This window comes from Ginsengibacter sp. (assembly GCF_057362405.1).
In genome coordinates, this window is record NZ_JBMQQG010000218.1 from 1 (window position 1) to 47,735 (window position 47,735).

Annotated in this window: 37 protein-coding genes; 17 read left to right on the forward strand and 20 right to left on the reverse strand. The window is 38.8% G+C overall.

Annotation, left to right across the window (positions count from 1 at the left end; translation table 11 throughout):
- The 7 genes from pbpC to ACO1O5_RS18560 all read right to left on the reverse strand — a co-directional run.
- Positions 1 to 2,187 (reverse strand): penicillin-binding protein 1C (gene pbpC, locus ACO1O5_RS18530; protein ID WP_486272886.1); only part of this gene is annotated, 2,187 nt, incomplete at its 3' end.
- A gap of 102 nt (positions 2,188 to 2,289) precedes the next feature.
- Positions 2,290 to 3,129: a DNA damage-inducible protein D gene (dinD, locus tag ACO1O5_RS18535; RefSeq protein ID WP_486272888.1), complete on the reverse strand. Its 840-nt coding sequence runs from the start codon at positions 3,127 to 3,129 to the stop codon at positions 2,290 to 2,292.
- Between the two features lie 20 nt (positions 3,130 to 3,149).
- Positions 3,150 to 8,747, reverse strand: coding sequence for an MG2 domain-containing protein (locus tag ACO1O5_RS18540; protein WP_486272889.1), 5,598 nt, complete (start codon positions 8,745 to 8,747; stop codon positions 3,150 to 3,152).
- Between the two features lie 97 nt (positions 8,748 to 8,844).
- Positions 8,845 to 9,213: a response regulator gene (locus tag ACO1O5_RS18545; RefSeq protein ID WP_486272891.1), complete on the reverse strand. Its 369-nt coding sequence runs from the start codon at positions 9,211 to 9,213 to the stop codon at positions 8,845 to 8,847.
- Between the two features lie 346 nt (positions 9,214 to 9,559).
- Positions 9,560 to 10,789, reverse strand: coding sequence for an NADP-dependent isocitrate dehydrogenase (locus ACO1O5_RS18550; RefSeq protein ID WP_486272893.1), 1,230 nt, complete (start codon positions 10,787 to 10,789; stop codon positions 9,560 to 9,562).
- A gap of 60 nt (positions 10,790 to 10,849) precedes the next feature.
- Positions 10,850 to 12,115: an NADP-dependent isocitrate dehydrogenase gene (gene icd, locus ACO1O5_RS18555; protein ID WP_486272895.1), complete on the reverse strand. Its 1,266-nt coding sequence runs from the start codon at positions 12,113 to 12,115 to the stop codon at positions 10,850 to 10,852.
- Positions 12,116 to 12,123: 8 nt separating this feature from the next.
- Complete coding sequence (locus tag ACO1O5_RS18560; protein ID WP_486272897.1) at positions 12,124 to 12,576, reverse strand: GNAT family N-acetyltransferase; 453 nt, start codon at positions 12,574 to 12,576, stop codon at positions 12,124 to 12,126.
- Positions 12,577 to 12,749: 173 nt separating this feature from the next.
- On the opposite strand from ACO1O5_RS18560, the gene ACO1O5_RS18565 reads away from it, so the two are divergent.
- The gene (locus tag ACO1O5_RS18565) at positions 12,750 to 13,241 is read left to right on the forward strand and encodes a DinB family protein (protein WP_486272899.1); all 492 of its coding nucleotides are present in this window, start codon (positions 12,750 to 12,752) and stop codon (positions 13,239 to 13,241) included.
- 3 nt (positions 13,242 to 13,244) lie between these two features.
- Here ACO1O5_RS18565 and ACO1O5_RS18570 read toward each other — a convergent pair whose 3' ends face one another.
- Both ACO1O5_RS18570 and ACO1O5_RS18575 read right to left on the reverse strand, forming a co-directional pair.
- Positions 13,245 to 13,523: a hypothetical protein gene (locus ACO1O5_RS18570; protein ID WP_486272901.1), complete on the reverse strand. Its 279-nt coding sequence runs from the start codon at positions 13,521 to 13,523 to the stop codon at positions 13,245 to 13,247.
- 138 nt (positions 13,524 to 13,661) lie between these two features.
- Positions 13,662 to 14,666: a beta-ketoacyl-ACP synthase III gene (locus tag ACO1O5_RS18575; RefSeq protein WP_486272903.1), complete on the reverse strand. Its 1,005-nt coding sequence runs from the start codon at positions 14,664 to 14,666 to the stop codon at positions 13,662 to 13,664.
- Positions 14,667 to 14,799: 133 nt separating this feature from the next.
- Here ACO1O5_RS18575 and ruvA point away from each other — a divergent pair, with 133 nt between their 5' ends.
- The gene (gene ruvA, locus ACO1O5_RS18580; protein ID WP_486272905.1) at positions 14,800 to 15,384 is read left to right on the forward strand and encodes a Holliday junction branch migration protein RuvA; all 585 of its coding nucleotides are present in this window, start codon (positions 14,800 to 14,802) and stop codon (positions 15,382 to 15,384) included.
- Positions 15,385 to 15,429: 45 nt separating this feature from the next.
- The gene (sov, locus tag ACO1O5_RS18585; RefSeq protein WP_486272906.1) at positions 15,430 to 22,644 is read left to right on the forward strand and encodes a T9SS outer membrane translocon Sov/SprA; all 7,215 of its coding nucleotides are present in this window, start codon (positions 15,430 to 15,432) and stop codon (positions 22,642 to 22,644) included.
- 353 nt (positions 22,645 to 22,997) lie between these two features.
- Here sov and ACO1O5_RS18590 read toward each other — a convergent pair whose 3' ends face one another.
- From ACO1O5_RS18590 to ACO1O5_RS18600, 3 genes are all read right to left on the reverse strand, one after another.
- On the reverse strand, positions 22,998 to 23,480 hold the full coding sequence (locus ACO1O5_RS18590; protein ID WP_486272908.1) for a hypothetical protein: 483 nt from the start codon (positions 23,478 to 23,480) through the stop codon (positions 22,998 to 23,000).
- Between the two features lie 158 nt (positions 23,481 to 23,638).
- Entirely contained in the window at positions 23,639 to 24,400 is a 762-nt protein-coding gene (locus tag ACO1O5_RS18595) for an SDR family NAD(P)-dependent oxidoreductase (protein ID WP_486272910.1), read from the reverse strand.
- Positions 24,401 to 24,467: 67 nt separating this feature from the next.
- Positions 24,468 to 25,001 carry an LOG family protein gene (locus tag ACO1O5_RS18600; protein ID WP_486272912.1) on the reverse strand — a complete coding sequence of 178 codons (534 nt, stop codon included), beginning with the start codon at positions 24,999 to 25,001 and terminating at the stop codon, positions 24,468 to 24,470.
- 101 nt (positions 25,002 to 25,102) lie between these two features.
- Between ACO1O5_RS18600 and ACO1O5_RS18605 the strand changes: the two genes are divergently transcribed.
- From ACO1O5_RS18605 to ACO1O5_RS18625, 5 genes are all read left to right on the forward strand, one after another.
- Positions 25,103 to 26,599: a sodium:solute symporter gene (locus ACO1O5_RS18605; RefSeq protein WP_486272914.1), complete on the forward strand. Its 1,497-nt coding sequence runs from the start codon at positions 25,103 to 25,105 to the stop codon at positions 26,597 to 26,599.
- Positions 26,600 to 26,613: 14 nt separating this feature from the next.
- Complete coding sequence (locus ACO1O5_RS18610; RefSeq protein WP_486272916.1) at positions 26,614 to 27,255, forward strand: O-methyltransferase; 642 nt, start codon at positions 26,614 to 26,616, stop codon at positions 27,253 to 27,255.
- A 48-nt stretch (positions 27,256 to 27,303) separates the two neighbouring features.
- Positions 27,304 to 28,479 (forward strand): glucosaminidase domain-containing protein, encoded by a 1,176-nt coding sequence (locus ACO1O5_RS18615; protein WP_486272918.1) that lies wholly within the window; start codon positions 27,304 to 27,306, stop codon positions 28,477 to 28,479.
- Positions 28,480 to 28,482: 3 nt separating this feature from the next.
- On the forward strand, positions 28,483 to 29,016 hold the full coding sequence (hpt, locus tag ACO1O5_RS18620) for a hypoxanthine phosphoribosyltransferase (protein WP_486272920.1): 534 nt from the start codon (positions 28,483 to 28,485) through the stop codon (positions 29,014 to 29,016).
- 77 nt (positions 29,017 to 29,093) lie between these two features.
- A complete protein-coding gene (locus tag ACO1O5_RS18625; RefSeq protein WP_486272922.1) occupies positions 29,094 to 30,848 on the forward strand; it encodes a vWA domain-containing protein in 1,755 nt (584 codons plus the stop codon).
- A gap of 6 nt (positions 30,849 to 30,854) precedes the next feature.
- Here ACO1O5_RS18625 and dnaJ read toward each other — a convergent pair whose 3' ends face one another.
- Together dnaJ and ACO1O5_RS18635 are read right to left on the reverse strand one after the other, a co-directional pair.
- Positions 30,855 to 32,030 (reverse strand): molecular chaperone DnaJ, encoded by a 1,176-nt coding sequence (dnaJ, locus tag ACO1O5_RS18630; RefSeq protein WP_486272924.1) that lies wholly within the window; start codon positions 32,028 to 32,030, stop codon positions 30,855 to 30,857.
- An 81-nt stretch (positions 32,031 to 32,111) separates the two neighbouring features.
- Complete coding sequence (locus tag ACO1O5_RS18635; RefSeq protein WP_486272926.1) at positions 32,112 to 32,687, reverse strand: nucleotide exchange factor GrpE; 576 nt, start codon at positions 32,685 to 32,687, stop codon at positions 32,112 to 32,114.
- Between the two features lie 267 nt (positions 32,688 to 32,954).
- Between ACO1O5_RS18635 and ACO1O5_RS18640 the strand changes: the two genes are divergently transcribed.
- Complete coding sequence (locus tag ACO1O5_RS18640) at positions 32,955 to 34,226, forward strand: sterol desaturase family protein (protein WP_486272928.1); 1,272 nt, start codon at positions 32,955 to 32,957, stop codon at positions 34,224 to 34,226.
- 220 nt (positions 34,227 to 34,446) lie between these two features.
- The gene (locus ACO1O5_RS18645) at positions 34,447 to 34,986 is read left to right on the forward strand and encodes a hypothetical protein (protein ID WP_486272930.1); all 540 of its coding nucleotides are present in this window, start codon (positions 34,447 to 34,449) and stop codon (positions 34,984 to 34,986) included.
- A 77-nt stretch (positions 34,987 to 35,063) separates the two neighbouring features.
- On the opposite strand, the gene lysA is transcribed toward ACO1O5_RS18645, so the two are convergent.
- The 4 genes from lysA to ACO1O5_RS18665 form a co-directional block, all read right to left on the reverse strand.
- On the reverse strand, positions 35,064 to 36,275 hold the full coding sequence (gene lysA / locus ACO1O5_RS18650; RefSeq protein WP_486272932.1) for a diaminopimelate decarboxylase: 1,212 nt from the start codon (positions 36,273 to 36,275) through the stop codon (positions 35,064 to 35,066).
- Positions 36,276 to 36,379: 104 nt separating this feature from the next.
- On the reverse strand, positions 36,380 to 37,039 hold the full coding sequence (gene scpB / locus ACO1O5_RS18655) for an SMC-Scp complex subunit ScpB (protein ID WP_486272934.1): 660 nt from the start codon (positions 37,037 to 37,039) through the stop codon (positions 36,380 to 36,382).
- A gap of 78 nt (positions 37,040 to 37,117) precedes the next feature.
- Positions 37,118 to 37,999 carry an ATP synthase F1 subunit gamma gene (gene atpG / locus ACO1O5_RS18660; RefSeq protein ID WP_486272935.1) on the reverse strand — a complete coding sequence of 294 codons (882 nt, stop codon included), beginning with the start codon at positions 37,997 to 37,999 and terminating at the stop codon, positions 37,118 to 37,120.
- A gap of 426 nt (positions 38,000 to 38,425) precedes the next feature.
- A complete protein-coding gene (locus ACO1O5_RS18665) occupies positions 38,426 to 39,430 on the reverse strand; it encodes a helix-turn-helix transcriptional regulator (protein WP_486272937.1) in 1,005 nt (334 codons plus the stop codon).
- Positions 39,431 to 39,754: 324 nt separating this feature from the next.
- Here ACO1O5_RS18665 and ccsA point away from each other — a divergent pair, with 324 nt between their 5' ends.
- The 3 genes from ccsA to ACO1O5_RS18680 all read left to right on the forward strand — a co-directional run bounded on the left by ccsA (position 39,755) and on the right by ACO1O5_RS18680 (position 42,171).
- On the forward strand, positions 39,755 to 40,438 hold the full coding sequence (gene ccsA, locus ACO1O5_RS18670; RefSeq protein WP_486272939.1) for a cytochrome c biogenesis protein CcsA: 684 nt from the start codon (positions 39,755 to 39,757) through the stop codon (positions 40,436 to 40,438).
- Positions 40,431 to 40,667, forward strand: a complete 237-nt coding sequence (locus tag ACO1O5_RS18675; RefSeq protein ID WP_486272941.1) for a CcmD family protein — start codon at positions 40,431 to 40,433, stop codon at positions 40,665 to 40,667. The genes ccsA and ACO1O5_RS18675 overlap by 8 nt, the downstream gene beginning before the upstream one ends.
- Before the next feature lie 82 nt (positions 40,668 to 40,749).
- A complete protein-coding gene (locus tag ACO1O5_RS18680) occupies positions 40,750 to 42,171 on the forward strand; it encodes a Glu/Leu/Phe/Val family dehydrogenase (protein WP_486272943.1) in 1,422 nt (473 codons plus the stop codon).
- A gap of 32 nt (positions 42,172 to 42,203) precedes the next feature.
- Here the strand turns inward: ACO1O5_RS18680 and ACO1O5_RS18685 are convergent, their stop codons facing one another.
- Complete coding sequence (locus ACO1O5_RS18685) at positions 42,204 to 42,641, reverse strand: type I restriction enzyme HsdR N-terminal domain-containing protein (protein WP_486272945.1); 438 nt, start codon at positions 42,639 to 42,641, stop codon at positions 42,204 to 42,206.
- Between the two features lie 144 nt (positions 42,642 to 42,785).
- Here ACO1O5_RS18685 and ACO1O5_RS18690 point away from each other — a divergent pair, with 144 nt between their 5' ends.
- From ACO1O5_RS18690 to ACO1O5_RS18705, 4 genes are all read left to right on the forward strand, one after another.
- Positions 42,786 to 43,556, forward strand: a complete 771-nt coding sequence (locus tag ACO1O5_RS18690; protein ID WP_486272947.1) for an AMP nucleosidase — start codon at positions 42,786 to 42,788, stop codon at positions 43,554 to 43,556.
- A gap of 81 nt (positions 43,557 to 43,637) precedes the next feature.
- Positions 43,638 to 45,347: an ABC transporter ATP-binding protein gene (locus ACO1O5_RS18695; protein WP_486272949.1), complete on the forward strand. Its 1,710-nt coding sequence runs from the start codon at positions 43,638 to 43,640 to the stop codon at positions 45,345 to 45,347.
- Between the two features lie 147 nt (positions 45,348 to 45,494).
- A complete protein-coding gene (gene queA / locus ACO1O5_RS18700) occupies positions 45,495 to 46,544 on the forward strand; it encodes a tRNA preQ1(34) S-adenosylmethionine ribosyltransferase-isomerase QueA (RefSeq protein WP_486272951.1) in 1,050 nt (349 codons plus the stop codon).
- 115 nt (positions 46,545 to 46,659) lie between these two features.
- On the forward strand, positions 46,660 to 47,127 hold the full coding sequence (locus ACO1O5_RS18705; RefSeq protein ID WP_486272952.1) for an Mpo1 family 2-hydroxy fatty acid dioxygenase: 468 nt from the start codon (positions 46,660 to 46,662) through the stop codon (positions 47,125 to 47,127).
- 2 nt (positions 47,128 to 47,129) lie between these two features.
- Here the strand turns inward: ACO1O5_RS18705 and ACO1O5_RS18710 are convergent.
- A partial coding sequence (locus tag ACO1O5_RS18710) for an ACT domain-containing protein (RefSeq protein ID WP_486272953.1) occupies positions 47,130 to 47,735 on the reverse strand: 606 nt, incomplete at its 5' end.

The following is a 47,735-nucleotide window of genomic DNA, read 5'->3' on the forward strand; positions in this document are numbered from 1 at the left end:
AATAGTTTTTCCCCGCTTGCCATCAATTTCCAACGGCACATAAATTTTCGCGTTCTGAACCGGATATATTATCTCCAGTTGTTTACCTGTTTCGGTAACCTCACAGCCAGGCTTAAACGAAGGCAAAGGTTTATAATCATGATTCTTTTGCTTGTAGTACCATTCCATAGCCGGCGTTAAGACAAACCAGCTTTTATGGATCATTTTAGACGGAGATTCACAACTTTCATTAACCCTGTAAGTGCCTGTCGGGTCTAAATGAATCAATTTATGATATGGGCATAACGGCGACCTGTACCCGTTTTTTGAAACCATGATCGTATCAACTTCGGGACAATCAATAGCTGCCCTGAAACCGCTTTGCCTGCACACAGGAATAAAAGCAAAATTGTTCTGCGGCTTCGCAAACCATTTTGAGGAAGGCAGTTCCCTAAAAATATCAAACATAATGGGCGCCGAAGTTTGCACACCAATGAGGTCCGCCCTTCCTTCGCCATCAGTATTGCCTGTCCACACTGCAACTACATACTTTGGCGTAACACCTATAGCCCAAGCGTCCCTGAAACCAAAGCTGGTTCCTGTTTTCCATGCTATTTGTTGAGCTGAAGAAAATTCCTGCCACAATCCTTCTTCACCCGGCCGCATCACTTCTTCCATTGCAGCAAAAGCAAACCATATAGATGTTGCATCTAAAGAATTAATGACATCATCCCCAGATTTTTTTACAGGGTTGTTTTTTGCGAAATAATTGGGTGCATAAAAATCTTCCTTTAAAGCCAGGCCACTATTTTTTTTCTGGTGATTTAAAGTGCGTGCCATACCCGCATAAATTCCGGCAAGGTCCCACATGGTTACTTCGCTTCCTCCAAGAATTAACGAGAGGCCGTAATTATCAGCGGGGCGATTCAACGTTGTCAAGCCAAGTTGTTTTAGTAAATCATAAAATCGCTGGTATTTATATTTCTGCAACAATTTTACCGCCGGAATATTAAGAGAACGTGATAATGCTTGTGATGCGGGAACGGCACCATCAAAACTTAAATCAAAATTTTGCGGAGCGTATCCGCCAATCTGCGTGGGAATGTCAGGCACAAGCGAGTTGGGCAATATCATTCCATCACTAAACATTGCCGCATATAAAATTGGCTTTAAAGCGCTGCCGGGACTTCTCGGCGCCTTTATTACGTCTACATCACTTTCCAATTCGGGATTGGATGGATTATAAATATTGCCAACATAAGCTAAAACATTTCCGGTTTCAACATCCAGCACCAAGGCACAAGCGTTATTAATTCCATTCCCTTTTAAAACATTGTGATGCTGATTTAAAATATTAATAACATTTTTTTGAAGATTAATGTCTAATGTCGTTTTTAATTTTGAGGGCAGGCTCTTGTTTACATGCGCATCTTCTTTAAAACGTTGCAGCAAATGTGGAGCAAGCTGAGGTAAAGAAACAGGTTCACCCGGAAGGGGTTCTAATTTTGAAAGATAACAAGCAGACTTATCAATGATGTTATCAGCCTGCAATTTATCGAGCAATGCATTTCTTTTTCTTAAAAGCACTTCCCTGTTTTTACCCGGATGCACCAGCGCAGGTGCATTCGGCAATACAGCCAATGCGGCCATTTCGCCCCAACTTAATTTTTCAGGGCCTTGCCCAAAATACCGCCACGATGCAGCATCGAGGCCAACCACATTGCTCCCAAAAGGCGCTTCGGATGCATAGAAAGCCATAATTTGCTTTTTGGAATAGCTACATTCTAACCGGAGAGATTGAACACTTTCAATAATTTTTTCCCAGATATTCCTTTTTGTTTCATGCCGGCTTAAGCGCATAACCTGCATCGTTAGTGTGCTGCCTCCCTGCACCACTTCTTTACTTTTTAAATTTCTTAACGCCGCCCTTGCGAATGCCATTACATCAACCCCGGGATGACTGTAAAATCTTTTATCTTCAAATGTGGTGATGCACTTAATAAATTTATCAGGCACATTTTCGTCATAAGGAAAACGCCATTGACCATCGGCTGAAATAGACGCGTTTAACAAGTTGCCGTCCTTGTCTTCAATAACAAAACAGGTAGGTACATTAAATAATTTTGAAGGAAGGCAGAAATAAAACCAGGTATATAAACCAATTGCTGTTGCGAAGAGAAGCTTTATTGTAAGAGGGATTTTTGACATTGGGATTTATAATGCACGGAAGTTTCGAACTCAAACAACGAATGTTTTGTAATTATTTTCTATTAAAAATAGTTCCATAAACTTCCCTGCTTTTTGGAGGCTTTATTTCTTTTTCTTTGCGTCTTTTATAACTTGCTTTTCATCGCTTTCTAACCTGCGTTGAATTTTCCTCAAATCCTCAGATGCAGGAAGTTGCTCTGGTTTTACGCCTCTTTCTATTAACATTTTTCGTACTGCAAGATTATTGTCAACATGTTCTTTTGAAATGGTATTTTGTCCTTTCAGGTTATTTTCTGTCACATTATGACTGGTAAGTTCAGTTGCAAAATCTTTTGCTTTAATAGTAAGCGTGGGCAAGAAATCTGCTAAAGGCCTGGTACGAGGGACTTGCAATTTCACCTTCATGTCGCTGGTAGTAAACCCTCCAAACAGCGCCTTGTCGCCTTTGCTGCGGATGATAGAAAACCCTCTATCATCTACACCCCTTTCGTATATAATACCGGAAAGTTTCTTTTCAGACTTTGATAATTTTTCTCTTGCGGTTACCCTTGCTATGTCAAGGAGTCTTTGTTCAATTACTTCCTGTCTTCGTGTTTGTACGGCAAAATAAGTCTGTGCAAAAGCAATTTCGGCTTTTGTGGCATTCCCATTTTGAGCAATAAGATAACAGGCATACCTTGTAAGAGCAATATCTTCAATTTCACGTTGGGCTCCTTTGGCTAATTTTATCATTTTGTTGGTTTCAACAAAATGATGAGAAACGTCTCCCCCGCTATTTCTGCAGGCTTCCTTTGCTTTGTCAATCACTTTTAAAAAATTGCGCCAATCGGTATAATTAAAAATGATCTGCAATTCTCTTGCACTCCAGCATTCAACACTTTTATAGATATAACACGCACTCTCGAACTTCTCAAAGAGTTGGTGAATTTGTTCTTTTTTCATGTTATAATTTATTTAATTGCTTATGGAGCTTTCACCACCTCAACCCACTTCCCATTCACTCCCGCATTAATGCTATTATCATACATCGCTGAGCAATACGTTCCCGGTAAAAAATATTTGCCTAGGTACGCCGCATTCAGTTGAATATAGTAGCTGCGTATTTCATTTTCATTTAAATCAAAGTACGTGTACACCCGGTCGTCTCTTATATCCTGGTAATCGAATGGCGAGGATTTGTAGGCGCTTTCAACATCCTGCGTTCGTGTATTTAAAATTTCCCAGCCGCTTGGGAAAATCTGGGTAAGGGCCATTTGCTCGTAATAGCCGCGCCTGCCGGGATTTCTAACCGTAACTTTTGCAATAAAATCTGTGCCCTGCATCATTTTAGAAACATCGATAGGTTTCATATCTTTTGTTAGGTATGTAACATTCAACCCAAGAATGGCAGGATTGTTCTGCACCTGCAGGTTCTCGCCGGTTAAAGGCTGGCCTTCAGAAATGATTCTTGTATATAAGACATTACTACCTTTATTCGTTACCGTTACTTTAGCAGTGCCCTTGCTAATATCAACCGGCATTTGCGTTACGTAAGAAGATGAATTGATATTGATTGCTTTCCCGTTTACAGTGCCACCCGCCATTATTTTTGCCCCGGATGGATTTTTACCGCAATATTTTGCAATAGCAATTAGTGAATAAGCAGTTGTCTGTGTGCTGTACCAGGTATCTTCAGAAAGATGGGCGGCTATGGTATTCACCAGATCAGACGCCAAAGTGCGTCTGCCCAGCAACGTTAGTGCTTCGAGAACCATGGCTTCGTCTCTTAAATCGGAGCCATAAGTGAACCCCGGCCTGTGATCGGTATTAAAAGTTGTGGGCAGTCCGCTAATCATCTGTAAGGCGGTATTGTCCTGACCCGCCAGCTTATAAGCCGCAGCCAGTCTCCACTTCGCTTCCGGAGAAATATATTTAAATTCTTTCAGCCGGTTCATGGCACCCAGCTCAGGAGATTTATCCAAGGCCAGTAAGTACAACCTGTACGCCTGTGTAAGATCGCCGCCGTAAAAATTATTAGTCGTCGGTATCCACGAGGTTGCTTTGCTGCGTTCAAATAATTTCCATTCCTGCAACAATTGCTCACCAACGGTGTAACCATTTTGTTGTGCTTCCAGTAAAAAATTACCGGCATAGTTCGTTCCCCATTCGTCACTTTCGCGTCCGCCGGGCCAATAGCTAAACCCACCATCATTACGTTGAAAATTACGCAGTGCTTCAATACCGGCTTTTATATTTCTATCAATCTGCGCCTTACGATAATCTGATAAATCGGTTAACTGGTTTAGCACCAGTTGCGGAAATACCGCCGATGTTGTTTGTTCAATACATCCGTGCGGATATTCAATCAGGTAGTCCAGTCTCTTTTCAAGATTCATTGAAGGGATACTTGAAATTTCAAGCGTTGCTTTACTGCTGGCAACTGTCCCAATTGCAGTGACTGTGGTATTCCACTGCTGCCCACCGGAAAGCGTTTGAGCGCTAACGCTTGTTACAAACGGATTAGGATTACGCACATCAAGTTCCACATCATAATCAGCTTTTTCACCACCACTCGCAGCAACCAATTTTACTTTTCCAATTCCAACGTCGGGCTTCACCTTCACATCGAAATAAATCATCTGTTCACCAGTCTGTGCAAAATTCACTTCCCGGGAGTTGGCTCCCGTTATTTCCAGGAAAGGATTTGTTTGCAGCGTAACATGCACATTCTTAATTTTATTATCCATCGCAAAAACGGTCACCGGAATTTTTATCGTCTCTTCCGGGCCGAGGACTCTAGGCACCGTAGCCAGCAGCATCAATGGCTTCTTTACGGCAACGGCTTTTTCAGCGCTTCCATAACTGCCATCATTAGCCGCAATTACCATCACCCTTACGGAACCTATATATTGAGGTAAAATAAAATTGTGAGTTGCTTTTTCTCCTTTATCGAGATGAAAGGGTCCCAGATATTTGACAACAGGTTTAAACCGGTTGGCTTTTTTGGGTTGAATGGGACCATTGTTCCCTTCATCACCTCCTATGGTAAGAATTCGTTCCAGGTTGCCGCCCCATGCGCCAATCACATAATCGTACAAATCCCAGCTCTTTACGCCCAATGCTTCTTTCGCATAAAAATAGCCGTGCGGATCAGGCGTTTTAAAGTGGGTAAGATCAAGTAATCCTTCATCAACAATCGCAATACTGTAGGTCATTTCTTTCCCGTTCTGTTCACTAACGGAAATAGATGCCTGCTTTTCAGGCTGAATGGTTCCTGACATACTTATTACCGGTTTCAAAACTGTATTTCTATTTTCAACCATTATCGGCAATACCCCATACATTCTTATGGGTAAATCGTTTAACGTTTGTGCATGCGGCTGCAGCAGGCTTACGTTCACATAAATATTCGGCGACATAGATTCCTCCGCTTTAAATTTTACTACCGTTTGCCCCTGGTCAGTCTGTACCCAAAAAGAACGTAGTACCTTACTGCCGGATTCAATGCTAACCAAACCACGGCCACCCTTACTGCTGGGTATCGTCAGCGTAACATCATCGCCAACATTGTATTTATCCTTATCTGCCGTAAATGATAACATGGAGGCAGCAGTGGGATCATCGGTATTATCGCGGCTTTGCCAATCCGGGCCGTCTATATAAACGATATCTCCTGTAACATGGCCGCTTTTTACATCCTTCACCAAAACAAGATAGCGGCCCCATTCATTGTCACCTACATTAAAATTCCATTTACCTGTACCGTTAGTTAACTCAACGCTTTCAGTCTTTATCAGCTTATTGTATTTGTCCTGGGTAAAATTGCTTAGGTTATCACCACTGTTATCCCACCACCAGCGCCATTGAATTTTGTAAAACTGTACTTCCACATCCTGGGTTCCCGTGAGAAGATTTCCACGATTGTCTACGTCAACAATTTGGACGGTATGCGTTTTTCCCGTCAATAAAAATCCCCAGGGCTTTTCTCCCTCAGGCATTTTTACACCGGTATAACTTGTGTATGGGCTATAGGGAATCGTAACATTATCAACACTAAAACTTCCACCGGGTTCAAAAACTTTCACTGCTAAATTAGCGTTCAGCATTCCCGGGGCGTTATCGTCAGTTTCGAAGTTGGCCTTTACGGTTGCCTTGCCTTCATCATCCAGGGTACCATCAAAAATCGTTTTGGTTTGGGTGGAATATTTCGTGGTTGGATCATCAAAATCGTAACCGGCAAATTTTGGAAATGCGGTCCGGTTCGCAAATAATGATGCGTCAATTTTTCCTTTTAAATTTTTTGCGGTAGCACCAAATAACCAGCTTGCAGAAAGTACACCACTGTTGGAGGCATTTTTACCGAGTAAAGGATTTGCTCCAAAATCTAAATTTATTTTTAGGCGGTTAGGCATTACGGTTTCCACTTTAATTCTTTTTTCAAACGTAGCTCCGCCTACTTTAACTTTAGCAAGCCAGTTGCCTGTCGGTGCATTCTGTTGGGTTTTTGTTTTGAAAACATTAAAACCTTCATTGGCATTCGTTTGAACCATTTGTTTATACAACTGCCCCTGCGGTGTGTATAGTTCAAACTGCACGGGATGATCTTTTGGCAACTTTCCATCTTTATCTTCCACAATACAATTGATGTACATAGAATCTCCGGGGCGCCAAACACCTCTCTCACCAAATACAAATCCTTTAATACCGTTCTTAACTTCTTCGCCGGAAATATCAAAACGACTCAACGGAAGGCTGCTGCCATCATCTACTTTCAGGTAACCTTTTTCATCATTCAACTTCGCTATAATGAGGTAGGGTTTTCGTTTGCAATCAAAAGTTGCAAATCCATTGTTGTCACTGTTTGCTTTTGCAATTATTTGTTGCTGGTAATCGAGCACCTGCAGTTCAACATTTGGAAGTGGATTGGTTGTTAAAATATCTGAAACGGCAATCGTAATAGTATTGCTTGTCCCCCTTTTTGCCGTAAGACCAATGTTGGATGCAATGACATTTCGTGTTGCCCAGCGATCTTTATTGTAATAAGATTTTGAGCAAGGGTTATCCCGTTGTTTCCAATTATATCCATAAGGATAATAACTATTATAGCGCTTCCAGAATTCATCATTATCATCTACTGTATTTTGCTGATCGCTTTCATAATAATCATTATAATTATCTTCATCATCCTCTTTATTAGCCGATGAGTCGGCATGACAGGTATATAAAGAATAATCAGGCCTGAAGCCGATGGTTACCCTGTAAATGGCGCCCGGCTCGGTTTTTAAAAACTTATCTATATCCAATGAAAAGCTTTGCTTTTTATGAAGATCCAGGGTTTTATCGTCATCAAGCCGTAACGTTTTTTGTACAACGGGTACGGCTACACGGCGTAAATCCTCTTCACCATTTAAATCATTACCCTGCAAAAACTGTGGAATATTGTTTTCATATATCTTAATAATACTAACATCAACCGCATTTAAATTAACTGCCTCAAATGGAAGCACCAAATGCCCCGAATTAGGCAATATATTTCCGCGGCCCTGAATTTTTACAGCCGGCAAGCGATTCTCAAAAAATATGTTTGCTGTATATCCTTTTTGCAACGTATCGCCCCAGCTATCTCTTATTCCGGGGTTTACGTTAATGCTATAATCGCCATTCAGATTATCACCAGTATATAATTTCACTTCACTGCCATTAATGCTATAAGTAATATCGGATTGGTTGGTTATCGTTATGAGGCCCGTAAGTTCCTGGCCGGCAGCAATGGGATCGCTAAATTGAATGGAGGCATATTGTTCAGCATCATTCATTGCCATTACATTCAGCACCTTAAAATCGCCCACTGCAGGCACTTCTATTGATTCGCTGCCAGTATTATCAATACTTAATGCTTTACCATTCCAACTCAAACTCAATTTTTGGGCTACACTTCCTCTTTCAATTGAAGCAACGGTAAAGTTATGCGTCTTGGCGGCACCGTTATGTTGCCAGTTAATTTGTAACGCCTTATCATTTTCTGTGGCGGTCAATATTTTTTCAACCAATGCATTGTCTTCAATGTCTGCAGTTTCGATTTCACCCAACAATGTCATTTTATCTCTTTGTCCATTACTTCTTAAACCAAAATCAGTTACAGTGAATGCTGGTTTAATTGTCTGAATATTAAAATTAAATTCAGCGTACCTGGCAGCAACCTGTGTTACTTTACCAAGCTCAAAGGTTACCTTGTATAATTTATCGGGAACCAGGTTGTCATCCGGCTTAAATTCGATCGTTCGTGCATCCAGCCAAATCGCTTTTCCTTTTACCGATGGCGAAAAACTGAAAAGATCTTTATCAGCATCTTCTCCAATTGGGTGTGTAGTAGAAGCGTCTGCTGCCAGTTTAATTCTTATGGTACTGGTTTTAGAAACAATTCCTGAAGTATATCCTTCAATATATTGGCTAAATGAAGGATCAACTTCTATCAACTTATTTTTCTTATTACAGGAAGAAAAAATGATCAGAAAGAAAAATGAAAAAAGAGATAATCCAGCTATAGTTTTCTTAAGAGTGATAAATTTATTGAAATCCATTGGTAGAATGATTTCTAATAAAAGTCGTTAATTTTTATGAAGTAAACCAATCAATAACTTCGTGGTTGGAAGTAATTTAAGGGAACCAGGTACGAATTCAATTGCTACTTAAACTAAGCTGGTGGTTTACTTTTTGCAGAAGATTGGTTACGTCGAAAGGCTTGGCTATAAAATCGTCGGCGCCATATTCCGCAATAGTTGCGGCGGCGCCGGGATGAGCAGAAAACATAATGATGGGAATATGCATGGTTTCTTTGGCAGACTTCAACTTCTTACATATGGTTCTGCCATCGTGACCTGAAATAAGAACATCTAACAAAATAAGATCTGGCTTAAATGTTTCAATTTTCGAAAACGTATTTTCCCCCCTGGTAGTCACATCTACTTCAAATCCCTTCATCGTCAGAAGGATTTCCATCACAGATAAAATATCTGTATCATCATCAACAACAAGAATTTTGGACATATTACATTTCTATTACCAGATTATAACGATGAAAACTGACGAACTTTTTTGACGCTCTATAGCAAACATTTTCACCATATTTGATCTGGTTTGGTTTTCAATATAGGAATTTTATTTCTTTTGCACATTGCGGCCTTTCTTATAAGGTGTTGGTTAGAACTACATATCGATTGAAAGCAATCGTATGGAAATTAAAAACCCGCTGACTAAAAACGGGCATTAATATCCAAAACACTATATTTTAAAAGTCTTGAAATGACTTAAACCTGAAATTTCGAATACTACTATCATCAAAATTTATTCCGAAAGAAGATTTTAGAAAAAGATTTCTGTGAAATGACAAATATTATTTCAATTTACTTTCCAGGTTTTTATTGATGGCCTCCAAAAATTCCTCAGTATACAAATAATCTGTTCCGTGCGAAACCTTGTTTCCACTAATGCACACGGCAAGATCTTTAGTCATTTTACCACTCTCAACTGTTTCGATACACACTTGTTCCAGCGTGTTACAAAAATTAACCAATGCTTCATTATTGTCCAACTTACCTCTGAATGCAAGACCTCTTGTCCAGGCAAAAATAGACGCTATGGGATTTGTTGAGGTAGAATTTCCCTTTTGGTGTTCCCGGTAATGCCTGGTAACAGTGCCGTGAGCAGCTTCAGCCTCCATCGTTTTACCGTCGGGCGTAATTAGAACAGAAGTCATCAAACCCAATGAGCCAAAGCCCTGGGCGATCGTATCACTTTGCACGTCGCCGTCATAATTTTTACAAGCCCACACAAAATTGCCATGCCATTTCAAAGCGCTGGCAACCATGTCATCTATCAAGCGGTGTTCATAAGTAATTCCCGCTTCATCAAATTGAGCTTTAAATTCATTTTCAAAAATATTCTCAAAAATATCTTTGAATCTACCGTCGTATTTTTTAAGAATTGTATTTTTTGTAGATAGATACAAAGGCCACTTTTTGCTCAGCGCCATATTGAAGCAGCTTCTTGCAAAACCCATAATACTTTCATCGGTGTTATACATGCATAATGCAACGCCATCGCCCTTAAAATTATATACTTCGAAAGTTTGCGGCTCGCTTCCATCCTCTGGTGTAAAACTCATCGTAAGCTTTCCCTTACCTTTTATGACAGTGTCTGTTGCTCGATACTGATCACCAAAGGCATGACGGCCAACTATAATCGGCGCCGTCCAGTTTGGAACCAATCTTGGAATATTTTTTATAACAATTGGCTCGCGAAAAACGGTTCCATCCAATATATTTCTAATGGTACCGTTAGGGCTTTTCCACATTTGTTTTAATTTAAATTCCTTCACTCTTAATTCATCAGGAGTAATGGTGGCGCATTTTATTCCCACTCCGCAATCTTTGATGGCATTGGCTGCGTCAACCGTTACCTGGTCATTAGTCTCGTCCCTGTGTTCCATGCCAAGATCAAAATATTTTATCTCAACATCGACATATGGAAGTATTAATTTGTCTTTTATAAATTTCCATATAATTCTTGTCATTTCATCTCCATCAAGTTCTACTACGGGATTGTTTACTTTAATCTTTGTCATTTAGTTCTAAGTTTTGTTTAAGATTCAATTAAGATTTTTAGAAAATATTGTTCAGCATGCTCACAAATTCCTAATTATTTCATCAGCAAATTCGCTGGTTTTTAGCAATGTCGCGTCTTTCATGAGGTTATAGAAATCTATCGTCACTTTCCTGTTTTTTATCGTTTTAGCAAGACCGTTAGTTACCAGTTCGCCTGCATCTTTCCAGTTCATATAGTCGAACATCATTACTCCGCTCAAGATTACCGATGACGGATTCATCGTATTAGTATTGGCGAACCTGGGCGCTGTTCCGTGGGTTGCTTCAAACACCGCATGGCCGGTTAAAAAATTTATATTGGCACCGGGCGCAATACCAATTCCACCAACCTGTGCAGCTAAGGCATCGCTTATATAATCGCCATTTAAGTTTAAAGTTGCGATAACTGAGTAATCCTGCGGGGCCAATAAGGCTTGTTGTAAAAAATTATCCGCAATGGCATCTTTAATAAGAATTTTACCGCCAATGCGTGAAATGCGCATTTCTTCATTAGCCACCGCTTCTCCACTTTCCTTTTTAGTGGCTTCCCACTGGTTCCAGGTATACACGTCGTTACCAAATTCACGTGCGGCCAGTTCATAGCCCCAGTTTTTGAAAGCGCCTTCCGTAAATTTCATAATGTTTCCTTTATGCACAAAGGTTACCGATGGCAATTTATTGGCGATTGCGTATTCAATGGCAGAACGTATTAATCTCTCAGAGCCTTCTTTACTCACTGGCTTTATTCCAAAGGAGGATGTTTCAGGAAAACGAATTTTTTTTATGTTCAACTCTTCCTGTAAAAACTTCAATAGCTTCTTCGCTTCAGGAGTACCGGTCATAAATTCTATTCCTGCATAAATATCTTCAGTATTTTCCCTGAAGATTACCATGTTGACTTTCTCGGGCTGCCACATGGGAGACGGCACTCCTTCAAAATATCTTACCGGTCTGAGGTTTACATACAAATCCAGTTCCTGCCGTAGAGCTACATTGAGGCTGCGTATACCACCTCCTACAGGCGTTGTAAGCGGGCCTTTAATGGCTATGGCATATTCTTTAAAGGCATCCATTGTAGCTGCGGGCATCCACTCACCTGTACGGTTAAACGCTTTTTCTCCCGCAAGTACTTCCATCCATTTAATTTTCCTTTTACCATTGTAAGCTTTTTGAACAGCAGCATCGAAGACACGAACGCTGGCTTTCCATATATCGGGGCCAATTCCATCGCCTTCGATAAACGGTATTGTTGGTTTATCGGGTACGATTAACAGGCCGTCACCTCCCATTTTTATTTTATCTGACATAAAGTATTTTAAAAATTAATGGCGCAATTTAGCCAGCTACTGTCAAAATTTACTCCCTCGTATTTTTTATAAAAATTGATAGCTGGTTCGTTCCAATCAAGCACCTGCCAAACAATTCCATTCAATTTTCTTTCTTTTGCTTCTTCAATTATCTTATCGAATAATAATTTACCGATTCCTTTGCCTCTTAATTCTTCATTTACTAAGATATCTTCAAGATACATACGCTTCCCTTTCCAGGTAGAATATCGAATATAAAACAAAGCAAAGCCTTCCACTCTGCCATCAACTTCCGCGACAAGTGCCCACCAAACAGGGTTTTCGCCGAACCCGCTTTCCTCAAAATGCTCCAAGGTCACCGTCATTTCCTGCGGCGCCCTTTCAAAAACAGCCAACTGATGTATTAGCTCCATTAACCTGACAAGGTCTTTCTTTTCTGCCCTTCGAATTATTGCATTCATTCATAAGTTATTTAAGGTCCTGATCTAAATCATTTAAGATATCTTCTATATTTTCCAACACTCATTATTATAAATCCGATCTCCAAAAGAAAATCGTTATGTAAAGGCATGTGTATAATTAATAAACCAAAATAAAAAAATGAATAATTAAGTTTGGCAAAAGTAGTAAAAACATGAAGCAACTATTACAACAATATGCTGCATACAATATTTGGGCAAATAAAATAATTACCGAAAGAATCGCCCAATTGAAGGAAGATGTAATTAATAAAGAAACGCCAAGTAGTTTTTCGAGTATTTATAAAACAGTTCTGCATTTAATGGACGTAGAAAGTTTATGGTGGCAACGCATGAAATTGGTAGAACACCCGATATGGCCGGGCAAAACTTTCGATGGCAATTTTGAAACTCTTGCCGCGGAGCTTATTTTTCTTTCGAAACAATGGCACGACTGGATTTCAAGTGCCAATGAAATTAATTTTACCCATGTTTTTGCATACCATAATTCAAAAAAGGAATATTTTAAACAGCCGGTTTATGAAATGCTGCTTCACTTATTTAATCACCAGACTTATCATCGCGGACAATTGGTAACTATAATGAGACAGAATGGAATTGAAAAAATTCCAGCGACAGATTTTATAGTTTTTAGCAGGAAGAAATGAATGTCACTTTGCTTCGGGAAGCACTTCGCTCAGGCTATTGTCTTTAATAAATTTATCTTTCGACTCAGTGAATTCTGCCTGTAATTTAATAGCTGCATTTAATGCATCATCTGTCTTTGAATGAATTTCGGGAAGTTGTTTTTCAAGTAGCCTGTTTCCGAGATTAATATTTTCTGCCTCAAGCTGAGCCACTTTTTTCAATAAGGAGGTTTGGCTGTTGGCTACATCATCCAGTTCACGGAGTATTTTCTCCATCAGGTGTAATTTTTCGCTTTTATCCATTGTAATTTTCTTTGATTAAAAAATATTGATCAATAGCTTCTATCTAATATAGTGCCATTAAGCAGTGCTCAACATATTTCAACTAAGAAGAACTAAAATTATTCAATGAAACGGGAGAGAAACTAAACTAATTATTTATTAGTTCGAGGTGTTATAAGCCCACTTAATTAAAGTGGCTCCCCATGTAAATCCTCCGCCGAATGCAGCAAGTACGATCAGGTCATCTTTTTTTAATTGCTTTTCCCATTCCCATAGGCATAACGGAATGGTAGCGGAAGTGGTGTTGCCATATCTTTGAATATTGATCATAACCTTATCCATACTCAAGCCCATCCTGCTTGCAGTTGCATCGATTATCCTTTTATTCGCCTGGTGCGGAACCAACCACGCAATGTCATCACCCGTTAAATGATTTCTTTCCAACAATTCATAAGAAACATCGGCCATACCTTTTACCGCAAACTTAAATACCTGCGGACCCTCCTGAAAAATATAATGTTCTTTAGCCAACACAGTTTCCACCGATGCAGGTTTAGCAGATCCACCCGCAACCATTTTTAAATACTCAGCGCCACTACCATCCGTTTTCAAAAGGCTGTCTTGTATTCCGTATCCTTCTTCATTGGGCTCCAACAAAATTGCGCCGGCAGCATCGCCAAAAAGCACACAGGTTTTACGATCGCTGTAATCTACAATTCCGCTCATTTTATCGGTTCCAACAACAACCACTTTTTTATAGCGCCCGCTTTCTATTAACGATGCACCGGTAGTAACACCGAATAGAAAACCGGAACATGCGGCAGAAAGATCGAAACCAAATGCATTAACTGCTCCAATTTTATAAGTGATAATATTTGCTGTCGCGGGAAAGGTCATATCCGGAGTTACCGTACAACAAATAAGGCAATCAATCTCTATAGGATCAATTCCTCTTTTTTTACAAAGCTCCAACACGGCAGGAATAGCCATTTCAGAAACGCCTTTATTTTCACCTTTCAGAATCCTCCTTTCTTCAACGCCTGTTCTCGTTTTAATCCACTCATCATTGGTGTCCACCATTGTTTCGAGTTCGGCATTTGTAAGTTTGTAATCGGGAACATAAGCACCAACGGCGGTGATAGCTGCGGAAATTTTTTTATCCATTTATTTGACCAGGGCGTTTTGTGAGGGGGCAAAAATACAACATACTTTATTATTCAATCAGAAGTATCGTGCGGTAGATATTTTATATAGCCATCATTACAGTGAATTACTTATTTTTGGCGCTCTTAAAAAAATGATAGCATATTTATCAGGAACATTTTCTTATAAAACGCCGACCGTTGTTTATGTGGATGTGCATGGGTTGGGGTATGAAGTAAACATTAGCCTAAATACCTATTCGCACATTCAAAAATTAACCGAAGGAAAGTTATTTACCTACATGCAGGTGAAAGAAGATGCTCACACATTGTATGGCTTTTTTGATTCGATAGAAAAAGAAATGTTTGTAATGTTGATAAGTGTTTCAGGCGTGGGTGCAGCTACGGCCAGAATGATGTTGTCTCATTTGAAGCCCGATGAAATAAGCAAGGCCATTATTCAGAACAATGCGTCATTGCTCGAAAGCGTAAAAGGTATAGGGAGAAAAACTGCCGAGAGGCTTATTCTCGAACTCAAAGATAAAATGACGAAATTATCATCAATTACTCCATTAGATACACCTGTTGGCAATACTTTGCACCAGGATGCGTTAAATGCATTGGTAGCTCTTGGTATAGGAAGGCCAGTTGCTGAACAGTCCATTAAAAAAGTCGTAATTTCCAACCCAACCATCAACAACCTTGAAGAAATAATAAAAAAAGCCCTAAAAGCTATTTGAGAGAAATCTACCTTAATTAATCGCGGGATGTTGTTTATTAGAAAATTGGCACCGAATTTTTTGGGGTTGATATTAGCTTGCCTTTGGGGCGTGCTGTTTTTATTTATCGGCGCCAATAACGCATCCGCCCAGGATACAGCCAAGTTAAATCTGAACGATTCGCTCCATTATCCTATTCACGATACAAGAGGTGATTTTTATTCAGGCCAAAGAAGCCCTTTTGATTTAGCCAACCCCAACAATATTAAGGACTCAATTGCTTACGATCCAGCGACAAAAAGATATACCGTTTACGAAAAAATTGGAAACAGATATTATAGAACGCCGACTTCGTATTCTTCTCAGGAATTTATGGAGATGGAGGGTCAAAAAGCTGAAACGAATTATTTTAAACAAAGAGCCAACACACTTAACTTATTAAATCGTGGGCAGGTAAAACCAAAACTCAGTATTTATGATAACCTGTTTAACAGGCTATTCGGAAACGGAAAAATTGATATTCAACCACAGGGAAATGTTGATATTACAGCGGGTTACCAGGGGCAAAATATTAAGAACCCAACTCTTGCGGAAAGAGCAAGAAAAAATGGAGGCCTCGATTTCAATATGGCGACCCAACTAAATGTGAATGCCAACATTGGTGATAAACTAAAGTTCCCCATTAGTTATAACACCCTTGCTAACTTCGATTTTACTAACCAGCTCAAACTCGATTATACCGGTAAAGATGATGAAATATTAAAAAGATTTGAAGCAGGTAATGTCACGTTTCCTTCAAGAAGTACCTTGATCCCGGGAGCACAGTCTTTATTTGGCATAAAGACTGAATTACAATTTGGGAAACTTTTTGTAACCGCAATCCTGGCAAATCAAAAATCGCAAAGACAATCGGTAAACCTGCAAGGCGGAAGTGCGGCACAGAAATTTGAATTCAAGGCTGATGACTATGAAGAGAACAGGCATTTTTTATTGGGACAATATTTTAAAAACAACTTCAATAAAGCGATGAGTAATCTGCCGGCTGTAACAACGCCGGTCAATATATTAAGACTCGAAGTATGGGTAACCAATAGAAATGGGGCAACAACGGATGCAAGGGAAATTGTTGGTCTTATGGATTTGGGTGAAAACAAACCTTTTCATCCATTTACGGTTACCGGAACTTTGCCATCCAACAATACCAATTCAGAATACCGGGACATTACGAGTAATCCTAATAGCCGCAATGCCGCTCTGATCACAAACCAATTACAAACTGTAAACGGATTAAATCCTGTGCAGGATTTTGAAAAGACTTTTGCGAGAAAGCTGGATTCTACACAGTATGTCTTTAATCCCAAGGTAGGCTTCCTTTCTTTAAGTCAACCGCTGCAATCGGATGAGGTATTAGCTGTCGCATATCAATATTCTTATAATGGACATATTTACCAGGTAGGTGAATTTTCCCAGGATATTCCACCAGATTCCACATCTGCAAATCAAAATGTTTTGTTCCTGAAATTATTGAAAGCTACGTCGCAGCGTCCCAATCTTCCTATATGGCAGTTGATGATGAAAAATGTCTATAGCGTGGGATTTGGAACGCTAGATCAACAGGATTTTAACCTGAACGTTTTATACCAGGAACCTGGTTTAGGAGCCAAAAGGTATCTTCCCTTCGGAGATATTAATCTAGGTACACCTATTTTGTCTCTCGTAAATCTTGACAGGCTAAATAACCATAATGATCCGCAACCTGATGGCGTTTTCGACTTCGTGCCCGGGTACACGGTTCTGCCGCAATATAGCAGGGTAATATTTCCACTGTTGCAACCTTTTGGGCGAGACATTGCTGCAAAAGTTTTTACTGATACCACCCTTGCAAGAGATAGTTTGTATTACCCATTGTACGATTCAATAAAAGTTATTGCACAACAACAATTTCCAAATCTTGACCGGTTTGTACTACAAGGTTCGGCGAAATCGTCGGCATCTTCTGATATTAGTATCGGCTATAATATCCCGCCTGGATCAGTAACGGTAACAGCAGGTGGTCAACGGCTAAGTGAAAATATTGACTATACAATTAACTACGATCTCGGCACGATAAAAGTAATTAACCAGGCAATTATTAATGCCGGCTTACCGGTGCAGGTAAATTTTGAAAACAACGCAACTTTTGGCCTCCAGCAAAAAAGTTATTTGGGTCTGAGATTGGATTACCAGGCTAAAAATACTGCCAAAGAACAACTTACCATTGGCGCAACCATGGTACGATTAAGCGAAAGGCCATTCTTCACAAAGGTGGATTATGGCGAAGACCCTATTAGAAATACAATGTATGGAGCAGATGTCAACTATCACAGAGACGTGCCGAGGTTGACAAAATTATTAGATAAGCTGCCATTTTATAATACAACAGCACCTTCTGCAATTAGCGCTTATGCCGAGGCAGCCTATTTAAAACCTGGCCACGCTCCCCAAATAGGAAAGGGTAGTAATGGTGTAGTTTACATTGACGATTTTGAAGGTAGTAAAAGTGATATTGATCTTCGCTTTCCACCGATAAGCTGGGCATTAGCATCTACGCCCTACGGTGCCACCGATACAAGCGGCAATACGCTATTATTCCCCGAAGCAGCAGATAATGATAAACTTGATTATGGCATGAACAGGGCAAAAATTGCCTGGTATCAAATTGAACCGACATTACAGGATCCCAAAAATGTAAATAACCCGTTAAAAGGGAATACCAAGGCGCTTTCTGATCCCAGGGAGCGAGCTATTTCCCAAACAGAAATTTTCCCACAGATAACAACTGACTTTGGCCAAAACCAATTGATCACTTTTGATCTTGCCTATTATCCTACTGAACGTGGTCCGTACAACTATGACGCTTCAGCGACAGATGTTTCGGCTACCGGTAAATTGCTTAAGCCTTCAAAGCGATGGGGTGGATTGATGCGAAGCATTGACCAGACTGACTTTGAAACGGCGAATGTTGAGTATATTGAGTGTTGGGTGCAGGATCCCTTTATAAATAATCCAACCAGTAATGGAGGTAAATTTTATATAAACCTGGGGAACGTTTCCGAAGATGTGCTAAAGGATTCACGCAGATTTTATGAAAATGGATTGCCGACTCCCAATCTTCCTGCACAGGTAGACACTTCAATATGGGGCGTTATTCCACGCAATCCAATACAGGTTACCAATGCATTCAGTAATGACCCCAACGACAGGCCCTACCAGGATGTTGGTTTTGACGGGTTAACCGATAGCGCTGAAGTAACGAAACGCAGAAATGATTATTTAAATGTATTGGCAACTAATTTCGGTGCAGGCTCAAAAGCATACCAGGACGCATTAGCTGATCCATCCTCAGACAACTATCATTACTATCGCGGCAGCGATCTTGATGCTCAAAATGCGAATATCCTTACGCGTTATAAAAACTTTAATGGCCCCCAGGGCAACTCACCTATCGCGAACAATAACTCCCAATACTCATCGGCCGCCACACTTTATCCTGACCAGGAAGACTTAAACAGGGATAATACCCTTAATGAAACTGAAGAATATTTTCAATATACTGTTGACCTTAAACCACCAACTGCGCCTGACATGAACATTGGGCAGAATTTTATTGTAGACAAAAAGGTAGTTACGGTAAAGCTGGCTGATCAATCTTCAAGACAGGAAACATGGTACCAGTTAAGGATTCCTATAGAATCTTATAATAAAAAAATTGGTAATATCCCCGACTTTAAATCGATAAGATTTATAAGAATGTTCCTGACAGGTTTTGATGACAGCGTGGTTGTTCGTTTTGGAAAACTGGCGCTTGTAAGAAATACCTGGAGAAAATTTGAATACAAACTTGACACCACCGGAAATTACAGCCCCGAGGTTACGAACGACTTCAACGTGGGCGCCGTAAATATTGAAGAGAATGATAAGCGTTCTCCATTGCCTTACCGAACTCCGTCAGATATTCAACGGGTTCAAACATTAAGCAATAACGGCGTAAATCTTTTGCAAAATGAGCAATCACTTTCACTCCAGTTTTGCGGACTTAACCAAAACGATGGAAAAGCCGTCTTTCAAACTTTTGCGTCAAGGGACCTGAGACAGTTTGGCAATCTGAAATTATATATTCATGCGGAAAAAAAAGCAGGCACCCAACTCAGTGATAATGATCTTGTTGCGGATATAAGATTGGGGAGCGATTTTGTTTCCAACTATTATGAAGTGAGGATTCCGTTAAAACTTACGCCGCTAAATTCAGGGCTAAATCCTGATAGTAAAGAATATAATGATACATTATGGATACAGAGTAATAATCTTAACGTAGACTTGTATCAACTTACTCAGCTTAAGAACGCAAGAAATTTATCAAGTACTCCATTAAATACTTTGTTTTCTCGATTGCAGTCTAACGGTCAAACGTACTCGGTAATTGGTAATCCCAACCTCGGCGACATAGGCGGTATTTTAATGGGGGTGAAAAATGTTAATACCGGATCGGCTTGCGGTGAACTCTGGTTTAATGAATTGCGGCTTTCGTCTTTAAACGAAAAAGGTGGCTGGGCTTCCCTTGCGAGAGTGGATGTAAATCTTGCAGATCTTGGAACAATTTCAGCTTCTGCAAATACTCATAGTAATGGATTTGGCACATTGGAACAGGGAGTAGATCAGCGTTATAAGGATAACTTTTTTCAACTTGACGTAGCAACTAACCTTGAGCTTGGTAAGTTGTTACCAAGAAAAGCAGCATTGTCAATTCCTTTTTATGCAAGCGTATCGCAAACAATAAGCACTCCACAATACGATCCTTATGAGGGAGACATTACTTTGAAACAAAAACTTAGAGAAGCTTCAAAAAGCCAGAGAGACTCAATAAGAAAAGACGCGGTAGACTTTACCTCCACAAAAACTATCAGTTTCACCAACGTCCATAAAAACAGAACGAGCAGCAAAAAGCCAAAGCCCTGGGATATCGAAAATATTGACCTCAGCTACTCTTATACAAAAACCGAAGCCCATAATCCGCTTATTGAATATAATGCTGTAACAAAACAGCGTGGAGGCCTGGGTTATAATTTTGCGCCCCAGCCAAAATATTTTGAACCTTTTAAGAAGTTGTTTAAGAAAACCAAAACGCATTGGTTTGACCTGGTAAAAGATTTTAATTTCAATCCAATTCCTTCACAGGTTAGTTTCAGGGCAGATATTTTCAGGCAATTTGGCGTTATAAAACCACGAAGCATTGGTGGCGATAAATATGTGATCCCCGAAACTTATGACAAGTATTTTACTTTCGACAGAAACTTTATTTTCAGATGGGATCTTACCCATTCTTTGAATATTGATTATACGGCGCTCAATAATGCGGTAATAGATGAGCCTTACGGAAGGCTCGACACAAGGGCCAAAAAAGATACTGTGAAAAGAAATTTCTGGGACGGAGGTCGTAATACCGTCTTTACACAAACCGTCAATTTTTCTTATAATGTGCCATTAAATAAATTTCCATTAACTGACTGGACGACATTACGAGTAGGATATACAGCCAATTACCAGTGGATTGGCGCATCGCGGTTAGCCGTAAATCTTGGAAATTTCCTTGAAAACGGGCAACAGGAAGAAGCCAATCTTCAACTGGATTTCACCAGGCTTTATGCCAAATCAAAATGGCTGAAAGCGCTTGACCAGCCAAGGCAAACATCGCAAAACAGCAAGTCAAATGCCCGTGACTCACTGGCAAAGCGAGGCAACGCAAATGACCAATTATCAAAAGGGAAAAAAGATGCGAAAGATTTGCCTGAAGTAACTGGTATCGCACGGGTTTTCGGCAAACTGCTTACCAGTATAAAATCCGTTAATGGGTCCATTTCTCAAAACAGTCATACAAGGTTGCCAGGGTATACCGACAGTACGCGTATTTTGGGTGAAGATTTCAGGAGCATGGCGCCGGGGTTCGATTTTATTTTAGGAAAACAACCTGATACCAACTGGCTGAACAGGGCCGCAAAAAGAGGCCTGATAACAAGAGATACAACTTTTAACGATTTATTCGTTCAGAGTTTTGATCAAAAAATTTCTGCTTCTGCACAGCTTGAACCCGTCAGGGATTTAACGATAGATGTAAATATTGACAAAACATTTACGAAAAATTTCACTGAAACATTCAAGGATACAACGGGTACTGGAAATCATTTTTCTCATTTGAGCCCCTATGTGCAGGGTGGATTTAACGTAAGTTATATTGCATTTAAGACGCTTTTCGGAAAATATGATCCCAACCAGGTTTCGAGCACTTTCTTAAAGTTTCAAAACTATCGCGAAGTATTGTCGAAGCGATTAGGAGATTTAAATACATACAATAAATTACGAGGAAGTCCGACTGCTAACGATGGATACGCGTTGGGTTATGGAAGATATGCAGTAGATGTGTTGGTGCCAGCATTTATTGCAGCATACACCGGCCAGGATCCGACTAAAGTTTCATTGATACGACAAAATAACACTAACATTAAATCCAATCCATTTCGCGATATTTTGCCCAGACCCAACTGGCGAATCACCTATAACGGGTTAAGCCGGGTGCCCGGACTCGATAAAATATTTACCAATTTTTCTTTAACGCACGCATACAATGCGAGCCTCGGTATGAATAGCTTTACCTCAGCATTATTATATCAGGATGTCTCGAGATTCGGTTACCCTTCATTCATAGATACTACTGCAGGAAACAACAATTACATACCTTTCTTTTTAATTCCTAACATAACTATCCAGGAACAATTTGCTCCATTAATAGGCGCAGACATGACTTTTACAAATCAACTTAGTTTAAAATTTGAATACCAGAAACAACGGCAATTAAGCCTGAGCCTGATCGATTACCAGCTCAGCGAAGTACGTTCTACCCAATATACTTTTGGCGGTGGATTTCGTAAAAAAGGAATGAAACTTCCTTTTAAAGTCCCTTTTTCAAAAAAGGATAGCAAAAAATTGGACAACGAGATCAATTTCAGGCTTGATTTTAAAATAGCCGATAACGTAACCTCCAATAGCCGCCTCGATCAGAATAGTGCTTTTGCCACCAATGGCAGCAAAGAAATTACCATAAGCCCGACAATAGATTATTATATAAGCAATCGCATCAATGTAAAATTATATTTTGAACAACGGAGAGTAAACCCATATATCTCATCGTCGCCTCCAACGGTTGATACCCGTGCCGGGGTGCAAATAAGAATCTCACTAAGCCAGTAATAATCATTTGTCATAAAAGAACTTAGGGGTTTCAAACCAATCCGGTAGTTCAAGCTGTATAGGCATTGCTAATTCAATTGCCCGGGGCCTAATGTCATTATTGAACGATGATCAATAGAATCTCTGAGAAGTACAAAATCAGAAGGGTTTTAACTGATTAGCATACACATTTTAGTATCTGAAAGTGATTTTAGATTCACGCCGGAGATTGAGCCATAATAGCTAATTCAAAATATGGTTGTTGTATTAGCTGAAAAAAATATTCCGAAGTATTTGCCAGGGCCACGTAACGAATAATAAAAAACCCGGGGTTAATCACGCCCCGGGTTAAGTTATCAACAAGCATAAAAAAACTATTTGACTTTCTTAAGCATCATAATATAACCGCACACATTCTTTTTCTTCAATTTATTTACCTGTACCGGCTTAATCATATGATATTCCGTAAATTTTGGTATGTAGGAATAACTAATAATATTTGCCATTTTATCCTGCCCATAGTGTTTAACATACACCACCTGTTTTTCATCAAAGTCATACATCCTTACTTCATAGAGTTTTGAACTAAGGTCTCCAATAAAAACAAATTGGTACCAGCTACCTTGCGTCAATGGAACAATCACCGGCATTTCATATTCGCTCTCCATCATCATCGTAGCTTCTTTAACTACTATAAATCCTTGTTCTTTAAAACTTTCCTTTAAACTATCTGCTTCTTTTTTAAGTGTAGAGTCAAAACAGGAAACCTGCTTAATTACATCCTGACTATAAACAGAAAATTGAAATGCCAACAATAATATCAGTATCAGAGTTGGTTGTCTAACAAGGTTTTTCATGCGGTACAAGGAAATTGAATGATCAATAACAATATTACAAAAAAATAGCTGATTTATAAAACGACCAGCGAGCTTTTAGGTCAAAAAAAAGCAAATTGTCTTCTTTTTAACCTAATACTCCTATTGTTAACGATTTAGCAGAAAAAATGTTGCAATAATTACAAACTCTTGTGAAAAAAAATGCCTGTTGCCTGGGCCAACGGAGTGATTTCCAATTCATTTATGCAAATGTTGGGCGGCAGTGAGGCGCAGTAAAAAATTGCATCCGCAACGTCAACACCTGTGAGGGGTGTAAAACCCTCATATACCTTGGCTGCTTTGGCAGAATCTCCTTTATATCTAACCACACCAAACTCGGTTTCAACAGCCCCCGGTTTAATGTTGGTTACTTTTATGCGGTGTCGCAAAAGATCAATTCTCATTGCCCTGCTAACTGCTTCCACAGCAGATTTGCTGGCGCAATAAACATTTCCCTTTTCATAAACATCGTCTCCCGCAACTGAACCAAGGTTAATAATGTGCCCCTGCTTTTCTTCAATCATATATGGCAAAACTGCTTTGCTCACATACAATAGTCCGTCAACATTTGTATGTAACATTATTTCCCAATCAGTAAGCGATGCTTCATCAAAAAAATCTCTGCCAAGTGCAAGCCCGGCATTATTAATAAGAATATCAATCGCCTTCCATTTCCCTGAAAAGGAATTAATGCAATCGAAAACGTCCTTTTTATTTTGTACATCGAAAGCGGCAATAAGAACGTCAATCTTGTATTGACTTTCCAACGATTGTTTTAATTCTTCTAACCTGTCTTGTCTTCTCCCGTTTATAATTAATTGGTCACCGGCTGCGGCAAATTTTTCTGCGCAGGCCCTACCGATGCCGGATGTAGCGCCTGTAATAAAAATGACACGATTCATTATAAATATTTTAGAATGAGTTTATTTAATTATCCAAAAATACAATAACCAAAAAAATAGTAAATAGTTAAACAAATGATAGTTGAGCAGGAGACCCTATTATTGTAAGCTGCTCCGTTATCTTTTTGTATAGAAAATTTTCCTGCTCCATCATTTTAAAATGGGCAATAAGATGATTGTAGAAACCTTCAGAGTTAAGAATAAAAATCTTCTTATCGTGTATATTTAATTGATTCCAGGTAAGTATTTCAAAAAGTTCATCCATAGTTCCATATCCTCCCGGTAATATCAAAGCTGCATCCGCTTTTTCGTAAAGCATCTTTTTTCGTGCATGCATGTCTTCCGTTTCATGCATTTCCGAAATACCGGTGTGGCTATGTTCTATGCCATTCAGGAGTTTAGGCATGATGCCGATGACTCTCCCATTTCGTTCCAAAACAGCATTGGCAACCGCTCCCATAATTCCTTTGTTACCACCGCCATATATTAAGGTAATATTTTGTTGTACAAGCAGGTATCCCAATTCTTTGGCATGCTCACAAAAGAGCGGATTATTACCTTGTTTCGAACCGCAAAAAACAGCCAGCGATTTTATTGCCATATTTTTATTTATCTTGAATAAAATTCAAAATAAAAACTTTGAAATCCTAATTTTCTTTTTAAACATTATACCTGCCTTTAAGCAGTTTATTAATCACGCTTATGTCTCCTGTTGTTTTACTTTCTTTCATTATCGGGTATTTTTTAATGCTAATACTGATATCTTATTTCACTTCAAGAAAATCATCAGACAACGCTACATTCTTTATTGCCAACCGTTCTTCTAAATGGTACCTGGTTGCGTTTGGAATGATAGGGACTGCACTTAGCGGCGTTACCTTTATTTCCGTACCAGGTGAAGTTGGCAATCTTGCAGGTTCGCAGTTCAGGTATTTTCAATTTGTATTGGGTAACGCTGTTGGTTATTTTATAGTTGCAGGCATCTTATTACCGCTTTATTATAAAATGCACCTCATTTCTATTTATGAAGTAATAGAACGGACACTGGGTAAAGTGAGTCATAAAACAGCCGCAGCTATTTTTTTAATGTCAAGAACTATTGGCTCTGCTTTCAGGCTCTACCTTGTAGCCATAGTTTTACAACGTTTCATTTTTGATGAAATGGGTGTTCCCTTTTGGTTAACCATTGTCATTTGTTTGTTATTAATATGGGGCTATACTTTCAGGGGCGGATTAAAAACGATCATCATTACTGATTCTCTTCAAACTGTTTTCTTAGTTACTTCGGTATTTCTCTCTATCTATTTTATTTGCAACAGCTTGCATTTAAACATAGGCGAGGCATTTAAAACAGTTAAAGAAAGTAACTATTCTAAGATATTCTTTACTGATAATTTTATGAGCAATAAGTTTCATTTCACCAAGCAATTTTTAGGAGGAATATTTGTAACGATTGGCATGTTTGGCCTCGACCAGGATTTGATGCAAAAAAACCTGAGTTGTAAAAACCTGAAAGAGGCCCAAAAGAACATGCTGACTTTTACATTTGTTTTTGTAATTATTAACCTGTTTTTTTTGAGCGTAGGCGCTTTACTTTATATTTATGCAAATCAAAAAGGTATTGCCATTCCACTCGACAGCGATTCACATCTTCCCCGGACCGATTATCTCTTCCCCGAAATTGCATTAAATCACTTTAAAGGTGTTCCTGCGGTGGTTTTTATGCTGGGCCTTACGGCCGCAACCTTTGCCACGACTGACTCCGGCCTTACAGCCTTAACTACTTCTTTTTGCATAGATTTTTTAAATTTTGATAAAAATAAAGTTTTGAATGAGAAGCAAATGGTTAGGAAACGAACTTACGTACACATATTTTTTTCCATTCTCATATTGCTAGTTATATTGTTGTTTAATGCTGTAAACAATGCCTCTGTTGTGAGCGCAATTTTTAAAGTTGCCACGTTCACCTACGGGCCGCTTATTGGATTGTTTGCTTTTTCACTTTACGCCAAAAAAAGAAGTGTGATGGATAAGGCAACCCCGGTTATTTGCATTTTAGCGCCGGTAGCTTGCATCTTTATTGATAAATATTCCATTGTTCTTTTCAACGGATATGTATTTGCCGAAGAACTGATTATCGTGAACGGATTACTTACTTTTCTTGGCCTTTTATTGGTTTCTAAAAAGAAACCCTCGTAAAAATAATTTAGTTAATGGTAGAAATTATAGCCAGCAAGGCGGAAGAATATGCAGCCCGATACACTTCTTCAACTGACAATTTGCTGCAGGAAATTGAAAAATATACTTATCTGAATCATCCGCATGCAAATATGCTCAGCGGGCCGCTACAAGGGATGTTGCTTGAAATGATTAGCAAGATGATTAAGCCTGAAAGGGTTTTAGAAATAGGGACCTTTATGGGATATAGTGCAATTTGCCTTGCTAAAGGACTTATGCCGACAGGTGAGCTATATACAATCGAAATTCGTCAGGAAGACGCAAATATTGCCCGAAACTTTTTTAGCAAATCATTATATACTAAACAAATATTTTTACACGAAGGAAATGCCCTGGATATAATTCCAACTTTGAATAAAACGTGGGATTTGATATTTATTGACGCCGACAAGGTGAACTATATTAATTATTACGAATTAACTTTGCCCCTGCTAAAAAAGGGAGGATTTCTGTTAGCCGATAATGTGCTGTTTCACGGGGAAGTGCTGGAAGAAAATATTACCGGAAAAAATGCAAAAGCTATTCATGCATTTAATGAACACCTGAAAGAAGATAATAGAATACAGCATGTACTCGTTACTGTTAGGGATGGCCTGATGTTGATTCAGAAAAAATGAAATGTTTCAATTTTTTAGAACTAAATACCATACACACCGCACACCTTAATGAAAAAGATATTCTTCTTACTCGTTATTTCCATTTTTTTGTCAAAGATAGTTGGTGCCCAAGACATGACGGTAGCTGAATACGTAGCACAGTATAAAGATATTGCCATACGTGAAATGAAACGAATGGGAGTACCGGCAGCTATTTCACTGGCACAAGGTATCCTGGAAACGGAAAACGGCAACAGTGACCTTGTGAAAAAATCAAACAATCATTTTGGCATTAAATGCAAGAGTACCTGGACCGCGGAAACCGTTACCCATGATGACGATGCACCCGGAGAATGTTTCAGAGCTTACAAAACTGCCGAAGATTCTTATCGCGACCATTCTAACTTTTTAAGAGGCAGTTCCCGCTACTCCTTTCTTTTCAAATTGGATCCCCGTGATTATAAGGGTTGGGCCTATGGTTTGAGTAAAGCCGGCTACGCCACCAATCCTAAATACCCGGACATTCTTATTAAGAATATAGAAGATAATAATTTAGAACAATATACTTTGGACGGCATCAACGATGTTCCGGTTTTTGATGCCTCTCAATATTCCAGCGATACTGAAGATAAAAACCAGGTTCAAGTGTTGACTACAACCCCGCAGGATGCATCTGATATCGCTATTACTGAACCTGCTAAACTTACTATAAACGGTTGCAAAGTTGTATTTGCTGCCAAGGGAACTTCATTGCTTGCAATAGCTACCCAAAACAATATTAACCTGAATCGCCTGCTGGACATAAATGATTTGAATAAAGACGGTTTACTTGAAAAGAGTCAATATATTTTTCTGGAAAAAAAACAAAGGTTAGGCGACAAAGAATATTACATTGTTCAACAGAATGAAAGTTTATATGACGTTTCGCAAAAAAATGGCGTGATATTACAAAGCCTTTACGAATACAATAATATTTCATCGGCGGACAATATTTATCCAGGCACAAAAATTTATTTGAGGCCGCCCCTGGTAAAACTGGTTTCAAAAAAAAACAATTCTAACGATAATAACTATTTACAAACTTCATCATCGCCGGGTGAATTAAGAACGCATGAAGTACAGCCAAAAGAAAGCCTGTATGCTATTTCAAAAAAATACAATGTGTCCGTCAGCCAATTGAAAGAGTGGAATAATTTAAAAAACGATAGTTTAAAAACCGGGCAACACCTCATCATTTCAAAATAATTTATGGCCGCCATTAAAGTTCATGACAAAGAATTTGTTCCCTATTTAAGCGAAGCTGAAATTGAAGAACAAGTGAAAAGAGTTGCGGCAGAAATTAACCGGGATTATGAAGGAAAGAAACCGCTGTTTATTGCCATATTAAATGGCGCCTTTATTTTTGCAGCAGATTTGTTTAAACGAATTAATCTTGAAGCTGAAATAAGTTTCATCAAACTAGCTTCATACAAAGGCATTAAAACTTCAGGCAAAGTAATAACGGCTATCGGTCTTGATGCAGATCTACACAGGCGGGATGTAATTATTATCGAAGATATTGTTGACACCGGCAAAACCCTATTTCATTTTTTGCCTCAACTGCAACACCAGCATCCAACATCATTAAAAATTGCGACGTTGCTTCATAAACCTGATGCTTTGCTGCATCCTATAAAGATTGACTATTTGGGTTTTAATATCCCCAATAAATTCGTAATTGGTTATGGATTGGATTATGACGGCCTTGGAAGAAATATTAAAGAAATCTATCAATTGGTTTAATATAATTTAACGATCATTTTTTTACGGGATTTTGTGTCTTTGATAAGAAGCGTATATCTTACAAAATAAACAATCGCTTGCGGAAAGTAATTTTTACTTTTTTCTCTTTAGCCCTGGTTTGCCATACTACTGCACAATACTACATCAGGGGCGATGTAAAGGATGAAAAAAATCAACCTTTACAGAATGTAAAAATTTATATGCCCGGAACGAGGTTAATCTATCACAGCGGCAGTACGGGTGGCTTTGGAATTCCGAGCCCTAACTTATACGACTCACTTATTTTTAGCGCTGATGGCTACGAACCCAGGGCGTTAAGAATTAAAACAAATGTGTATCAGGAAATAACCCTGAGAATGCTGGCTACCACCGTTAGTACGCAAAAACAAAAACTGGTTTCTATAACTATCGGCTCCGACGGGCGTGTAAATCCTACCTGGTATTATGATAATGAGACTTACAGCAATATTGTAGAAAACGATTTCATTAAAGCAAACAATAATCCTTCAACTGCATTTGCAATGCGAATTGACAAAGCTTCTTACAGTAATGTGAGGCGGTTCATCGACCAGGACAGTAAAGTGCCACCCGATGCCGTACGTATAGACGAAATGCTGAATTATTTCAATTTCAATTATAAGGAGCCAGCTGGTAAAAATGTTTTCAGGATAGAATCACAGGTAACAGATTGCCCTTGGAACAAAGAACACCAGTTATTATTTCTCAATCTTTCGGGAAAGAAATTGAACCTCGATAACGTTCCCCCATCAAACCTCGTTTTTTTGATCGACGTTTCCGGGAGCATGGATCTTCCTAACAGGTTACCATTGCTGAAAGAAGCATTTCGGTTACTGGTAAATAACTTACGCCAAAAAGACACCGTTTCCATTGTTACGTATGGAGGATCTGTGGGTGTTTGGCTGCAACCGACCAGTGGCGATCAAAAAGAAAAAATTACCAAAGCCATTGAACAGCTGGTTGCGTCAGGAGATACACCGGGAGAAGCTGCTATTCGATCTGCGTATAGGCTTGCTGAATCTACATTTATTAAAGGAGGGAACAACCGGATTATCCTTGCAACCGATGGTGATTTTAATATTGGTCAGAACACTGAAAAAGAACTGGAGGAATTAATTGCCAAAGAACGGCAGACGGGAGTTTACTTAACCTGCCTCGGCGTTGGAATGGGGAATTATAAAGACTCGAAGATTGAAGTACTGGCAAAAAAAGGAAATGGAAACTTTGCTTATTTGGATGATATACGTGAAGCTGAAAAAGTATTGGTTACCGAATTTACCCAAACACTTTATGCAATTGCCAATGATGTTTACTTAACGGTAAGTTTTAATTCAGGTTATGTAAAAGAATACAGGTTGATTGGATATGACAATAAGCGAAATGTACTTGCAGAAAAAGGTGATGAATTGGAAGGCGGCGAAATTGGCGCTGGAACGGGCAATACCGCCATCTTTGAAATAGTGCCTGCCAATACCGACAGCACCAAACCAATTACCAGCTATTTTGCAAATGTCACGTTGCATTACAGAGCCCCGTCAGATACGACAGGTATCTTTATCACGCATATCTGTCCTCAAAATTATGTGCCTTTTGATTCCATCCCTCAAAGTTTTCAGTTTGCTTCTGCAGTCACCATGTTTGGGTTAAAGCTGCGGGAATCGAAATATATACCAGACATTGTTTGGGACGATATTAAAGATATTGCCACATCATCGGCTAAGCCCGACGATTATCTTGAAAATGAATTTATCGGATTGATTGATAAATGCAAAGTGCTTTATTACGAGAAGAAGAAAAGGAGAAGAAATGAATAACTCCGCCTAACTAAAAGTCTCTCTTATTTTTTCCCAGAAAGTCTTATCGTTTTTATCTGGCTTGGGTTTAAAGTTTTCGCTATGCATCATTTTCTCCAAGGCCTGCTTTTCTTCAGTTGAAGCATTTTGAGGAGTCCACACATTCACATGAATTAACTGGTCACCTTTTTCATGAGAGTTTATCGAAGGAAATCCTTTGCCCTTCAGGCGGAAAATTTTACCACTTTGCGTTCCCGGCGGTATTTTGATTTTAGCCCTGCCGTCAATTGTTGGAACCTCAGAGTTAGTTCCAAAAACTGCATCAGGAAATGATATATATAAATCAAAAGCAACGTTCAGCCCCTCCTTATGCAAGTGAGGATGCGCTTCTTCTTCTATGAGGATAATCAGATCGCCCGAACCTCCTCCCCGTTCACCCATGTTTCCTTTGCCGCTCATGCTCAACTGCATGCCTTCCTGAACTCCGGCCGGTATATCTAAGGTAACAGTTTCTTCACCATACATTCTCCCTTCACCTTTACATGTTGTGCATTTATTTGTAATTACCGATCCTTCACCATTGCATGTGGGGCAGGTACTTACTGTTTGCATTTGTCCCAAAAAAGTATTTTGAACTCTGCGCACCTGACCGTTACCTCCACAAGTGCTGCAGGTTTGCATACTATTTTTATCTTTTGCACCCGAGCCACCGCAAGTATGGCAGGCAACATATTTTTTTACTTTGATCGTTTTGGAAATGCCCTTAGCCATTTCCTCATAATTCACCTTAATCTTTACCCTGAGGTTACTTCCCCTCGTGCCCCTGCTTCTTGAAGAACGGCCGCCGCTTCTTCCTCCGCCAAAAAAACCACCAAAAACATCTTCACCAAAAATGTCGCCAAACTGGCTGAATATATCATCCATGTTCATGCCATGCCCGGAATAACCACCGCCACGCCCTGAGCTAAAAGCACTGTGACCGAACCTATCGTATTGTGCTCTCTTATCTGGATCGCTTAATATTTCGTAGGCCTCCGCAGCTTCCTTAAATTTGTCTTCTGCGGTGTGGTCGCCCGGGTTCCTGTCAGGATGATGTTGCATTGCAACTTTGCGATAGGCCTTTTTAATTTCATCCGGCCCGGCAGATTTATCTATGCCTAAAATTTCGTAATAGTCTCTTTTTGAAGCCATTGAACTTACCATACAATTTATTGTGACCTGCGTAAAACACAACCATTAACCGTTCGCAGTTACCGGTAAATGGAAACGTCCGTTCATGAGATCTTATTTTCCTACAACAACTTTAGCAAATCTTATCAATTTGTCATTCAGATAATATCCCTTTTCAATTTCATCAACGACCTTACCTTTTAATTTTTTATCATCCACAGGAATTTCTGTTATGGCTTCATGCTTTTCCACGTCAAAATCAGTATGAACGCTTTCCATTGCTTTTAGGCCCTGCGCCTGTAAAGTCTTCCTGAGTTTATTAAATACGAGCTGGATGCCTTCTTTTATTTGTTTAACGTCGTCGGTCTGCTGCATTTGCGTTTCAGCACGATCACAATCATCCAGGACCTGGAGTAAAGAAACGATAACCTCTTTGCCCGCTGTTTGAATTAATTCGATACGTTCTTTGGAAGTACGCCTCTTATAATTATCAAATTCTGCAAAAAGTCTGACGTATTTATCTTTTTGTTCTTCCAGTTCATCCCTCAATTTTTCTTTTGTCTCATCAGGGACCAATGGTTCAGCTATATCATCGATGTCGATGGTATTAACTTCATCTGCCGACAAATTCTGTGACTCTGCCTGGTTGTCCATTTCGGTATCTCCTGTGTGTTTTTTATTTTTTTCCATTTTGTAAAATTGGCTGCAAAGGTAGCATTGTCAAACTTTTTGCCAATAACAAATAATAGACAAATTGACACCGGGCCTAATAAATGGAGGAAATAATTTCGGTTAAATCAGTAAATTCCGACGATTACACAAGAATCATAACATGCTGACAGAAGCCGTAACCGGTTTAGAATTTGCCAAAAAAAGTTTGAATCGGCAAGCCTTTTTAACACCACCAACCTGAATTAATGTTTAGAAACTTCAGTAATTTTAAAGAACGATTTGCATATGGAAACATACGGAAAAATATTATTGATTGCGATGCCGATTTTCCTGTCGCTGGTTCTTCTTGAGAAGTGGTATGGTTGGTTCAAAGGAAAAGATACAGTTCGGCAAATGGATATGATATCGAGCCTCAGTTCCGGCGTTACCAATGTAACTAAGGATGTTCTCGGCCTAAGTGTTGTAATTATAAGCTACCAGTGGCTGGTTAGCCGCATTGCCGTCATTCACTTGCAACCTGGAATTTGGGTTTATATCGCTGCCTTTATTGCCCTGGATTTTGCCGGCTATTGGGTGCATCGAATTGAACATCGATACAATATTTTATGGAATCTCCATATCATTCATCACAGCAGTGAAGAATTTAATTTGGCGTGCGCATTAAGACAAAGCATTTCAGAAATTATAAAAATATTTTCTGTGTTTCTGCTCCCTGCAGCGTTACTCGGCGTACCGGCGACAGTAATAGCAATTGTTGCACCTATTCAATTATTTGCCCAGTTTTGGTATCATACGCAACACATTGAAAAAATGGGTTGGCTTGAAAAAATTATTGTAACGCCATCTCACCACAGAGTACACCATGCAATAAACAAAGAATATATTGATAAGAATTTTTCGCAGATATTTATCATTTGGGACAAGCTTTTTGGAACATTCCAGGAAGAACTTGCCAGCGTTCCACCAGTATACGGCATTACACGGCCGGCCGGAACGTGGAACCCGGTAAAAATTAATTTCATCCATTTATTGCTTTTGGTAAAGGATGCGTGGCACGCAAAAAGCTGGAAAGATAGACTAAGGATTTGGCTGATGCCTACAGGATGGCGGCCAAAAGATGTGGCCGAAAAATTTCCTGTTTATAAAATTGAAGATGTATATAGTTTTCAAAAATATGCCCCCGCATATTCAAATCAACTGTTGATTTGGTCATGGATTCAGTTAACAATATTACTGATTTCTACAAGCTATCTTTTTGCAAATATTGCAGCAATAGGCTCACCGGGAATTTTCGTTTATGGCCTTTTTATTTTTTTAAGTGTTTATTCATTTACCGAATTGATGGACCGGAATCGCTTTGCTTTTTTGTGGGAATTGATAAAAAATTTTTTAGGCTTCTTTGTCATCTATAGAATGGGCGGCTGGTTCTCTGCTTCACCATCAGTTTCTCAATTTAATATTCCTATTGTATCGTGGCTGTTATTTTCAACATTTATAACGGCATGGTTTGTTTTTTTCGAATTTAAACAGGAGAAAAAAGTTTCGTATAACTATTAAAGTCCGCACGATTCTATAGAAGTATCCAACCTTTTAAAGAGCAAACAATATCTTCATCAAGGCAAAACTTCTTAACATTTTTTCGTCGCCAGGAGTTCTCAATTTTGTGTAAGAAACTATCATTTAATCAATTCGTTAAAAAATAGTTATAGGTGAATTTTTGAGATCACTTTTATTTTTTTTGACGTCCAATAAGGTGAACATATTTAAAACAAATTTTATGAAAACGCTATTAATAATTTTATCATCGTTACTGTTAACCCTGGGCGCTTCAGCTCAAAGAAAAGGTGGACATTATCATGTTTACCATCCAAGAGTGGTGGTTACACCGTCAGTTGGATTTGGCTTCGGATACGGTTATCCTTACTACGGTTATCCTTATTTTGGTTATCCTTACTATGGCTATCCGTTTGGTTATCCTTATGGTTACCCAAATCCGTATAGCTATAGAAGAACGCCTTACAAATTGTCGTTACAAATTCAGTCAATAAAAATTGATTATGCCAATCAAATAAGAGATGTAAGGCACAATAAAAGCCTGAGCCATTCTCAGAAAAGGCAGGAAATACGCTCGTTAAAGAGTGAACGAGATCAGGCGATAATCTCAGCCCAACAAAACTTCAGGTACGGCAATACAAATAATCAAGACCGGGAACGGAATAACAGTAATCAAAACAGTTCGCCAAACGATAATCAGAATCGGGGAGCTAATAATCAATTCCAGGATAACGGTAATTCTTCGTCAGGGAGCAATCCATAACCCAGTATAGGAGAAGATTCTCGTTGAAATTATAAAGTAAACATAAACGTTGACACAATATTTATGTTTACTTTTTTTTATATAAGTTGATTTTGTAAAAGGTCTTCAAATGAATCTCTTCTGCGTATTAATGAAGCCTTGCCGTCTTTTACTAGAACTTCGGCTGGCTTTAACCTGGAATTAAAATTGGAAGACATTTCAAAACCATAAGCGCCAGCGTTATAAAAAACAAGGTAATCGCCTTCGCTTATTTCATTGATTTTTCGATCCCAGGCAAACGTGTCAGTTTCACAAATGTTACCGACAATCGAGTAGGTTTTTTCCGATCCGTTGTTGTTGTTACTTATATTTTCGATTCGATGATATGAATTGTAAAACATAGGACGAATTAAATGATTAAACCCACTGTTAACACTCGCAAAAGTGGTAGCAGATGTTTCTTTAATTACGTTTACCTGTGTGATAAAATAACCCGCCGCACTCACTAAAAACTTGCCTGGTTCAAACCAAACCTGCAAATGTTTATTACCAGGGTTTGGATGATTGGCAAAAGCTTCACCAACTTTTTGAGCAAGAGCGTTAATATCAGTTTCGCTATCCCCATCTTTATACGGAACCTTAAAGCCACCGCCTAAATCAATAAATTCCAGTTCTTTAAAATGCGGAATTATGTCAAATAAAACTTCAATACCTTTTACAAACACATCGGCACTGTCAATATCACTCCCCGTATGAATTTGCAATCCGCGAACAAACAAGTCATGTTCCCGTACAACTGATAAAATTTGGTCAACCTGGTCCACAGGTATACCAAACTTGCTTTTATCATGTCCCGTAGAAATTTTTAAATTCCCACCAGCTAAAATATTAGGGCGAAGCCGAATACCCACCGGGTAACTATGTCCATATTTTTTTCCAAATTTTTCAAGGTTGGAAATACTATCGATATTGATATTAACTCCAAGGTTTTTTGCTTCATCAATTTCATCAAACGCAATACCATTGGAAGTATATAAAACACGTTCCGGGGTAAAGCCGGCATGCAGCGCCAGTTTAACTTCATTTATTGAACTGCAGTCAATATTGGCACCAATCGATTCTATGTATGATAGAATGTTAATGTTAGTTAAAGCCTTGCAGGCATAAAAAAATTTTACGTCAGTCTTTTCAAAGGCAGCTACAAGTTTTGAATATTGCTCGGCAATTTTTTCCGCATGATAAACATACACTGGTGTTCCAAATTCTTCAGCTATAGATACCAATTGTTGATGAGATAATACTTGTGGCATAACGTAACGTGGTAATGTGCTAATTAGTTAATAAGCTAATTAAGGCGATATATTTTATTAATATTTATTTCTGGAAAGGTATTGTTGTTGATGGCTATTTGTCGTTATTCAATCTCTGTCTGTAAAGATTCTTCCTTATTCTCCAAGGGTTCTACTTCAAAATCAGCGCTGGCCTCATTTTGAATTTCTTCAATTTTTGTTGCTTCGATAATTTCCTGGTTCAACACTTCCTTTATTTTGGGAAGGTCATCGGGACTGTTGATGCCAAAATAATCCATAAAAGATTTTGAAGTAGCATAAATCAAAGGCTTTCCGGGCGAATTTTCATTTCTGCCGGTTATTACAATCAGATCTTTCTCCAGCAATTTTTGAACGGCATAGTCGCAATTTACCCCGCGGATTATTTCTATATCAGATTTGGTAACCGGCTGCTTATAAGCAATAATAGAAAGTGTTTCGAGAGAAGCAACTGAAAGTTTTTTCAAAAACTTATCACCGTTCAGCTGCGCAATGGTTTTATGGTATTCCTTTTTGGTTAAGAACTGAAAACCACCCCCGCTTTCTACTACTTCGAACGAATAAAACTCCGATTCATATTTTTCTCTGATTGCTTTTATCGCTGCATTAACCTGGTCGGATGTTGCCCGATCCTCAATAAAACCAAGGGCGCTATTCAAAAGTTCAACCAATTCGTTAACCGGCAAAGGTTTTTCACTTGCAAATATAAGTGCCTCAATATGCGGGATTATTAAACTTAGTTCCATACCCCAACCCCAATAGGGGCGATAATTTTTTTAAGATTTGAAATTCCTAATTCCCCACCTACGACGGTGGTAGGGGTTTTACCCTTGCAACGCAGCAGCACCGCTTACAATTTCAGTAAGTTCTGTTGTAATGGCCGCCTGTCTCGCACGGTTGTAACTTATTTTTAAATTCTTTAAAAGTTCTTCAGCATTTTCGGTTGCCTTATCCATCGCAGTCATGCGTGCGCCATGTTCGCTGGCGTGCGCATCAAGTATCGCCTTATACAATTGCGTATTCAGGATTTTTGGCATCAGTTCCTTTATCAATATATTTTTATCAGGTTCAAAAATAAAATCTGCTTTCGCCTCTCCTTTTTTCTTTACCGATTTTTTTACCGGCAAGAACTGTTCGGCTGTAAACTTCTGTGTTGCAGCATTCTTGAATTCACTATATACCAATTCAACTGCATCTACCTCCCCCTTTTCAAAAGCATCCATTGCAAATTTTGCAACCGCCGCAACATGTTCAAAACTCAAATCGGCGAAGATGTGCCAGTAACGATCGATCACATTAAATTTATTCTTGCTAAAATGTTCAAATCCTTTTTTCCCTAAGGTCAACATCTCCGTATTACCCTTTGCGGCCACGTTTGCATATTTGTCTGCTATAACCTGCTTAGCAAGTTTAATAAGATTACTATTGTAACCCCCGCAGAGTCCCCTGTCGCTGGTTATTACTATAACCATAACCTTGTGAACCGGCCGTTCCACCGTAAGGGCCATGCTTACATCTCCCTCTGCATTGCCCACAATATTTGCCAGCATTTCCTGAAGTTTTTGCGCATAAGGCCTCATTTGTATAATAGCATCCTGCGCCCTGCGTAACTTGGCCGCACTTACCATTTTCATGGCTTTAGTAATCTGTTGGGTACTTTTCACACTCTGAATCCGATTTCTTACTTCTTTTAGTGCACCACTCATATTTTTTGTTTATGGGGTGCAAAGTTAGGTGAATGGCTGTATAAAACCATGCGTGAGATTTCAGAGATTATTACAGCATTCTGAAAATATCTAACTTATTTATTCAGAAAAATTGTTGTTGAAATATGTTGAATTCACTACAACACAATAGACAACCCGTAAAACATTTGGCACTATTTAAGGATTTTGGGTTGACAGCGAAAGGCCATTTAAATTGACATAAAAAAGCCCCCTGAACGGAGGCTGGATTTCTTGTGCTTTGCCCGGAAACTAATTCCGGGAAAGGGCTGTGTGTGCGGTCTTTTCAATTATATAAACTTCTGAGATATTGGCTAATTAGTGATTTGATTAAAAGTATTGTTATGTACCGGAAAAAATTAACCGCAGACGATATGGAAATAACCGCAAAAGTTTTTTTTAAATAATTCAGCCGATTTTGTCACAGTTTTTTGGTAAATGGCCAAATTCCTTTTTAAATGCATTTGAAAAGTTGCTGAGATTAATGTAGCCAACCATCGACCCAACCTCTGAAACAGAATATTTGTTCATGGATAAAAATTCCTTTGCTTTATGCATTCGGTTTTTCTGATAGTATTCATATAATCCCATTCCAAAAGCTTGTTTAAAAATATTCTTAAGCTTCGTTTCACTCATTAACGCCATACGGGCAAGCCTTTCAATTTTAGGAAAATCTGATGCATAATTTTCAACAAGAATCCTTTCAATCTTTGAAACACTCTGAAAATCTTTTGATGAAAGTCCGGTTGAAAATTCTACCGCGTTCATGCCCAACATATTTTTAAGAAATCCCTCTAAAAGGCGGAGAACCCGTGTGTTAACGTATAGCAAGGGTGTAAGTGATTCCGTATTATGACTAAAAATTTGATTTAGGAGTCTCTTTGTTTTGGCATTTAAGAAATGCCTGAATACCTTTCTTTCTTCAGACACTTTATGGAGAAAGGTATCTGGATCCTGTATTTTTTCCTTCAACCACTCTTCAGAAAGTTGAATCGTTAGTCCTTTTACATTCGTCCCCTTACTCAACTCAAGATTTTGGTGAGTAAGGCTATTGGTCATTACCACGGCGCTAAAAGCACTTTCGTCGGTATCAGCTATTATGTCGTCATCAATAGATACAAAGAGCCTTTTAACATTAGTATATTGATAAAAATAAATTATCAGGAAAAATTTATCTGAAGGTTCACGGTTAAAAATAAAATCGGTATTGAGGTCGTAATCAACTATGCGGTAGGAAAGCCCTTGTTCAATAGTGTATACTTTTGCGAAGCCCGAGGCAAAATTTTGAGGATACTTTATTTCATTATTACCAGGCTTTACTTTTAAATGACGTGAAAATCGATTGAGCCATTCGTCAAGGTCTGCAGGGCCTGATCGGTAATTTAACGGAGTATAATTTTTGTCGGGGTTCATCAATGAGGCGATAGGATTTGAGCTACAAAAGCAAAGCTACACAAACGTATTCATAATTATTTGTTGTAGCCAATTAACGCAATTTCAAATAATAGAGTGTTCAGAAGAAAAATTATAAATCTTAAATATGATTGTAAAATTTTATTCACGTTTTTGGCAAATAGTTTAAAGCAACATATTTATTTCATTCATTTAGATAGCAAATCTCTAATTCGATCTTTAGTAAAATCGCAAGATAAATTCAAACAAAACAAAAAATCACAAAAGTTTTACTATAATTTTGCCCCCTCAAAAGCGATTGCATAAAATGAAATCTTTGCATAAATGAAATTTAAGTGGTGGAAAATATTGTGTATCCTTCTGTTGTTTTTCACATTTACCTGGGGATTTTTAGTACCGGTGCCCATCATTGGAAATCTTCATCAAAGCATTAGAAATTTCTTCTTCCACGTGCCCATGTGGTTTGGTCAAATCGCTTTACTTTCTCTTTCACTGGGTTATTCTATTGCCTACCTGCGTACACAAAATGTAAAACACGATATTTATGCGTCTGAATTTGCAAAGACAGGTGTGGTTTTTGGAATCTTAGGTTTAGCCACCGGCTCTATTTGGGCAACTTATACGTGGGGCGAGCCCTGGAGTAATGACCCAAAACAAATTGCTGCAGCAATAGCAGTATTAATCTATCTCGCCTATCTGGTACTACGCAGTTCCATGAACGATATTGATAAAAAAGCCCGCATAAGCGCAGTCTATAATATTTTTGCTTACTTCATTTACATACCGCTGATAATGATTTTACCGAGGCTCGTTCAGTCCCTTCATCCCGGGGGAATGGAAGGCGCTAAAGGCGGCGGCAATCCTGCTTTAGGAGGTGACAGCCTGGATGCAAGAATGGCAACAGTATTCGTGCCCGCAATTCTCGGCTGGGTGCTTTTGGGAATTTGGATCAGCAATCTTAAAATAAGACTACATCTCCTGGCCAATAAAAATCTGATTAATGGGTAAACTATATTTTATTAAGCGGCTATACCTCTCCGTTATATTGTCATCTGCAAATTTTTTGCTCTTCGCTCAATCTCCCACAGACTCCGCTAAACAGGATATGGACAGCATTATGAGGAGCAATGACAAAATATATGTTGTAATGGCTGTGTGTGTTACGATTCTTGTTGTTCTCATTTTATATCTCATAAGAATTGATATGAAAGTGTCAAAAAAAGAAAAGATTTCTTAATCCTGGTTGAACAGCTATTTATTTAACCGTGATAAAAAATAAAATGTAAGTTTTACTCAATCATAAATTCAAAATATATTTTATGCCGTCTCCAATACCATATAGCTTTTTCCAAAGTGTTGAAAGAAGTTTTGATAAAGCAGCAGTCTTTACTGATTGGGATCCTGGAATTTTAGAGCAAATAAAGCAATGCAATAGTGTTTACCAAATGCGATTTCCTATAAAAAGGGAAAACGGTGAAATAGTAACTATCGAAGCATACCGTGTTCAACATTCACATCACAAAGCACCGTGCAAGGGTGGTATTCGTTTTAGCCTGGCGGTAAACCAGGATGAAGTGATGGCACTGGCAGCTCTCATGACCTACAAGTGTGCTATCGTAAATGTTCCTTTCGGCGGAGCAAAAGGCGGTATAAAAATCAGGCCATGGGATTATACTCCCTATGAATTAGAAAAAATTACCCGCCGTTACACTGCAGAATTAATAAAGAAAAATTTCATCGGACCAGGTATTGACGTTCCTGCTCCTGACTATGGCACTGGAGAACGAGAGATGGCATGGATATTAGATACGTATGGCGCTATGCATCCCGGCGAAATAGATGCGGCAGGCTGTGTAACGGGAAAACCGGTTACCCAGGGAGGCGTTAGAGGAAGAAAAGAAGCTACAGGGCTGGGTGTATTTTACGGAGTTAATGAAGTTTGTAATATGCCAACCGTTATGGAAAAACTTGGCCTCGAAATAGGGGTAAAGGGTAAGCGTGTTTGCGTACAGGGACTCGGTAACGTTGGTTATCACTCTGCACTTTTTTTTCAACAAGCGGGAGCGATAATTGTAGGCCTTGCAGAGTATGAAGGCTCTATCTGGAGCAACGATGGACTTGATGTAGATAAAGTCTGGCAGCATCGTACCAAAACCGGATCAATACTTAATTTTCCCGGCGCCGAAAATTTTGCAAAGAATACCGACGCCCTGGAAATGGATTGCGATATTTTAATTCCTGCAGCCCTGGAAAATGTTATTAATGGAGAAAATGCAGCCCGTGTAAAAGCAAAAATTATTGGCGAAGCGGCAAATGGCCCACTTACACCGGAAGCTGACGATATATTGAATCTAAAAGGTATACTTGTAATTCCGGATATGTACCTGAATGCAGGCGGCGTCACGGTTAGTTATTTTGAATGGCTGAAAAATCTGAGTCATGTACGTTATGGAAGATTGGAAAAAAGATTTGATGAAAATATGAACATGCATATTCTTGGCCAGCTAGAAGAGCTGAGCGGCAAAAAAGTAAGTTCATCAGAAAAGGATTTTATTTTACGTGGTGCCGATGAAATAGATCTTGTAAGAAGCGGACTTGAAGAAACGATGATCGCCGCAACTCGTGAAATTGTTGATATCTGGCAAAAAAATCCGGCTATACCTGATATGAGAACTGCGGCTTATGTATGCGCTATCAATAAAGTTGCTACTTCGTATGCCGAGTTAGGAATATTCCCCTAAGAACTGCATTTATATTTTAAACTATTTAGCAATCAGGTTTCAAAAACCGGAAATTCATTTATTTCAATAAACTGGTCCCCTGCTCTTTTAAAACCAAAACAATAACTCCCGTTAGTAATCACCAGGTATTTTGCCGGTAGCGTAATATGATAACGCAAGATTTGGTTTAATGCCTTTTCTGAAAGAGATACTTTCATTTCCTTGCATTCGATTATCATAAAGGGCTTAGTATTTCTATCGTAAATAACAAGATCACATCGCTTTGATAATTCGCCTAGCTTAATTTCTTTTTCCACAGCTATTAATGATGCAGGATATTCTTTTGAAAAAAGAAAATGGATCATATTCTGCCGCACCCATTCTTCAGGTGTAAGCTGTAACCATTTCTTTCTTACTACATCAAAGACTTCGTTTAAGCCTTTCCGTTGCCTTAAAGAAATCCGCTGTTTCGGAAATTCAATTTTTATCATAATAAGCTTCGTTTCCTGAAAATGAATACCATTTTAGTTGTAATCAAATCAGTGATTTTGCGGATTGGGAATTCACAAATTTAAATCATCAACCTAAAATTGTATTTTTATTAATATCAATTGAAACTTTTGACTCCCAGGATTATGAAAACAAAAAAAGACATCGTTAATAACTGGCTTCCAAGATATACCGGCGAAAAGCTCGAAAATTTTGGAGAATATATTCTTCTTACCAATTTCAGCAATTATGTAAAAATGTTTGCTGATTTGCATAAAATAAAAATTGTAGGTAAAGAGAAGGCAATGCAATGTGCTACCGCCGATAATATCACCATCATTAATTTTGGAATGGGCAGCCCGGGCGCTGCAACTATTATGGATCTGCTTAGTGCAATAGACCCTAAAGCTGTATTGTTTTTAGGCAAGTGTGGCGGACTAAAAAGGAGAAATAAAATCGGCGATTTAATTTTACCGATAGCGGCAATAAGAGGTGAAGGAACTTCCAATGATTATTTTCCACCCGAGGTGCCCGCTCTGCCGGCGTTCGCACTACAAAAAGCCATTTCAACCACGATTCGCGATTATGCTGTTGATTATTGGACAGGTACCGTGTACACTACCAATAGAAGAGTTTGGGAACATGACAATGATCATAAAGCTTACCTGGAAAAAATTAGGGCTTATGCTGTTGATATGGAAACAGCTACGATTTTTATTGTTGGGTTTTTTAATAAAATACCAACTGGCGCTTTATTATTAGTTAGTGATTCGCCGATGGTTCCTGAAGGCGTTAAAACTGAGGCAAGCGACGCAAGTGTTACGGCTCAGTTTGTGGAACGGCACTTAAAAATTGGAATTGATTCTTTAAAACAATTGATTAACGACGGCCTTACGGTGCGCCATCTGAAATTCTAACGTCTACTCATAATTTTATTAGGCGTATTTTTTTTGATAATTATTACTGAAAAGTTAAAGCCTTGCATATAATTTCTTTTAATGAACGATCCTCTCCTGCAAATAAAAAATTTAAGTGTCAATTTTGTAACAGGTTCTGCAACCACTTCTGCCGTAAATAACATTTCTTTTACTCTTAATAAAGGCGAAACGGTTGCTATTGTAGGTGAATCAGGGTCAGGCAAAACTGTTACCTCTTTATCAATATTGCAACTGTTGGCTTCTCCTCCCGCTCAATATAAAAATGGTGAGATTCTTTTTTTGGAAAATGATAATTCACAAATTAACCTTCTCGGGCTTGATGAAAAACAGCTGCGCAAAATAAGAGGCAATAAAATTTCGATGATTTTCCAGGAGCCGATGACTTCTCTTAACCCGGTGCAAACTTGCGGCAGCCAGGTTATGGAAGCCATATTGCTGCATGAAGGAGTAACTCACAAAGAAGCGAAAGAAAAAACCGTTCAACTTTTTAACCAGGTTAAGTTACCTGATGCTACAGGTATGCTTCGTCGTTATCCACATGAATTAAGCGGTGGACAAAAGCAAAGAGTGATGATTGCAATGGCTATAAGTTGCAATCCCTCACTACTTATCGCGGATGAGCCAACCACGGCCTTAGATGTAACTGTTCAAAAAACAATCTTACAGCTTATTAAAGAGTTGCAGCAAAAACTTCAATGGGGCATTATCTATATTACCCACGACCTGGCGCTCGTTTCGGAGATCGCCGACAGGGTAATTGTAATGTACAAAGGAGACATTGTTGAAACCAATACCGCGAAAGAAATTTTTTCCAATCCCACACATCCATATACAAAGGCATTGATCAATTGCAGGCCATCCCCCGCTTCTAAAGGAAAAAAACTTTCTGTTATTAAAGATTTCATGAGTGAATCGATAAATATCAATAAACAGGAAATGGTTAGCAAAGAAAATAAAAAGGAAATTATTGAACCCGAAATTGAATTATTGAAAGTTGAAAATCTTAAAGTGTATTTCCCAACAAAAAAGAGTTTTGCAGGCAAAATACTAAAAGAAATTAAAGCAGTGGATGATGTGAGCTTTTCAGTAAAAAAAGGAGAAGTAGTAGGATTGGTTGGGGAAAGCGGTTGTGGAAAAACCACGTTAGGAAGAGCGCTGATAAGATTAATAGAACCCACCTCGGGCAATGTTTTTCTCGATAAAAAAAATATTGCACATATACCTAAAGACGAATTAAGAAAAATGCGTAAAGACATTCAAATTATTTTCCAGGACCCTTATGGTTCACTAAATCCGCGGATTACAATTGGAGAAGCAATTAGTGAACCAATAGAAATTCATAACATACTTTCAACGGTAAAACAGCGCAAAGAAAAAGTAATGGAACTGCTTTCAAAAGTGGATCTTAAGCCTGATCATTTTAATCGCTACCCGCATGAGTTTAGCGGAGGACAACGACAACGAATATGCATTGCAAGGGCGCTTGGCCTCAATCCTCAATTCATTATTTGCGACGAAAGCGTTTCAGCGCTTGATGTAAGTGTGCAGGCGCAGATTCTTAATTTGCTGAACGATCTGAGAGAAGAACTTGGGTTTACCTGCATTTTTATTTCTCACGATCTTGGCGTTGTTCACTACATAAGTAACCGGATCTTGGTGATGAACAATGGAAAAATTGAAGAATCAGGCTCAGCCGATGAAATTTATTTTAATCCTAAAAGAGCGTATACACAAAAGCTAATTGCATCTCTGCCAAAACTGAAATTTTAAATTTTTTATTTTCTATTATTAAAAGTACTACCTTTGCGCACTTAAAAAATCATGCCGTAACATGATAAGTGGCCCACTTCGGCGGGCACGTATCTCTGTAACAACAGTAATGGCATGTGACAATTAACTTTAAATTAATAATTGCACATGAAACTTAGTCAATTTAAATTTGACCTTCCCCTTAACCTCATAGCTCAAAATCCTACCAAGAGAAGAGAAGACAGCAGGATGATGGTAATCGAAAGAAAGACCGGAAAGATTGAAAACAAACATTTCAGAGACATCCTGGATTATTTTGATGATAAAGACGTTTTTGTTGTAAACAACACAAAAGTTTTTCCTGCCCGTATGTATGGCCGCAAAGAAAAAACCGGCGCGAAAATCGAAGTATTTCTTTTAAGGGAATTACATAAAGCCAATCGTTTGTGGGACGTGATTGTTGATCCTGCCCGTAAGATCCGTGTGGGTAATAAATTATACTTCGGCGAAAGTGATGAACTGGTTGCGGAAGTAATTGACAATACTACCAGCCGCGGAAGAACCATTCGTTTTTTATGGGATGGCCCTGAAGATGAGTTTAGAAAAATGCTGTATTTCATGGGTGAAACTCCTTTGCCAAAATACATAAAACGTAAGCCTGACGAAGAGGACAAAGAAAGATACCAGACAGTTTATGCAAAACATGAAGGAGCCGTGGCAGCGCCGACGGCAGGTCTTCATTTTAGCCCTGAGTTAATAAAGCGTCTCGAAATAAAAGGAATTCGCTTCGCAGAAGTTACACTCCATACAGGCCTGGGAACTTTCCGCCCTATTGAAGTGGAAGACCTTAGCAAACATAAAATGGATGCAGAGTATTATAATATAGACGAAGAGGCCTGCCGCATTGTAAACAAAGCAAAGGAAACCGGGAAAAGAATTTGTTCGATTGGAACCACCACGATGCGTGCTATGGAAACATCTTTCACCGCACAAAAATTATTAAAACCATCTGAAGGGTGGACGAATCATTTTATTCATCCCCCATACACATTTAATATTGCAGATTCTCTTGTTACAAATTTTCATTTGCCTAAAACAAGCCTGTTAATTATGACATGCGCTTTCGCCGGTTACGATCTTATTATGGATGCCTATAAAAAGGCCATAAAAGATAAATACCGCTTTTTCAGCTACGGCGACGCTATGTTGATCATTTAGTTCCAGTTTACAATTGTTTGATAGAACTTCCTGTACACCACGGGAAGTTTTTTATTGATGTAAATGACATGTAATGTTTGGCTTTTTTGACATAAATTAGACAAAACGATTTGCAATGAGAACCATTCATCAATGGCTGCATGACTATGGCGCGAGCCATACCAATGAAACCAATAAATTAATACACTGGATATGCGTGCCCGCTATTTTTTTCTCTATAACAGGCTTGTTGTATAGCATTAAACTCCCTTTATTTATTACTGGTAATTTGCAACTGAATGTTGCTATGATTGTATTATCGTTGACTACGATTTACTATCTGGCTCTCTCAATTAAGATAGGTATCGGCATGTTATTGTTCGGTTTGGTTTGCCTTGGCGCATGTTATATTGCCGAAGTTTTTCTTCCTGTTCCTTTGTGGCTTTTCTGCGTAATTATTTTCGTTTTGGCCTGGATTGGCCAATTCTATGGACATAAAGTTGAAGGCAAAAAACCATCCTTTTTCAAAGACATCCAGTTTTTATTAATTGGGCCAATGTGGCTAATGAGTTTTGTTTATAAAAAGATAGGGATATCTTTTTGACATTACATTCCGAATAAACCTTTGTTTAAGAGTTGCAACGTTTTCTCTTTATTCTCACGTGAAATGAGGATAGAAATATTATGTTGACTACCGCCATAGCTCACCATTCGAACGGGAATACCAGACAATGCAGTAAATATTTTTGCGATAACATCTTTTGTTTCAGTAATACGGTTACCTACAATCGATACAATGGTTTGATCGGCGTCCACCTCAACAGTTCCAAACAATTCAAGTTCTTTTATTATCTCACCTAAATACGCATCGTTGTCAATTGTGAGAGAAACGGCGACCTCAGAAGTAGTTACCATATCGATAGGCGTTTGATATTTTTCAAATACTTCAAAAACCTTGCGAAGGAAACCGTAAGCCAGCAGCATGCGGCTGCTTTTAATTTTTATGGCTGTAATAAAATCTTTTGCGGCGATGGCTTTCACGCCTACGCTTCCGGCTTCACTTTCTATTAATGTGCCAGGCGCCTCCCGCTGCATGGTATTTAATAACCTAACGGGAAAATTAAAATACTGAGCCGGCCAAATGCTTGCAGGATGCAAAATCTTTGCCCCAAAATAAGCGAGCTCGGCTGCTTCATCAAAACTGAGGCGACT

Bases quoted from the DNA above. Each gene is read 5' to 3' on its own strand.
- dinD (WP_486272888.1), bottom strand. From the start codon at position 3,129: ATGAAAAAAGAACAAATTCACCAACTCTTTGAGAAGTTCGAGAGTGCG.
- ACO1O5_RS18540 (WP_486272889.1), bottom strand. From the start codon at position 8,747: ATGGATTTCAATAAATTTATCACTCTTAAGAAAACTATAGCTGGATTA.
- ACO1O5_RS18545 (WP_486272891.1), bottom strand. From the start codon at position 9,213: ATGTCCAAAATTCTTGTTGTTGATGATGATACAGATATTTTATCTGTG.
- ACO1O5_RS18550 (WP_486272893.1), bottom strand. From the start codon at position 10,789: ATGACAAAGATTAAAGTAAACAATCCCGTAGTAGAACTTGATGGAGAT.
- icd (WP_486272895.1), bottom strand. From the start codon at position 12,115: ATGTCAGATAAAATAAAAATGGGAGGTGACGGCCTGTTAATCGTACCC.
- ACO1O5_RS18560 (WP_486272897.1), bottom strand. From the start codon at position 12,576: ATGAATGCAATAATTCGAAGGGCAGAAAAGAAAGACCTTGTCAGGTTA.
- ACO1O5_RS18565 (WP_486272899.1), top strand. From the start codon at position 12,750: ATGAAGCAACTATTACAACAATATGCTGCATACAATATTTGGGCAAAT.
- ACO1O5_RS18570 (WP_486272901.1), bottom strand. From the start codon at position 13,523: ATGGATAAAAGCGAAAAATTACACCTGATGGAGAAAATACTCCGTGAA.
- ACO1O5_RS18575 (WP_486272903.1), bottom strand. From the start codon at position 14,666: ATGGATAAAAAAATTTCCGCAGCTATCACCGCCGTTGGTGCTTATGTT.
- ruvA (WP_486272905.1), top strand. From the start codon at position 14,800: ATGATAGCATATTTATCAGGAACATTTTCTTATAAAACGCCGACCGTT.
- ACO1O5_RS18590 (WP_486272908.1), bottom strand. From the start codon at position 23,480: ATGAAAAACCTTGTTAGACAACCAACTCTGATACTGATATTATTGTTG.
- ACO1O5_RS18595 (WP_486272910.1), bottom strand. From the start codon at position 24,400: ATGAATCGTGTCATTTTTATTACAGGCGCTACATCCGGCATCGGTAGG.
- ACO1O5_RS18600 (WP_486272912.1), bottom strand. From the start codon at position 25,001: ATGGCAATAAAATCGCTGGCTGTTTTTTGCGGTTCGAAACAAGGTAAT.
- ACO1O5_RS18605 (WP_486272914.1), top strand. From the start codon at position 25,103: ATGTCTCCTGTTGTTTTACTTTCTTTCATTATCGGGTATTTTTTAATG.
- ACO1O5_RS18610 (WP_486272916.1), top strand. From the start codon at position 26,614: ATGGTAGAAATTATAGCCAGCAAGGCGGAAGAATATGCAGCCCGATAC.
- ACO1O5_RS18615 (WP_486272918.1), top strand. From the start codon at position 27,304: ATGAAAAAGATATTCTTCTTACTCGTTATTTCCATTTTTTTGTCAAAG.
- hpt (WP_486272920.1), top strand. From the start codon at position 28,483: ATGGCCGCCATTAAAGTTCATGACAAAGAATTTGTTCCCTATTTAAGC.
- dnaJ (WP_486272924.1), bottom strand. From the start codon at position 32,030: ATGGTAAGTTCAATGGCTTCAAAAAGAGACTATTACGAAATTTTAGGC.
- ACO1O5_RS18635 (WP_486272926.1), bottom strand. From the start codon at position 32,687: ATGGAAAAAAATAAAAAACACACAGGAGATACCGAAATGGACAACCAG.
- ACO1O5_RS18640 (WP_486272928.1), top strand. From the start codon at position 32,955: ATGGAAACATACGGAAAAATATTATTGATTGCGATGCCGATTTTCCTG.
- ACO1O5_RS18645 (WP_486272930.1), top strand. From the start codon at position 34,447: ATGAAAACGCTATTAATAATTTTATCATCGTTACTGTTAACCCTGGGC.
- lysA (WP_486272932.1), bottom strand. From the start codon at position 36,275: ATGCCACAAGTATTATCTCATCAACAATTGGTATCTATAGCTGAAGAA.
- scpB (WP_486272934.1), bottom strand. From the start codon at position 37,039: ATGGAACTAAGTTTAATAATCCCGCATATTGAGGCACTTATATTTGCA.
- atpG (WP_486272935.1), bottom strand. From the start codon at position 37,999: ATGAGTGGTGCACTAAAAGAAGTAAGAAATCGGATTCAGAGTGTGAAA.
- ACO1O5_RS18665 (WP_486272937.1), bottom strand. From the start codon at position 39,430: ATGAACCCCGACAAAAATTATACTCCGTTAAATTACCGATCAGGCCCT.
- ccsA (WP_486272939.1), top strand. From the start codon at position 39,755: ATGAAATTTAAGTGGTGGAAAATATTGTGTATCCTTCTGTTGTTTTTC.
- ACO1O5_RS18675 (WP_486272941.1), top strand. From the start codon at position 40,431: ATGGGTAAACTATATTTTATTAAGCGGCTATACCTCTCCGTTATATTG.
- ACO1O5_RS18680 (WP_486272943.1), top strand. From the start codon at position 40,750: ATGCCGTCTCCAATACCATATAGCTTTTTCCAAAGTGTTGAAAGAAGT.
- ACO1O5_RS18685 (WP_486272945.1), bottom strand. From the start codon at position 42,641: ATGATAAAAATTGAATTTCCGAAACAGCGGATTTCTTTAAGGCAACGG.
- ACO1O5_RS18690 (WP_486272947.1), top strand. From the start codon at position 42,786: ATGAAAACAAAAAAAGACATCGTTAATAACTGGCTTCCAAGATATACC.
- ACO1O5_RS18695 (WP_486272949.1), top strand. From the start codon at position 43,638: ATGAACGATCCTCTCCTGCAAATAAAAAATTTAAGTGTCAATTTTGTA.
- queA (WP_486272951.1), top strand. From the start codon at position 45,495: ATGAAACTTAGTCAATTTAAATTTGACCTTCCCCTTAACCTCATAGCT.
- ACO1O5_RS18705 (WP_486272952.1), top strand. From the start codon at position 46,660: ATGAGAACCATTCATCAATGGCTGCATGACTATGGCGCGAGCCATACC.